We start from the raw sequence: 56521 nt of genomic DNA, 5'->3' as shown, positions 1-56521 counted from the left end.
GGTAGACCTCTTTGTGGTCCTTGGAGCAGGTCACGAGCGGCAGGTTCGGGTCGTCGTTGCCGGCCAGCACATCCTGCTGGTCGCAGCGGGTGGCCTGGAACTGCAGCGCCAGCAGCTGAATCTGCGGCTGGGTGCTCTGGCGCAGGGCCTTCTCGTCGGCGATGCGCTGGGCCAGTTCGGCCTTGGGGCCGTGCGGCGCGGGCGCGCCCGGGGCGGGGGCACCAGGAGCCGGGGCACCGGGGGCGCCCGGGGCGGGCGCGGCGGGAGCGCCGGGCTCAGGTGCAGCCGGGGCGGCGGGTTCAGGTGAAGCCGGAGCTCCGGGCTCAGGCGCGCCCGGAGCGGCAGGTGCCGGCGGCGCCGGCGTGGCCGAGGTCTCGGACGGTGCCGGGGTCGGCTCCTGCGGGAACGGACGCGGCTGCGGAGCCGGCGCGGGCGCCGGAGCGGTGGTGGCCGGATGCGCTGGCATGCCCGGCGTCGGCGGAGTGATCGGGGCCTCGGGCTCGGCCGGGGCGATCAGCGGCGGCATTCCCGGCATTCCGGGCACGCCGGGCATCCCCCCGGGTGCGCCGGGCATTCCGCCAGGAGCCGGAGCTGCGGGTGCCGCGGGCTTCGCGGACTGCGCGCCCTGTGCCGGGATGACGTGCACGACGGGCCGGATGTACAGCCGGGCCGTCTGGCCCAGGTTGCGGGCCTCGCTGCCATCCTGACCGGGCACGGTGATGATCAGGTTCGAACCGTCGATAACGACCTCAGAACCCGAAACACCGAGGCCGTTCACACGAGCGCCGATGATTTCCTGGGCCTGGATCAGCGCCTCGCGGGTCGGCGTCGAGCCGTCAGGGGTACGTGCAGTCAGGGTGACCCGGGTACCGCCCTGCAGGTCGATGCCCAGCTTGGGCTTGGCCTGCTTGTCGCCGGTGAGAAACACCAGGAGGTAGGCACCGACGAGCAGCGCCAGAAACAACGACAAATAGCGGTATGGGTGCACCGGCGCCGAAGACGATGCCACGGTTCTAGGGTCTCCTTGAGATCGGTACGTCAGCCCCGCAAAGGGTACGTGTTGGTGCGGGAATGTCAGCCTTCGGTCTTCGGCGCGCCTTCTTCTGAGGGCGCCACAGTCAGGTCGTCAGCAGTCTCGACCTCATCCTCGGTGGCCTCGACGCGGTCGCGCACGGCCAGCTTCATCCAGGTGGTGACGACGCCGGGAGCGATCTCGAGATCGACGTTGTCGTCATCGATCCGGGTGATGGTGGCCTGCAGACCCGACGTGGTGTGCACCCGGTCGCCAACCTTCAGCGAGTTGTGCAGGTCGATGGTGGCCTGCATCTGCTTCCGCTGACGCCGCGACGCGAAGAACATGAACGCACCCATGACCAGCAGCAGCGGCAGGAAGACAACCAAATCCATGACAGCGAAAATCTTTCGTTCTGTTGAGTCTGTGAACTCCGCAAGCGAGCCGGACCAGCCGATCGACGTCCCGCGGTACTGACCAGTGTGCCATCACGGGCGTCAGCGGCCGCAACCGGCGCGAGCGCCGACGGGCACTACTGCGGTTGCGAGGCCAGGTAGTCAGCTGCCGGGATCGGGCTGGGCGCCGAGTATCCGACCGGCAGGACGAGATCCCCGACCGTGGTCCGGTAGTAGACCTGCCATTGGTGGTAGCCCGCGAACGCCGCGGGATCAGCGGCCAGCACCGCCGCGTAATCGTCGACCGCGCGGACGTACGCGCCGGAATGGTTGTAGTGGTGCAGGGCGCCGTCCCGGTCGACGGCGAAACCGTTGGCAGCCAGGTAGTGGCCGGCCGCGAGGATGGCATCGCGCGGCGCGCGGACGTCACCGCTGCCGTATGCGGCGAACGTCGACGGCAGGAACTGCATGGGGCCCTGCGCGCCGGCCGTACTGTCGCCGTTGATCCGACCGAACCGCGACTCGACGAGGTTGATCGCCGCGAGATACGTCCAGTCGACCCCGGACGCCGCCTGCGCCTCGCGGTAGTAGCCGAGAAGTTCGTCGGCGGGCGCCGGCGGCTGGATGGTCCACGGTGGGACGGTGTCGCGCGGCGGCGTCATCCCGAACAGTTGACGACCGGCGTCGACGTTGCGCTCATACGCCGCGGCCAGGGCGGGCGGGATGTGCGATGCGATGACCCCGTCCCATTCGGGGTGCCGGGCGATGTCGCGGTACGCCGCCTGCTGCCGGTGCGCCGCCGAGATCAACGCCGGTTCGGGCGTCCCCGGGTCGCGCACCGCCTGTTCGTCGGCGACCAGGCCGTCGGCGATCAGCGCCGGGTCAGGCCCTGGGTCCGCGCTCGACCGCGCGGTGCCGGTGAGCGCCAGCACGGTGGCGACGACGGCGACGATGGCGGCCGCCCACCGACGGATCACCTCACTGTCACGATCACCAGCAGCACGACCGCTATCGCCGGGAAGAGGCCCTGTGAGATCGCCGCGCGCGCCTTGTCCGGGGACGACAGCAGCAACACCAGCGCCGCGGCCAGCATGGAACCGACCCCGGCAAAGATCAGCGCCAGACCGATTCCGCAGTGCCCCATGGCAATTGCGGCGATACCGATGGCGGTGACGACAGCCAGGAACAGGTTGTAGAAACCCTGATTGAAGGCCATCTCCTTGGTGTCCACCGCCTGTTGCTCGGTGAGGCCGAAGGTGGCCCTGGTACGCGGTGAGGTCCAGGTGAGGGACTCCATCACGAAGATGTACACGTGCAACAGTGCGGCCAGGCCGGCAACGATCAACCCTGCAGTCAGCATGGGCACTATTCAAACAGTCCGGCTTGCCCAAGTCCGTTTATCGGCGGTTGTAGGCCCAGATGCGTCCACGCCTGCGGGGTGGCCACGCGGCCCCGCGGGGTCCGGGCGATCATGCCGGCGCGCACGAGGAACGGCTCGCACACCTCCTCGACGGTGGTGGCCTCCTCCCCGACCGCGACCGCCAGCGTCGAGACGCCGACCGGACCGCCCCCGAAACTCTTGGTCAGCGCGGTCAATACCGCCCGGTCCAGACGATCCAGGCCGAGCTCGTCGACGTCGTAGACCGCGAGTGCGGCCTTGGCCACGTCCCGGGTGATGACGCCGTCGGCGCGGACCTCGGCGTAGTCGCGAACGCGCCGCAGCAACCGGTTGGCGATACGCGGCGTGCCGCGGGACCGCCGGGCCACTTCCGCGCCGGCCGCGGCGCCCAACTCGATACCGAGGATGCCGGCCGAGCGGGCCAGCACCCGTTCCAACTCGGGCGGCTCGTAGAAGTCCATGTGGGCGGTGAAACCGAACCGGTCGCGCAGCGGGCCGGTCAGCGCGCCCGAGCGGGTCGTCGCACCGACCAGGGTGAACGGCGCGACCTCCAGCGGAATCGACGTCGCGCCGGGTCCCTTGCCGACGACAACGTCGACCCGGAAGTCCTCCATGGCCAGGTACAGCATCTCCTCGGCGGGGCGGGCGATACGGTGGATTTCGTCGATGAACAGGACGTCGCCCTCGACCAGATTGCTGAGCATGGCGGCCAGATCGCCGGCGCGTTCCAGCGCAGGACCCGACGTGACGCGCAGTGACGAACTCAGTTCGGCGGCGATGATCATGGCCAGCGAGGTCTTGCCGAGACCGGGCGGCCCGGACAGCAGGATGTGGTCGGGTGTGCCGCCGCGGTTCTTGGCGCCCTCGAGCACCAGTTGCAGCTGTTCACGCACCCTGGGCTGGCCGATGAACTCACGCAGCGACTTGGGCCGCAGGCTGGCGTCGACGTCGCCCTCACCGACGGTGAGCGCGGGTGATACTTCCCGGTCCTGCGGCTCGTCAGGCCCGGCGCCCTCGTCTTCGAAGCGGCTCACTTCTTACCCAACATCGACAGGGCGGACCGCAGCGCGGTGGCGGTGTTGGCGTCCGGATCGTTGGCGAGCACCTTGTCGGTGGCCTCCTCGGCCTGCTTGGCCGGAAAACCGAGTCCGATGAGGGCTTCCACAACCGGTCCCCGAATCGAATGCCCTCCCGTGACGCCGACGCCCGCTCCCGCCGTCGCACCGATCTTGTCGCGCAACTCCAGCACCATGCGCTCAGCGCCCCGCTTGCCGATGCCCGGCACCCGGGTCAGGGCGGTCACGTCGCCGTCGGCCAAGGCCTGTCGCAACGTCGGAGCGTCGTAGACCGCGAGGGTCGCCAGCGCAATCTTGGGACCGACACCGGACACCCCGAGAAGGGTGCTGAACAGGTCGCGGGCGTCGGAGTCGGCGAAGCCGTACAGCGTCTGGGAGTCCTCGCGCACGATCATCGCGGTGATCAGTCGCGACTCGGCGCCACGGCGCAGCGTGGACAGCGTCGCCGGGGTGGCCATGATCTTGTAGCCGACGCCGGCGGCCTCGATCACCGCGTGATCGAGCGCGATGTCGATGACCTCGCCACGGACCGATGCGATCATGCGCGTGCCGCCTTCACCTTTGCCGCGTACTGCTTCTTGAACTCCGCCGCCTTGGCCTCCGCCGCGGCCATCCGAGCGATCATGGGCGCCCGCCAGCAGTGACAGATGGCCAGGGCCAACGCGTCGGCGGCGTCGGCCGGAGTCGGTTTCTGTTGCAAACCAAGGATTTTGGTGACCATGGTGGTGACCTGGGCCTTGTCCGCCCGACCGTTTCCGGTGACCGCGGCCTTCACCTCACTGGGCGTGTGGAAATGGACGTCGATCCCCCGACGCGCCGCCGCCAGGGCGATGACGCCGCCCGCCTGCGCCGTCCCCATGGCGGTGTTGGCGTTCTGGTTGGCGAACACCCGCTCGATGGCGATGACGTCGGGCCGGTGGGTGTCCATCCAGTGCTCGACGGTGTCGCTGATGGTCAGCAACCGCCGCTGCAGCTCGACGTCCGACGGGGTACGCACCACGTCCACATCGAGCGCGGTGACCTTGCGCCCCGTGCCACCCTCGATCATCGAGAGGCCACAGCGCGTCAGACCAGGGTCGACGCCCATCACCCGCACGCCCACTCCTCACTACGGTCCCGAACAGCTGTTCGATAGCTTAGCGGGCGGTGGCGACAGTTCCGGCGAGGGACACGCCTCAGATGCGGGCGGGCACGTGACACAGTGGACGCATGCGGGTCGTCATCGCGGGCGGACACGGGAAAATCGCCCTACTGCTGGAACAACTGCTTGCCCGTCGCGGCGACACGGTAGCCGGGCTGATCCGCAATCCAGCCCATGCCCCCGACGTGGAGGCGGCCGGCGCGACGGCGATCGTGCTCGATCTCGAGCGGGCGTCGGTGGCCGACGTCGCCGCGCAACTCGAGGGCGCCGACGCGGTGGTGTTCGCGGCCGGAGCCGGTCCGGGCAGCGGGGCCGAACGCAAGCAGACAGTGGATCGGGACGCGGCGATCCTGCTGGCCGATGCCGCTGAAGCCGCCGGGGTCGCGCGCTACGTCATGGTGTCGGCGATCTCGGCCGACGACCGCAGCCTGGATGCTGGTTACGACCCGGTGTTCCTGGCGTACATCCGGGCCAAGGCCGAGGCCGACGCCGACGTGCGGGGCCGTAGCGGACTGGCGACGACGATCGTCCGACCAGGACGACTCACCGACGAGGCCGGCACTGGCCTGGTGCACATCGCGGAAAACACGGGCCGCGGCAGCATTCCGCGCGCGGATGTCGCGGCTGTTCTCCTGGCCGTACTGGATGCGCCGGAAACCGCCGGGCGGACGTTCGAACTGATCTCCGGGAACGCCCCGATCACCGCGGCGCTCGGCTGAGCGGGTTCATCGCGCGACGAGCGAACCCCCGGCAGCCCGCCACTGAATGAGCCCGCCGGTCATGTTCACCACCTCGAAACCGTTCTCCACCAACAGATTTGCCGCGCCGACGGACCGGATACCCCCGGTACAGAAGGTGATGAGCAAGCGGTCGTCGGGAAGTTCGAGGCAGCCCTCGGGCAATGCTTCCAGCGGCAGGTGCACCGCACTCGGAATGTGCACCCGATGCCATTCGAAAGCGCGGCGCACGTCGACGACGAGTGCGCCCTCTTCGACGAGCCGCAGCGCCTCGGCCGCCGTGACGGCCGGTGGCCGCCGCAGGTAGTGGCGGATGCTCACGCGTACCTCGATCCCGGGTGCACGACCATCAGCACCGCGACGACGACCCAGAGCAGGTTGAAGACGCCCGTCACCATGCCGAGGGCCCGCAGTTCGGCGACACCGCCGGGTGTGGCGAGCGCCTGCGCCTGACGTGGCGCGATCTGCACGACGAGCAGAATGCCGGCGACGGCCGTGAGCGCGATCGCCGCGATGATCCACACTTCGGACATCCGCCGCTGAACTCCGGCGAGGGCGAGGCCGACGATGGGAACCACGAGCGCCAGCACGCCGTAGACGCGGGTGATCCGATGTAGCAGCCGGGCGATGCCTGCACTGCGTTCGGTATCCGCGGACGCGCCTACGACTGGCGCGTATCGGGGAAACAGGCTGGTGGCCACGGCAATCGGCCCGACGAAGAGGATGCCCGCTACGACATGAACGGACAACAGCAGTGCTTGCATAACCTTCAGCCTAACTAAAGGTTATGCAGGATCGGATGTGATCCGGCCCATGTACGCGCGCAGCGCCTCGGTCAGTTCGGGATGCTGCGCGGTGAACTCGGCGTCGAGAGCGGTCACGACGTCAGCGGCGCGGTTCAACAGCGCGTCGCCCTCGGCCGTCACGCGCAAGGTGGATGCCGCACCGGCATGTGCCGTGCCGTCATCGACCAGACCCGCCGCCACGAACGCCGCGACGGCAGCATGCGCACTCTGCACGGTGATCCGGGACCGCCGCGCGAGCTCGCTGAACGAGATGCCGGCACTTCCGCGAATGTGCCCCAGCAGGCCGTACTTTCGCGTCGTCAGGCCCAGCGGCTTCAGCGCGTCGGCGAATGCGGCATCCCAGACCCGGCTGACCGTCAGCAGTGCGACAGTCGGGCTGAACGGGGGCGGCTGGGACATGCTCGGCACGCTACCGCCGAAGCGGTTATTCCTCGTCGAGCTGTGCGGCGACGTCGTCCGGGATGTCGACGTTGGTGTAGACGTTCTGCACGTCGTCACTGTCCTCGAGCGCGTCGACCAACTTGAACACCTTGCGGGCGCCCTCGAGGTCGACCTGCACCGACACCGACGGCTGGAAGCCGGACTCGGCGGAGTCGTAGTCGATACCGGCGTCCTGCAGCGCGGTGCGCACCGCGACCAGGTCGGTCGGCTCGCAGATGACCTCGAACGCGTCACCGAGGTCGTTGACCTCTTCGGCGCCGGCGTCCAGGACGGCCATCAGGACGTCGTCCTCGGTCTGACCGTTCTTCTCCAGGGTGATGATGCCCTTGCGGGAGAACAGGTAAGACACCGAACCGGGGTCGGCCATGTTGCCGCCGTTGCGGGTCATCGCGACGCGGACCTCGCCGGCGGCGCGGTTGCGGTTGTCGCTCAGGCACTCGATGAGCACGGCGACACCGTTGGGGCCGTAGCCCTCGTACATGATGGTCTGCCAGTCGGCGCCGCCGGCCTCTTCGCCCGCGCCACGCTTGCGGGCCCGCTCGATGTTGTCGTTCGGGACCGAGGTCTTCTTGGCCTTCTGGATAGCGTCGTACAGCGTCGGGTTGCCGCCCGGATCACCACCGCCGGTGCGTGCCGCCACCTCGATGTTCTTGATCAGCTTGGCGAACTCTTTACCTCGGCGCGCGTCCTTGACGGCCTTCTGGTGCTTGGTTGTCGCCCACTTGGAATGGCCGCTCATGCGTGTACGCCCTCTTTCTGGTGAAACTTCGATTGACCAGTTTACGTGGGCGGGATAGCGGGCCCGACAGGCCTGGTCAATCGCAGAAACAGACGTTACTTCTTGGCCGGTACGGCCAGGTTGTAGACCGTGTCGGACCCGACTTTCATCGGCGTGAAGGTGGTGCTCACCCAGTCCGCGATGTGACTGTGGGCGTCGGCGCCCCAGTGTCCCTTGTTGTCGGAGACGATGTAGTAAGCCACCTCATGGCCCGCCACATACGACTGGAACTGCTGCAGCGTCGGGGCCGGGTCGCTGCCGCCGAATCCACCGATCGCGATGACGGGCGTGCGGGTGTCCAGCTCCAGGCCGGCGGCCGGAGACGACCGGTCGATCGCGGCGGACCACTTCGTGGTGGTGGCCTTGAGCAGCGCGTTCAATTGGGGGTTGGCGTCCCGCTGACCCCAGCCGCCGTGCCCCTTGTCGTCCTTGTCCGCCGGGCCGACGGACGGTCCGCCGCCGAGGTGCGGCTGGCCGAAGGTCGCGAGCGAGTAGGCCACCGATCCCCCGACGGCGCCGAACATCGCCAGTGCCAGCGCCAGCGTCGCCATGCGCTTGCGGTTGTCGCCGCCCGACCAGATCAGTGCCGCGGCCCCGGCAACCGCGGCGGCCAGGAGCACCCAGCGCAATGCGGGCAGCCAGTCGGCATTGCGGCCCAGGATCACAAAACCCCACACCGCACTGCCCAAAAGCACTGTCGCCAAACCGATCCGGTGCAGCTTCGAATCCCGGCGGCGCCAGAACTCGACGACGAAGATCGCGAACATCGCGGCCATCGCCGGAACCAGCGCGAGGCAGTAGTACGGGTGCACGTTGGTCTTCATGAAGCTCAGCACCAGGCCGACGCTCACCAGCCAGCCGCCGAACAGGAGTGCGCCGGCGCGGACCAGATCGGTGCGGGGTGCGCGTCCACGGGAGATCAAGACGAGCACCGTGGCCAGGAGCGCGGCCGGCACCAGCCAGCCGATCTCGAAGCCGAACTCGCCGGTGAACAGTCGCGGCAGGCCCTGAGTCTGATCGCCCATGCCAAACCCGTGATGCCCCACCGTCTTGATCGCCTCGCCGGCGGCATGACCGGCGTGCTCACCGGTGAGGGTGTGCACCATCGACGGCTTGTCGGGGTCGGTCCTGCCCATGTGGTTCTTGCCGAGCACGCGACCAAAGCCGTTGTAGCCCAACACCAGATTCATGAAGGAGTTGTCGGTCGAACCCGCCATGTACGGGCGCGACGACGCCGGCCACAGGATCGTCAGCACCACGAACCAGCCGGCGGAGGCCAGCAGCGCACCCAGCGCGCCCAGCAGGTGCCACAGCCGGCTGCGCAGAGCGACGGGCGCGGCGATCAGGTACGTCAGCCCGAGGGCCGGCATCACCATCAAGCCTTCGAGCATCTTGGCCAGGAACGCGAACCCGAGGGCGACACCGGCCAGCGCCATCCATTTGGCGCCACCGCGGCGAGCCGCGTCGTCGACACCGCGGCGAGCCGCGTCGTCGACACTGCCGTGGAGCGCCCGGACGGTGAAGTAGGCCGCCAGCGTCATCAGCAGCACCATGGCCGCATCGGGGTTGTTGAAGCGGAACATCATGGCGGACACCGGAGTCAACGCCAGCACCGCCCCGGCGAGCAGACCGGCCGCCGGACCACTGATCCGTCGTACCGAGGCATAGAGCAGCCACACCGAGCCGACCGCCATCAGCGCCTCGGGGATCAACATGCTGGCGCTGCTGAAGCCGAAGATCTGGCCGGACAGCGCCATGACCCATTGCGACAGCGGCGGCTTGTCCACCGTGATGACGTTGTTCGGGTCGATGGACCCGAATAGCAGCGCCTCCCAGTTCTGCGAGCCGGCCCATACGGCGGCCGCGTAGAACTGGTTGCCCATGCCGTTGACGGTGATGTTCCACAGGTAGCCGGCCGCGGTGACGACCAGCAGCAGGGCCAGCGCGGCGCGCTCCCCGGTCTTGGTCGCGAGACTCCAGCGACGCGGCGCCGCGGTCTGCGGTTCGGCCGCCGGTGCGTCCAGGACGGCAGCGGATGTCGTAGTCACCCGACCATTAAGGCAGCTCCAGCTATGGCCTGGCTGTGAAGCGGGCGAGCCACCGCTATGACTTGCCGACCGGTACGCAGTTCATGAATCTGCTCACAATCAGCAGATTTGCCACCGGCATATCCAGTGAACACTCGTACACTCATTTCATGGACGACCCCATCGCCAGCGAAGCCGGCGCCCTCGCCGCGCTCGGTCTGAACGAGCTGGGCGGCGCCGTCGACGGCATCCACCAGGTCCAGCGGGCCATCTCTGAGCGCGTGTTCCGGCTGGTGAGTTTCGGTGTCGGTCCGGCCGCCAAGCCCGTGAAGGTCGTCTACGACGCCATCACCGACGGCGTCTACTCCACCATCAGTCACACGATGACGACGGCGGCGCCCCTCGCCGGCAAGGCGGTCCACGGGCAAGTCACAGGCAAGCTGTCCGACCGGCCCGGCAGTGCCCGGGTGCTCGCGGCACTGCAGGGTTTGATCGGCGACAAGCTCCACGAGCAGGGCTCCGTGCTGGCGACCACGATGTCGGTACGCGTCGACGGCCGGCCCGTTGCACTCAACACCGACAGCCTGCGGGCCGCCTACCCCGCTCTCTCGGGCGACGTCGTCGTCTTTCTCCACGGCTTGATCGAGACCGAGGCATTCTGGGCGCTCGGCAAGCGGCCGACCTACAGCCAGCGCCTCGGGGCCGACATCGGCATCACCGGCGTGGAGATCCGCTACAACACCGGTCTGCACGTCTCCGACAACGGCCTACTGCTCGCCGACCTGCTGGATGAATTGGTGGCGGCGTGGCCGGTACCGGTGACCTCGATCTCGCTGGTCGGCCATTCGATGGGTGGGCTGGTCATCCGCTCGGCCTGCGCGGTGCCCGACCGGTCATGGGTGGACCAGGTGCGCACGGTCGTCACGCTGGGCACACCGCACACCGGCGCACCACTGGAGAAGGTCGTGCACTACGGGTCGGCCGCACTCAGCGCGCTGCCGGAAACCCGGCCGTTCGGCAGCCTGCTGCGGCGCCGCAGCACCGGAATCCGCGACCTGCGGTTCGGCTCGCTCGACGAACGCGACTGGCGTGATCGGGAGCCGGATGCCCTGCGGGCCGCGGCTCCAATCGAGGTACCTCTGCTCGACGGGGTGTCGTACTACTGCGTGACCGCGACCCTCGCCCGGACGCCGGCCAACCCGATCGGCTGGGTGCTCGGCGACGGACTGGTTCAGGTGCGCAGCGCGCGAGGCCGAAGCAGGAAGCGGGACATGGGGTTCGACCGCGACAATCACCTGCACCTGCCGGAGGCGCATCACTTCACGCTGCTGAACGACGCGCGGATCTACGAGCGCCTGCGCGTCTGGTTGGCGTGATTTGTGCACGATAATCCGCGGTCAGCGGAAAATCGTGCACAAATCGCTCAGAGGGAGTCGACGAAAAGCTTGTGGATGCGCCGGTCGCCGGTGACTTCAGGATGGAATGACGTCGCGAGCATGCGGCCCTGGCGGACCGCGACGGGATGACCGGCGGCGCGGGCCAGCACCTCAACGTCGGGCCCGACGCGCTCGACCCACGGCGCCCGGATGAACACCGCGTGCACGGGATCATCCAGCCCGACGAAGTCGAGGTCATCCTCGAAGGAATCGACCTGGCGACCGAAAGCATTGCGCCGCACCGTCATATCGATGCCGCGGAGCGGTAGCGCCTCGCGTCCCGGCACGCCCGCGTCGTTGATCTCGGTGGCCAGCAGGATCATTCCGGCGCACGACCCGTAGCACGGCATCCCCGCCGCCAAGCGGTCGCGCAGCGGCTCGAGGAGTTCCAGCTCGCGCAGCAGGTGGCTCATGGCAGTGGATTCCCCGCCCGGAATCACCAGGGCGTCAATGGCATTCAGCTCGGCAAGCCGCCGGACCGTGGATACCTCGGCGCCCGCCTCGCGCAGCGCAGCCAGATGCTCGCGGGTGTCCCCCTGCAAGGCCAGGACACCGACGTGCGGGCTCACTCGGCCGGTGGGACGAAGCCGCGGCTGTAGCGGGTCAGTCCCTCCTGCATCACGGCGGCCACCATATCGCCGTACTGGTTGAAAATCTTGCCCTGCGTCAACGCTCGGCCGCCGCACGCCGACGGGGACGACTGGTCGTACAGCAGCCATTCGTCAGCCCGGAACGGCCGCATGAACCACATAGCGTGGTCCAACGAGGCGATGTTCATATGTTTGCGTACCTCAAGATGATTCACCTGCGCCGAACCCAGCAGGGTCAGGTCACTCATGTAGGCCAGCGCGCAGATGTGCAGCACGTGGTCGTCGGGCAGCGGATCGCGGTGCCGGAACCAGACCTGCTGCTGCGACGCTTTGCCGGGCACTCGCGCCACTTGGTCGCGCGGCACGATGCGCACGTCCCACTCATCGAACTGGGCGAAACCGGCGTCGTCGAATGCGCCGGCGGACCGGAACCCCGTCGACAGGTCGGGGGGCGGCGGCACCGGCATGACGTCCTGATGCTCGATGCCGGACTGGTCGGTCTGAAAGGACGCCGACATCGAGAAGATGTTCTCGCCATGCTGGATCGCGCTGACGCGGCGGGTGCAGAAAGACCCGCCGTCGCGAATGCGCTCCACCATGTACACCGTCGGTGCGCGGGCGTCACCGGGACGCAGGAAGTACCCGTGCAGTGAATGCACCTGATACTTCGGTTCGACGGTGCGCACCGCGGACACCAACGACTGACCGGCTACGTGGCCACCGAAAGTGCGCTGCAGGAAACCCGATTCCGGGCTGAAGACGCTGCCGCGGTAGATGTTGACCTCGAGTTGCTCGAGGTCGAGTATCTGCTCGATTGCCATCTAGCTCTGTTCTTCACGCAAGCGGCTCATCACCCTGTTGGGCCTACCAGCCCCGCTCGGCGAGCCGATGCGGCTCCGGCACATCCTCCACGTTGATGCCGACCATGGCCTCACCCAGACCACGCGACACCTTGGCCAGCGTGTCGGGGTCGTCGTAGAACGTCGTCGCCTTGACGATGGCCGCGGCGCGAGCCGCCGGGTCACCGGACTTGAAGATGCCGGAGCCGACGAACACGCCCTCGGCGCCCAGCTGCATCATCATCGCGGCGTCCGCCGGGGTGGCGATGCCACCGGCAGTGAACAGCGTCACGGGCAGCTTGCCGGCCCGTGCGACCTCGACCACCAACTCGTACGGCGCCTGCAATTCCTTTGCAGCAACGTACAATTCGTCTTCCGACAGCGACGTCAGCCGACGGATTTCGCCGCCGATCTTGCGCATGTGCGTGGTGGCGTTGGACACGTCACCGGTGCCGGCCTCACCCTTGGAGCGGATCATGGCCGCACCCTCGTTGATGCGTCGCAGTGCCTCACCGAGGTTGGTGGCGCCGCAGACGAACGGCACGGTGAACTTCCACTTGTCGATGTGGTGGGTGTAGTCCGCCGGGGTCAGCACCTCGGACTCGTCGATGTAGTCCACGCCGAGGCTCTGCAGAATCTGCGCCTCGACGAAGTGGCCGATGCGGGCCTTGGCCATCACCGGGATGGTGACCGCATCGATGATGCCCTCGATCATGTCCGGGTCGCTCATCCGCGAGACACCGCCCTGCGCGCGGATATCTGCGGGTACGCGCTCCAGCGCCATGACGGCTACGGCGCCTGAGCCTTCGGCGATACGTGCCTGCTCGGGCGTGACGACGTCCATGATGACGCCGCCCTTCAGCATCTCGGCCATGCCGCGCTTGACCCGGGCGGTGCCCGTCTGACCGCTGTTATCCGCTGCGGTATCCACTGCAATCTCCCTCAAGAATTTGGTACAGGCCAAGTCTAGTGGCCGGACCAAATCGGTTATCCGCGCAGGTCACCTGACGTCACCGGATGGGCTGCGGTTCCGCGCCCACGCTCGCCACCGGATGTTTGCCGTCCGCCAATTCGCCTGCGAGGGAAAGGTATTCACCGAGCTGCAATGGGTAGACAGTCTCACCATCTGCGGCCAGCCGGGCGATGACCGCCGCGTCACACCAGCGGTGGGCGTGGATCGACTGCCTTTCCACCGTGGTGTGGCCACTGGTCACCGGCTCGAAGCGTGAGGTGCGGTACACGAAGAAGAATTCCTCTCTGCGGATCACAGACCCGTTGAACTCGAACACCGCCTCACGGCGCCACACCGGGCCGGTCAGGTCGACAGGGTCGACCTGCAGTCCGGTCTCCTCGGCGATCTCGCGGGCGGCCGCGTCGGGAAGTGCCTCGTCCGGTTCGACCGCGCCCCCGACGGTGAACCACCACCGCGGCGCCATCAGCGGGTCGGCGGCCGGGTCGCTGCCGCGGAACAGCAACACGTGCCCGTCCTGATCCAGCAGCACCACCCGGGCCGACGTGCGCCGCCCCACGGTGCCGGGCTCATGCCGGGACGCCCGCTCGACGATCTCGAAATAGGTTGGCATGGCCGCGGTTCCGCCAAGATGCAGCCAGCGCACCAGCACGCGCTCCCGCAGCGCCAGGGTGTCCCGGACGGCGTCGTTGTGGAAGCGGCGGGCCAGTAGCACCCGGGCCTCGGCATCGGCGAGCTCGGCGACCAGGGTGACCGGGATGGACGCCGGGTCAACCTGCGCCAAGGCCGCGGACAGTTCGTTCTCGGCAGCTTCGCGGGCCGCGCGAGATGCCCGTTCGGCGTCGTCGGCCAGCGCCGCCAGCCGGCGGCCGGCCGGCCTCGACCCGTACGCGTCGGCCGCGACGGCCCGGGCCACCACCGCGCGCCGGGCCAGCGCCCCATCCAGGGCCTGCCACGACAGGTCATAGCGGACATGCAGCCGGTCGAGCCGGTGCGCGGTCTGATAGGCCCACACCACGGTGATCAGGACCATCGCCGCCAGCAAGGCCGGCGCGACGATCAGCAACCAGCTCATCAGCCGCCCTCCACCCGGACCTTCGTGCCCGACCCCGCGACCGTTTCGTAGACCAGCATGATCTGCTGCGCGACCACCGACCAGTCGTAGCGGCGCACCGCCCGGCTCGCCGACTCGGCGTAGCGGCGACGGGCCGCGTCGTTCGACAACATCTCGACCAGCGCATCGCCGAGGGCCTCGGCGTCGGCGACCGGCACCAGCCGTCCCGTCTCACCCTGGTCGAGCACGCGCCGGAAGGCATCCAGGTCACTGGCCACCACGGGGGTGCCCGCAGCCATGGCCTCGACCAGCACGATGCCGAAGCTCTCACCGCCGGTATTCGGGGCGCAGTACACGTCGGCGCTGCGCATTGCCGACGCCTTCTCGGCGTCATCGACCAGGCCGAGGAAGCGCAGGTGCCCTGCGTGCTCGCCGACGGTCTCTTTGAGCGCCTCCTCGTCACCGCGGCCGACGATCAGCACCTCGACGTCGGGGCAGGCCGCCACCAGCTTCGGCAATGCACCGACGAGCACCTGCATCCCTTTACGTGGCTCGTCGAACCGGCCGAGGAACAGCACGGTCCGGCCCGGCCGTGGGTAGCCGGGCAACAGCGGTGCGTCGTCGAATGCCGACACGTCGACGCCGTTCGGAATCTCGACGGCGTCCGAGCCCAGCGCCTCCATCTGCCAGCGCCGCGCCAGATCGGACACCGCGATGCGGCCCATGATCTTCTCGTTCCACGGCCGCAGAATCCCTTGAAAGACGTTGAGCGTCAACGACTTCGTGGTCGACGTGTGGAACGTCGCGACGATGGGACCGCTGGCCACCATCAGCGCCAGCAAGGACAGGCTCGGGGCGTTGGGCTCGTGCAGGTGCAGCACATCGAAGTCGCCCTCGACGATCCACCGTTTGACCATCCGGCGCGTCGCTGGACCGAACCGCAGCCGCGCCACCGAGCCGTTGTACCGGATGGGCACGGCCTTGCCGCCGGAGACGACGTAGTCCGGCAGGTCGGCGTGCGTCTGCGCCGACGACGGCGCCAGCACGCTGACCTCGTGGCCGTAGCCGCGCATCACCTCGGCCAGCTGCAGCACGTGTGCCTGAACGCCACCCGGTACATCGAACGAGTACGGGCACACCATGCCGATGCGCATCAGTCGTTCCCGGCCAACCGGGCCCGACGTTCCTCGGACAAGTCGGCGAGCCACTGGGGCTGCAGCATGTGCCAGTCGGTGGGATGCGCCGCGATACCCGCCTCGAACCGCGTCGCCAGATCCTGGGTGATAGCCGCGACGTCACCGCTGGACGTGTCGAGCGGTGACGACACGTCGAACTGCCAGTCGTTGGGCTTGTTCCAGCACTGCACCGTCAGCAGCGTCGCGCCGGTGGTGACGGTCAGCTTGGCCGGCCCCGCCGGCATCCGGGTCGGTTCGCCGAAAAGGTTGACCTGCACGCCGTTTCGGGACAGGTCCCGGTCTGCCATGAGGCACACGACGCGGTTTTCCCGCAGCCGCTCGGTGAGCACCTCGAACGGCGGACGCACTCCCCCGGTCAGCGGCAGAATCTCAAACCCGAGCGACTCTCGGTACTCGACGAAACGCTTGTACAGCGACTCGGGCTTCAGCCGCTCGGCCACGGTGGTGAATCTTCCGTACTGGTGCACCACCGAGACGCCGGCCATGTCCCAGTTGCCGCTGTGCGGCACCGCCAGGATGACGCCCTTACCGTTTTCGAGCCCCGCTGCAATGTGCTCGGTGCCGACCAGACAATGCCGGAGCTTCTCACCCAGGGTGCGCTGGTTCATCGACGGCAGCCGGAAGGCCTCCCGCCAGTAGCGGCCGTAGGACGCGAGTGAGGCGCGGATGAGTCGGCCCGGCACCTCGGCCGGCCGGACGCCCAGCACCCGGGCCAGGTTCTTGCGCAGTTGCTCGGGACCGCCACCGCGCGCCGCGTACAGCGCGCCCGCGTCAAACATGTTGCGCGCGGCGAACTCCGGCATGGTCCGCACCAGCCCCCACCCCGCCGCGTAGCCGAGGTCTTTGAGCTGCTCGCCCATCGGAACCTCGAAACCGCCGAAGGACGGAACCCCACCGGTGGGAACGCTCATCCCTGCTCCTTCGTGGGCGAACTCGAGGGAAGCGGCTCATCGGCGCCCGGCGAGCGGCGCACCGAGGCGACGCGCTGACCCAGCGTGATGACGCTGGCGACGGCCAGCAGCCACATCGCGATGGGCAGTGCCAGCGGCAGCGGATGGATCGGCAGGTCCGAGAACCCGGCGCCGACCAAAACGATGATCAGCCGCTCCGGGCGTTCGATGAAGCCGCCGTCGGCGTTCAGCCCGCTGGCCTCGGCGCGGGCCTTGATGTACGAGATCACCTGCGAGGTGACCAGGCAGATCAACGTGGCGATGGCCAATGGCTTGTCGTGCATCTCGAACGCGACCCACCACAGCAGGCCGCAGAACACCGCACCGTCGCCGATACGGTCGCAGGTCGCGTCGAGCACCGCCCCGAGCCGCGTGCCATAGCCGCGTTCGCGGGCCATGGCGCCGTCGAGCATGTCGGCCAGCACGAAGAACCAGACCGCCACGGCGCCGTACCACAGATGTCCGGTCGGGAACAGCGTCAGCGCACTGATGACCGACGCGGCGGTACCGATGACGGTGACGCTGTCCGGCGTCAGCCCAATGCGCAGTGCGCCCCGGGCCAGCGGGCGGCTCAACTTGGTGTAGGCCGCGCGGGTCAGCAGGTAGAAGTCGCTCACGGCCGAGTTGCTTTCCCGTCCTGCGCCGCCCACTCGTCGGCCAGCAGCTTGCGGGTGTCGCGCAGCAACTGCGGGATCACCTTGGTACCGCCGATGACGGTGATGAAGTTGGCGTCGCCACCCCAGCGCGGCACCACGTGCATATGCAGATGGTCGGCCAGCGAGCCACCCGCCGAAGTGCCCAGGTTGAGGCCGACGTTGAAGGCGTGCGGATTCGAGATGGCTTTCATCACGCGAATCGCCTTCTGCGTGAACGCCATCAGCTCACCGCTCTCGGCCTCTGTGAGGTCCTCGAGCTCGGAAACCTTCCGGTACGGCACCACCATCAGATGCCCCGGGTTGTACGGGTACAGGTTGAGCACCGCGTAGACCTGCTCGCCGCGCGCGACGATCAGGCCCTCCTCGTCGGACATCGTGGGAATGTCGATGAACGGCTGCTTCGAGCCCGCGGAGGTGCCCTCACCCGCCTTCATAGGAGCGTCGACGATGTAGCTCATCCGGTGCGGCGTCCACAGCCGTTGCAGATGGTCCACTTCTCCGACGCCTCGGTCCACGATGCTCCGATCCTCGGTCACGCCCGTGCGCCCCGCGCCTCGTTCACCAATTCTGCTGTCGGGAAAGCATTTTCGCGGCGCGCGATCCACCCGGTGATGAGATCGACAGCCTCGGCCACCGGGACGCCGTTGACCTGCGTGCGGTCACCGAAGCGGAACGAAATCGACTCGCCAGCCGCGTCCCTGTCCCCCGCCAACAGCATGAACGGCACCTTCTGGTTGGTGTGGTTGACGATCTTCTTTGCCATCCGGTCGTCACTACCATCGACCTCTACCCGCACGCCACGCGATTTCAGTTGTGCCGCAACGTCATACAGGTAGTCCAGGTGCGCGTCGGCGACCGGGATGCCGACCACCTGCACCGGGGCCAGCCAGGCCGGGAAAGCGCCGGCGTAATGCTCGGTGAGCACGCCGAAGAACCGCTCGATGGACCCGAACAGCGCGCGGTGGATCAGCACCGGCCGCTGCCGGCTGCCGTCGGCCGCGGTGTACTCGAGCTCGAACCGGTCGGGCATGTTGAAGTCCAGCTGGATGGTCGACATCTGCCAGCTTCGGCCCAGCGCATCCTTGACCTGCACGGAGATCTTGGGGCCGTAGAACGCTGCGCCGCCCGGGTCCGGCACCAGGGCCAGGCCGGAGGCCTCTGCGACCTCGCGCAGGGTCTCGGTGGCCTCTTCCCACAGCTCGTCGGACCCGACGTACTTGTCCGGGTCCTTGGTGGACAGCTCCAGGAAGTAGTCGTCCAGGCCGTAGTCGCTCAGCAGGTCCAGGACGAACTGCAGCAGGCGGGTCAGCTCGTCGCGCATCTGCTCGCGGGTGGTGTAGATGTGCGCGTCGTCCTGCGTCATACCGCGCACGCGGGTCAGGCCGTGGACGACACCCGACTTCTCGTAGCGGTACACGCTGCCGAATTCGAAGAGCCGCAGCGGCAGCTCGCGATAGGACCGCCCCCGCGACCGGAAGATCAGGTGGTGCATGGGGCAGTTCATGGGCTTGAGGTAGTAGTTCTGCCCCGGCTTGCGCAGCGTGCCGTCCTCGCCCCATTCCGCGTCGATGTGCATCGGGGGGTACATGCCTTCGGCGTACCACTCCAGGTGCCCCGAGGTGATGTACAGCTGCTCTTTGGTGATGTGCGGGGTGTTGACGAACTCGTAGCCGGCCTCTTGATGCTTGCGCCGCGAGTAGTCCTCCAGCTCGCGGCGCACGATGCCGCCCTTGGGGTGGAACACCGGCAGGCCCGAGCCCAGCTCGTCGGGGAAGCTGAACAGGTCCAGCTCCACGCCCAGTTTGCGGTGGTCGCGGCGCAGTGCCTCCTCGAGCAGCTCGAGGTGCTTGTCGAGGGCCTCCTGCGACTCCCACGCCGTGCCGTACACACGCTGCAGGCTGGCGTTCTTCTGGTCGCCGCGCCAGTACGCGGCGCTGCTGCGGGTGAGCTTGAACGCCGGGATGTGCTTGGTGGTCGGGATGTGCGGGCCACGGCACAGGTCACCCCAAACCCGTTCGCGGGTGCGGGGATTGAGGTTGTCGTAGGCCGTCAGCTCGTCGCCACCGACCTCCATGATGTCGGCGTCGCCGGACTTGTCGTCGACCAGTTCGAGCTTGTACGGCTCCTTGGCCAGCTCTTCCCGGGCCTGATCCTTGGACTCGTACACGCGGCGATCGAACAGCTGACCGTCCTTGACGATCTTCTGCATGCGCTTCTCGAGCTTGGCCAGGTCCTCGGGCGTGAACGGCTCCGCGACGTCGAAGTCGTAGTAGAAACCGTCGGTGATCGGCGGGCCGATGCCGAGCTTGGCCTCCGGGAACAGGTCCTGCACGGCCTGCGCCAGCACGTGGGCGCACGAGTGGCGGATGACGCTGCGGCCGTCCTCGGTGTTCGCGGCGACCGGGATGACCTCGACGTCCGCCTCCGGGGTCCAAGACAAGTCCCGCAGGCGGCCGTCGGCGTCCTTAACCACGACGATCGCGTCGACCTCGCCGCGCTGCGGCAGCCCGGCCTCGCGGACAGCAGCGCCGGCGGTAGTCCCGGCAGCGACCCGGATCGGGGCTGCTGGTGCGGGGCTGGCGGCGGCGGTCATCGAGACACTCCTACGGGTTAGGTGACGATCGCGACCATGCTATCGGCACCGGTCATCGCTTCGCGGCGCAGCGCCGCCTCAAGGCTGACCCGGCTTGAGCTTCACGAAGAGGGCTTCGGCCTCAGCGAGCACGGTGTCGCCGTCCAGCAGCGCGCCGGTAATGAAGATCTTGCGGCCCTCGACGCGCTCCAGCGCCGCCGTCGCGTGCAGGTCGCGCTCGACGGGAACGATCTGCCGGTAGTTGATGTGCAGGTAGGCGGTGCGCTGGAACGGACTGTCGGTGAGCCGGTAGGCGGCATGCCCCAGCACCGAGTCGAACAGCAGCCCGATGGCACCGCCGTGCGCGGCCCCGTTACGGCCCAGGTGAAAGCGCCGGAAGCGGACCGGACCCGCGATCCGGCCGTCGTCGGTGACCGTGAGATTCGACGGCACGTTCAGGATGTTGCCGCGGTTCGGCAGGTCCAGGCGACGCCCGGACGGTGAGTGCCACTCGTCGGCGCGGTAGGGCGCCAACAACGCGTTGGCCTGTTCAATGAGGTTCGCCGCCCGGGTGATGACGTCATCGGGCGCGTCGGCGCCGCGAGCGTTGTCGCAGATCGTCCGGACGGATTCGACGAACCTGCCGTAGTCCGGGCCGCCTTGAATAGTCGGTTTGGGCGGGTTGAATCCCCCGCCTGCATGCACGGCCTCGGTGTTGTCCACCTGTTTCTCTTATCACGGTGGCAAGGTGGCCTTATGCGACTGAGCGATCTGGCCGGGCTGGCGTTCACGTACCCCGATGTCGGAGCAACCGCCGGAGAGTTGCCGATGGGCTATCACCACGTCCGAGCGTCGGGCCAGATCGGCTCGGGCCGAGCACGATTCGACGAGGCGGCCGACGCGGTGCTGCGCTGGGGCATGCAGCGCGGCGTCGGGATGAAGGTGGAAGCGACCACCGTGACGGCCGCGACGGGCGCCGACATGCTGGGCCATCTCGGTCCCGTGTCGGTGCCGTGTCGGGTGGTGTACGTCATCGATGAACCCGACCGGCGCGGGTTCGCCTATGGGACGCTGCCAGGCCATCCGGAGTCTGGCGAGGAGCTGTTCAGCGTGCGCTACGACCCGGCCACCGACGCCGTGCACGCCGAGATCAGCGCGTTCTCACGGCCGGCACTGTGGTGGAGCCGGCTGGGAGCGCCCATCGCGCGGATGGCGCAGCGCCTCATCGGTCGGCGCTATCTGCGCGCGGTCTGAACGACTTGCCGTCCCGCCGCAACACTGTTCATTTATCAAGGTGCACAGCAGGTTTCAGATAATGCGTGAGGCGGCTATGCGGCCACGTCCAGTCGCATGGTGCGGCGGTTGTAGGCCGGGATGGGTCTGCGGTGCGGGTCCACGGCCGCCGGCGGGATGAGCCAGGGGTGTCTGTCCATCCCCATGACGACGTCCCAGCCGTCGTGATGGACATTGGCATGACACGCCGGACACAGCAGGCAGCCGTTGCTCAGTGATGTTTCGCCGTGGTGGGTCCAGTGCACGATGTGATGGGCATGAGTGCGTCCCGGCGGTGCCCCGCATTTGATGCAGCATTGATCCCGCAGATACAAGGCTTTGCGTAGCGGCGCCGGGAACAACCGTTTATCGCGTCCCATGTCCAGTGGTACCTGTTCGCCGTCCACGATCACCGTGGTCACCGTGGTGTCGCAGGACAGGCGTTCCAGCGTCGCCATGCTGATCGATCCCATGAACTCCAACTCCGCCAGGTCCGGGGCATCAGCGGGCACCGTCAGCAGCAACTGGGTGCGCGGCGCACTGGCGACGTCCCCGCCGCGCGCGGCGATATCGAGCACCGCCTCCAGGGCATCGGCCCGGCGCCGCCCCGCCGAACGGACATCGGGGCTGCCGTCGGGTTCGGGCCGCGGCGCCGACCACTGCTCCATGGCGGCTACGAATTTCGCACCCACCTCCGCATCCAGATCCGCCCGCACCTGCAGCCGCCCGTCGCTGGTCACCCGGTGATCGACGGTGTTGATCGACCGGTCCTCCGCGGCCGGCAGCCCACCCTCAGAGGCGGCCAGTCGGTTGCCCAGCCGGCGGGCGCGGTCCCCGATCTGGGCGGGGGTGGCCCCGGAGAAGAACTGCCCCACCAGATCGGTCACCTGCCCGAACCGGGCCTCCTCATCCACCGGGCCCGGTGAGCGGGCCCGAATATGATTGATGCCCTTGACGATCGCATCCACATGCTCACCGGAGACCGCTCCATCCGCGGCATGGGCGGCCAGCGTCGGCAACGACGGTAACGCGACACCGACACGGACCACCCGCGACGCCACGGCCGGCGCCGCACCGAGAGCGATCAGCAGCTCCCGCACCGTCCGCCCCTGCGAAGCCGCCACCGCACACCGATCCAACACCCCGACCACCGTCGCCGCCAGATGATCAACCAGATTCCGCAGCGCCAGCAGCCCCCGCATCGCCGCCAACGCGTCATCCCCAGCCAGGTCGTCAGGCACTCGCACGCCGCGGAGGGTGTCGAGGCTGGTAGCGAGATCTGGTGCGATTCCCATACCAAATTATATCGCACACACGTTCGAACAACAAGGGTTCTACTGCTTCAAGTTCGTTCTGCATCAGGACATCGGTGACAGTTCTGCATCAGGACATCGGTGACAGTTCTGCCTCAAGACATCGGTGACAGTTCGAGCAGCCTTGGCCGTGACACTCGCGCCCGAGCCTCGGGCGCAGGTTGTCACCGCAGCAACGATCCTCGTATCGCCCTGACGATCTCGCATTGCCCACCACGAGGCCGCTGCAACCACGTGACCGTCATTCGCGCCGACACCGCCGACCACGTGTTGTAGCTTTCACACGAAACCGACACGGCCAAGGAGTGCTGGGTGGAGCCGACACGATTCGGGCACTACGAGCTGCGCGAACTGATAGGCCGCGGCGGCATGGGCGAGGTGTACATCGCCTACGACACCAACACCCAGCGCACCGTCGCGCTCAAGGTGCTGCCCCCGCACCTGGCCAAGGACCCCGTGTTCCAGGAACGCTTCAAGCGCGAATCGCAGGCCGCGGCGGGTCTGAATGAACCGCACGTCGTGCCGATTCACGGTTTCGGCGAGATCGACCACCAGCTCTACCTGGACATGCGGCTCATCGAGGGCCGCACGCTCGCGGAAATCCTGGCCCATGCCGAGCACCGTCCCAGCCCCGAATTCTCCGTCCGCGTGGTCGAGCAGATCGCCGCGGCCCTGGACGCCGCGCACGAAACCGGGCTGATCCACCGCGACATCAAGCCCTCCAACATCCTGGTGACCGACCACGACTTCGCCTATCTGATCGACTTCGGGCTCGCCCGCACCGCCGGCGAACACGGATTGACCACGGCCGGAAGCACTCTGGGCACGCTCGCCTACATGGCGCCCGAGCGGTTCGAAGGCGGCCAGGCCGACCCCCGCTCGGACATCTACGCACTGGCGTGCGTGCTGTACGAATGCCTCACCGGCCGGCGACCGTATCCGGCCGACAGCCTGGAACACCAGATCGCCGGGCACGTCAGCGCGCCCGCGCCGAAACCATCCGATGTCGACCGGCGGCTCGCCGCATTCGACGACGTGATCGCCAAAGGCATGGCGAAGAAACCCGGCAAGCGTTACCAGCACGCCGGCGAACTCGCCGCGGACGCCCGCACCGCACTGAACGCGCAGGTCCGCGTCGCGGGGCGGACCGGCCCGAGAACCGGATCAGGACGCCATGCGGTGCAGGCTGCCGAGCCGAAGCGCGGCACCCGACGCATCGTGATCGCTGTCAGCGCCGTGATCGTGTTGGCGGCCGGCGCCGGCACGGCCTGGCTCTACTGGTCGCGGCAGTACCAGGTCGGACCATCGGGATCGGTCCCGTCGATCGCCGCCAAAGTGCCCGCTGATCTCAGGGATTCCGGCCGGCTGGTGGTCGGGGTCAACATCCCTTATGCGCCAAACGAATTCAAGGGACCCGACGGAAAGTTCACCGGCTTCGACGTCGACCTCATGACCGCGGTGAGCCGGGTGCTCGGGCTCGAGCCGGAGTTCAAGCAGATCGGCATCTCGAAGATCGTCTCGTCGGTCCGCGACGGGACGATCTCTGTCGGGGCGTCGTCGACGACCGACACCAAACAGCGGGAAAAGTCAGCCGACTTCGTGACGTACTTCAAGGCCGGCGTCCTGTGGGCACGCCGGGTTGGATCAACCGTCGACCCCAATGCCGCGTGCGGTCTGCGGGTTGCGGTGCACCTGGGGTCTGTGGAAGAGACCGACCATCTGCCGGCACGCAGCGCCGCGTGTGTCGCGGCGGGGGTGGCGCCGATCGAGATCGTTCCCATCGCCGGCCAGGACGGCGTCACGGCGGCTCTGCTGGCAGGCACCGTCGACGCGATGGCAGCTGACTCACCCGTGACCGGCTACGCCATCAAACTCAGCGGCGGCAAGCTCGAAGCGGCCGGCGAAATCGTCGACGCGCAGCCCTACGGGTGGCCGGTGCCCAAGGGCTCGTCGCTCGCCTCGGCGTTGCAGGCGGCGCTGACCCATCTGATGCGGACCGGCGAGTACCGGGAGATCGCCACCAAATGGGGTGTCGAAATGGGCGTCATCGACAAACCCGTGATCAACGGCGCGCTGCGGTAGCCGTCACTTTGGTCCGAAATCAGCTCGTCAGGATTGGCGGCGGTGCGGTTCGGGGACAGCTGTCGCAGCCCGATCATGACCCAACATCAAGACAAGTGCACCACCTGCCCGATCGTTGGTTACCGTAATGAAGTGCTGAGCGCCCTCAACGAGCTTGTCGAGAGGGTCGCCCATACCCTGATGGCCGCCGACGAGGGCAACTACGTCCCGGCCAGCGAGCAGGCCTTGGCCGACGTGGCGGCGCATTTCGGGCTGGACGTGGCATTTCTTCGGCACAACGATCACGCGATTGGCGCGACGATCCTGATCGCGCAATGGCCGGTCAGGACCTACGTTCCGGACCCTGATCCGATCGGAACGGTTTACTTCAAAGACGCCGATCCGGTCTTCGCGATGGCCGAGCACGTCAAAGAACCGGTGATCTTGCGGCCGGGGGCCGAGCCGGATGAATACCAGCAGCGCATCGAAGAAGGCACGACCGTCCCCGCCGTCTCGATAGCCGCCGTGCCGATGAACGTCACCGACAAGACCGAAGGATCCGCCGGCTTCATCACAACGGGCACACTGGGTTTCATCAAGTACGGCGACCTTGCGTGGACGGATGACGAGATCACGGCACTGAAGGTCATCGCCACCATGTTCGCTCACCTCAAGGCGCGCGTTGAAGCACAAGAATCGGTCAGGCACCTTGCCGAGCATGATGATCTGACGGGCTTGTGCAATCGCCGAAGTCTCCTGGACCACCTCGAGCGCCGGCTCGCGGCTGGTCAGCCGGCCCCTGTCGCAGCGCTATACATCGACCCCGATCAGCTCAAAGCGGTCAACGATCTACTCGGTCACGACACCGGGGACCAGGTTCTTGTCGAGCTCACCCAGCGATTGCGCGAGCACGCCGCCGACGCCGCCTATCTCTCTCGCCTCGGTGGCGACGAGATCGTCGCGGTGCTCAACGCACCAACCACACTTGCCGATGCCTACGAATACGCCGAACAGCTGCGCGAGACGCTGGCAGCGCGGCTGATGCTCGGCTCGTCCTACATCAGGCACAGAGTGAGTATCGGCGTTGCCGTAGGGACTCCAGGAACCGACTCCGTGTCTGACCTGCTCAAGTATGCCGAGCACGCGTTGACTGCCGCGAAGGCCGCCGGCGGCAACACCGTGATCGCGTTCAGCGACGAACTGGCGGCGCAATATTCGCTCCAGACGGACATCGAAGTGCACCTCCAAGACAGCATTGACAGCGGCGCACTGCACCTCCAGTACGTGCCCGAGGTCGATCTGCGCAGTGGACAGCTCGCGGCGATGGAGGCAGTGGTCCGGTGGAACCACCCCACGCGCGGACTACTGCTCCGCGACGCGTTCATGCCTGTCGCCGAAGCCACCAATTTCGGCGGTGCCGTAGGACGCGAGGTCATGCGGATGGCCTGCGAGCAGTTCCAGCGCTGGCGGATCGAGGGATTGGCGCAGGATGTGATGCTCCGGGTGAAGCTGTCCCCCGCTCAGATTGTGACCGACGGGTTTACCGAACACCTCACCGCGACGCTGGCCCACTTCAACGTTCCAGCGGCTTCGCTGTGTCTGGAACTGCCCGAAGACCTGCTGGTCGCTGAGGCTCAGCGCTGCAGCCAAATTCTACTGGCGCTGAAAGACATCGGCGTGCAGCTGGCGTTGGACAACTTCGGCACCGGATACAGCTTCCTGCCCAGTTTGAAAGAGCTGCCGATCGATTCGTTGAAAGTCGGCCGCGCGTTTGTCCGGACGCTCGATCACGACGGAGAGAACGCGTTGTTCGTCCAGTCGATCGCTGCCCTGGCCGACGCGTTCGGCCTCGAACTGACCGCTGACGGGCTGGAGACCGAGTCCGCAGCAGAACGACTCGTGGCAATGGGTTACCGCCGCGCACAAGGACTTCTGGTGTCAGGTCCGGTTGACGCGAACGGCATGGAAGCACTCCTGAAGGCGCCGAAACTGCGTGCCCCCGCTGCGTGAAAAGACGACCTCAAATGCAATGGCCCGTTGCGATTACCGAGCAGGATCCGCAGAGGCCGAACGATTACCGGAACTAGGCTCAGGCGGCAGCGCGTCGTAACTCGCTGGCTACTCGTGTAGCCGGATCCTGTCGGCGCTGCGCCGGCTTGTTATCACGGGCGGTGCAGCGGCGGCGAGCCGCAGGATGAGCGCGATGCTTTCGTCCGCTCCGATGCGGGATAGCTCGATGAATTCGCGCTGCAATTGGCCGAGTTGATCGGCGAACCGGGCGGAGAGCTTTTCGAGGTCAGCAATGTCGTGGGCGTAGAGCCAGACAGGAGAAATAGGTTGCACGGCCAGGCCGAGTTGCTGGGCATGCACCCACACCGACTCGGCGGCCGATCCTCCGGTCGCGTAGTCCCGCAGAGTGCCGCCGGTGGTGGTGACGACGGCGAGCGCTGAGCTGGCGGTGATGCGGCTGCGCATATCGTCGCCGAGTGCTTCCCCTGCATTCCAGTCGGCCAGCTGGGCCATGACTTCGCGGCGGCGCAGCAGGTCGAGCATGACCAGGCCACCGTCGTCGAAGCCGAGGCTGTGCACGTCGATCCCGGTGTCCGGGTCGGGATCGCCGGGCCAGCGCAGCTCGGCGATCATCTCCTGGTGCAGGTGCGGAGTCAGGAACCGAATCCGGTCCGAGGCGCCCAAAATTGCCGCTGCAGAGGCCATATCGCCGGAAGCTGTGATGAGGCGTATGTGCCCACCTTCGCGTTCAGCGGCCGCAGTCAGGGCCGCGGCGACGTTCCCGGTGAGCGGCGTAGCGGTGCCTTTGCCACGGTTCGTCTCACGCCTGAGCACCGGCTCGTACAGATCGGCGAGCTCCTCGGAGCTGCCCTTGCCGTACCAGAGCGTCGCGTTCAGCGGCGACCATGCCCCGCTGGGGTTCTCGTCGAAGGTGACTGGGCCGAGCACTCCAAGGTGGGCGGCGGCGACACGGGCGTTGAAGACGGCGGCGCCGACGGCAACGGCGCTCCCCCGGAACGCGACGTCGATGGTCGGGCTGTATTGCGGCGCAAGGCTGATCGCGATCTCGTCTTCGCCGGCTTCGATCAGCCACGGCTGGATATTGCCGCCTGACGGGGCGCGCATCGCAGCGACCGTCACCAGGGCGGTGACGCTGGTGGAAACCAACGGCTGTTGCGGCGGTGTCGTCGATCTCGGTGCGGCCATGGCTGGTTCGGCAAGGTGGTCGAGGGACCAGCCGATGTCTATGCGGCCCCGGCCCGACCGCAGCTCCTCGCCGAGCCCGATTCGCCGGACAGCCTCGGCGACTGCCGAGGCTCCGATGATGACCTCGGAGGCCACCTGCGGCCAGGTGGCCAGAGTCCGGTCGAGTTCGATCAACGACGCCGCGGTACGCGGCGAAAGCTTCTCGGCTTCCAAGTGGCGCAGGATGTGCGGAATCTTCTCCTTGCTGCTCATCCCAGGCAAGAGGCCGATATCGAGCGGCCCCAGGAGACCGTGCAAGATCGGGCGGTCAGGTTCGTCATCGAACCGTTCGACGTCGATGATGCCGCGGTCGCTGGTGGCCATGAGCACCGGGATCCGCCGATGCCTGGCCGCGACCCGCGCGATGGCTTTGATATCGAGCGAATCACACTCCTCGACAAGGACATTCAGTCCATCGAGGAAGTCGTCGACGCTATCGGCAGTCAGGCCAGCGTGGAACACCTCCACCGGTAGGTAGGGGTCGAGTTCGGCGATCCGGCGAGCTGCCGCGACCGCCTTGTTGAGGCCCAGGTCGAACACGGTGGCCGGTATCCGATTGAGGTTGGACAGCTCGATCCGGTCGAAATCAGCCAACCGCAGGCGCCCGCAGAGACCTTGTGTGGCCAGGGTATGCGCGATGACGTGGCCGACGCTCAGGCCGGCAACTCCGACGGTGAGTTCCGTCAGGCGAGTCTGTTCTTCGATGGTGATGCCGTTGCGATTGCGGTCCAGCCGTAGGGCCCGGAAGCTGTTCGGGCCGAGGATCGAGACAAGGGTCCGCCGCCAGGGGTACCAGGCCCAGCGGCCGGGCTCGTCCAGGAGCGCCGCAGCGGGTTCGGGGCGCAGCCGACGGAGGTTCTCCAGTGCGGTGCTGTGGTGGTCGAGGACCTGGATGTGGGAGTCGGATCGGAGTCGATCGAGGGTGATCGCGTCCGCCGAATCGGTGGGATCGAGAATTTGCGGGCGATATTCGTTCGCGTCAGATGGCTGCATTATCGGCTCTCAATTCTGCGCAAATGTCTTCAGGACTATTTGGGCCGTCGATGCGGTACGGAGTGGGCCGGGGCGGCAGTTCGTCGGCATCACCGGCCAGCCATAGCAGAAACCCGTTGATGTGGGCGTTCAAACACGAATCTACTTGTGCCGCAGCTTCAATCGCACGTTTACGCAGTGCCTCGTCGGCGCGGTAAATGCCGGCGGGCAGTTGATGCTGGCTCGGCATTCATTCACTATTACATAGGTGGATATCCACCGTCGAGACTGGTTACGTCAGGGAATTGAAATATCGACGTAGCCAGGGGGAATAAATATGCGCGCTGCGGCAATGCCAATCTCGATTGACGGTGGCGTCAAGATTAGCTACAAATGAGCGATCAAGCGCAGCGCGGGGGCGATACACCCTCGAGACATGAGCCGCAGAAATTGGACGTGGAATGCTCGTCAAAAAGATGCCCTCGTCACGGCAGCGCAGCAACAGGCCACACGGATGATCGACCTTGGTGTCTGCCGGGCACGGCTACAACCAGATTGGGCGGGGTCGCTGTTGACCGAGCGCACTGACGGAATCATCAAGATTCAATGGACTCGGGGACGGGCATCTATCTCGTTCCAGCGGAAACCCTTTCCCATCCGGACCTGCGTTTCCCGCAATGCCGACCCCCGAAGCCACCGCGCAGCAGACGCCTCAGCGTACGGGGCTACAGAACGGCTCGGCCGATGACGCTGCTCACCGAACGTGACCACGAGTAGCACACAGTTTGCCTCATTGACGTCGAAGGACGCCTGAAATCATCTATGGGATAGACGATCTAGCACAGATAGTCGTCAAAGAATGCAAACAGCCGCGCCCAGGAGTCCTCCGCTTCGGGCCCCGAGTACGACATGCGCAATGACCGGCGGATCCAGTCCGGAAGTGACGACGAGTTCATGAATGCGTGACCAACGCCCGGATACTCCTCAATGTCATGGGGCACACCGTGACTGGTCAGCGCGTCATCCAAGGCGGCAGCCGATCCCGCCTTCACGATCCTGTCTTCACCCCCAAAGCTGGCTACGACCGGGCACGACTTTTCGAGCACGTCAAGATCTTTGGGGGCCAGGCCATAGTTCGATGCGGCCGCATCGAACTGTCCGGAAGGTGCGACGACGAGTGCAAGGCCTCCTCCGAAGCAGAAGCCGGCGACGCCGATCTTGCCCGCACACCGCTCGTTGGCCATCAGGTAGTCGCGCGCCGCACCGATGGCGTCAATAGCTGGTCCTTCGCCGCTGAAATGTGACTCGATAGCGCGGACCATGCAGACAATCCGATTGCCACCGCTGAAGAGGTCAGGCGCTAGCGCAAGATAGCCGGCATTGGCGAAGCGATCGGCCAGAGCTCTCACGTCGGCAGTCATACCGCGAATGTCATGGATCACGACGACACCGGGCCAAGGGCCCGGTCCCCCAGGAACGGCCAGATATCCCGGGCGGGTGTCATGTCCGGCGGGGTACGCGATGTCGGGCATTTGGAGGAGCTTTCGATTGCAGTTACGTGAGCCTTGGGTGCTCGAGCATCGTCAGCGCGCGCCGACGATGCTCGCGACGCTTACCCATGATGGCTCGCAGCAGTGGCGCAGGGGCGCCCGTAGCGGACAGCGCAAGGTCGTCCGCCATTTGCGACCTGAGAACCCAGCGTCGGCACGGGTTAAGCCATCAAATCGCACTGGATGTTTCCTCCCTGGCACGCATTGTTTGCCGCGGCTGGTGCGGCCCGGCGTGGGGCGTCGATCTCCTCGGCAGCAGACAGAAACAATACAAAACCATAGTGATACTAAAAGTCCGTATTACCCTCCCATATTGTTGTATCGTGGCACGAGTTAGATGTATTGTCTAGCCGCATGAGGACCGTGATCTACGAGGCCGTCGACGCGCCCGTCGAACCGACGACCCTCGACAAGATCCTCGATGCGGCGACCGTCGAATTCGCGGACCACGGCACCGAGGGCACCACCTACCGCCGCGTCGGTGAGGCCGCCGGGGTATCAACAGGGCTGGTGCAGCACTACTTCAAAACCAAGAAAGACCTGCTCGACGCCACCAACCAGCACGTCCTAAAGCAGATCGCCGCCATTGTCGAGGTCCCGGACGTCCACGATCTGGACATACTCACCGCGGCCGGCAACAAGCTGGTCAACATTTTCGTCGAACAACCGCACCTCATCGCCTTCATCACCCGCTCCATCATTGAAGGCGGCGAGGCCGGCCGCGTGATGTTCCGCTGGTTCTACGAACTCTCCAACGCCCAAGGCGACTGGTTCGAAGAACGCGGCATGCTTCCCGAGGGAACTGACCGAGTATGGGCGGCCCTGCACCCCGTCATCCTGCGAGTCGGCGCCTTCATCCTCGCCGACCACATCAACGAGCTGCTCCCGGCACCGTTCAAAACTCCTGACCAGATTCACCGTTGGGAAGCCTCAGTCAGCAGCCTCATCCGCAACGGCCAGCTCAACGATCCAGCAGCACCCGACGCCACAGCCCATTGACATTGGCGGCAGCGTTGGTCGATGTCGAGGGGTCATCGACCGACGCTGCCGCGGCATCAAACGTGCATCCGAAATAGTCGGGCCCACGGCACTACCGCAATTTGATCCTCGCCGGAATAGGACCTCCCGCAACGACGGTGAACGGCGCAGCCATCGGGAATTCCTCTTCAAGAGAGTCGATTTTGGCGCGGCGAACAATTGTCGCCAACGCGAGTGTGGCTTCCAGCATGGCGAAATGATCCCCAATGCACCCGCGTGGCCCGCCACCGAAGGGCACGTACTGCCAACGGTCACGACCTCTGGACGCTTCTTCGGTGAACCGATCTGGGTCGAATCGCAGCGGCTCATTCCACAACGTCGGATCGCGATGAACCGACATTCGGCCGACTACCAGCATCGTTCCCGCAGAAACCCGATAGCCGGCCACCGCGACGTCCTCGGTAGCCATCCGCGACCCGGTCGCACCCGGTGGGCACAAACGCATTGACTCTTTGAGCACCTGGATGGTGTAGAGCAAACGCGGAACATCATCGGGTGTGAGCTCACCATCGCCGAGCTGCGCGACCTCTGCAGCAACTCGATCCTGAACGTCGCCGTTACGGCCCAACTGCCACAATGCATAACTGATCGAGGTGGCAGTAGTGTCGTGCCCGGCGAAGATGAAGATGATCAGCTCATCAGCGATCTCGTTGTCCGTCAGCGGCTTTCCCGTCTGCGGGTCTCTCGCGGCAATAAGCTGCTGCACCAACGGCGCACTGCGCGCAGGGTCTGCCCTGCACGACGTAACGATGCCCAGGGCAGCTTCACGCAAAGTAGCCGCCGCACGACGAGCGCGCCGGCGTGCAGGAGTGGGCAACCAGTACGGCGCGCGCACCGGACTGATTGCCCGCGAGACCGCATAACTGACCGCCTCCCGCATCGGTGCTGCGATCGAGTCGTTCTCGTCAGTAAGTTCCAGACCCAACACCGAGTGGCCGAGGGCACGCATGGTCAGCTTGCGCGCTTCGACATCGAGGTCGATCGTGCCGCCGTCCCGCCAAGCGCTGCATACCGATTCGGTGGCCTTCGCCATGTGTCCACCAAAGGCGTTGACCGATTGTTTGGTGAACACCGGTTGGATAGTGCGCCGACGAGGCTTCCACTCCTCGAAAGGGACGACAAACATGTTCGGACCGATGAGGCGGCGCATCTCCAAAGTAACTCCGGACGTTTTATCGATCGAGCTGTCGTGGCATGCCACGACGTCACGTATGCCCTGGGGCGATGTGACAACGACCATTGGCGGCATCAGCCATTTCGGCGCCAACGTGAACCGCGTCACCGGACCACCCGCGTCGCGCAAGACGTCAGTGCCGGTGTGGAAACTGCGGCAAGCAGCCAAACGCTCCTTGTACGGCAGCGGATTCACAGGAGGTAGCGGTAGGGACGCAATATCTCGAATGTCTGACGATAAAGCCACGATTATTCCTCCCCGAAATTAACTGTGCGCCAACGCAACCTCACGTTCACCGTTACAGAACCACCGAAAGTGGTCACGCGCGCACAACGGGACCATATCCTCAGTAGCTCGAATCATCTTGTGTTTGTGGCGGTTACGCGCAAGATTAGCCCATGGGAGCTGGCGAGAGCGGGCGACTTTGCCCTCAGGTCGCACCGCCCTGCGGGACATCGCTGTTGACGGCTACATGGTCGAAGCAGTCCACAGAACGTCAGCAGCCGAGACCGTTGGCGGTAGATCGCGTCCGTCGCCGGGACACGGACGTGCGCCGGAGATCACCTCGCGGCCTTGGAAGCCCAGCTGGCACTGGCCCACGATCGTGCGTGGAGTTCAAATCCAGTCCCTGGCGGCGGTCGTCAACTTCATCCCGTCTTCGATCGAAGCGAACACTGCCGACTCTATGCCGGTATTAGACCAGCGCCGCGACCGCATTGGCCCGAACTAGCCACCGAGCCTCACGCTCACCGGACTGGTCTCCGCCGCCCGCGGCGACGAGGCAGCGCAGGTCCACACTCGTCACTTTGGTCCGAGGTCGGCGCCCAGCCACTTGCGGCTGACGGCTGCGTAGCCACCATTGCCTTGAATGGTGCTGAGCCACTGGTTGATTCGCCCCTGCAGCGCTGTCGCACCCTTGGGCATCAAGTAGGCCTTCTGCGCGTCGGTGAAGGGCCGGTCGGTCGACACACCACACAATTGCGGATGTTGCGTGACCTGCCAGCGGATTTCGCTGCCGTCGGTGATCATGACATCGGCCTTGCCCTCGATGACCTGATCGAAAATGGTGTTGTTGTCGGGATACCCGACGATGGTCGCGTGGTGCAGGTTGGCCCGGTCGAATTGTTCGTTGGTGCCACCGGGGTTCACCACAACCCGGACTCCCCCGCGGTCGATGTCGGCCAACGACCGGTACTTCGCAGCGTCGGCACATCGCACCGCGGCAGCCTTGCCGTCGCGCAGATACGGGTCGGAGAACAGCGCCTTGGCAGCGCGGTCGGCGGTGACTGTGATGCCGCCGACCGCCAGGTCGCATTTCTGCCCCAAGTCAGCCATGAGAGTCGGCCAGGTGGTCGGTACCAGCTGTAGATCGGCACCGGTATCCCGAGCGAAATCTCGGACCAGATCGATGTCCATGCCGCTCCACTGACCGTCGGCATCACGGTAGGTGAATGGTCGGTAATCGCCGGTGCTGCACACCTTCAACGCCTGGCCCGGGGACTCTGCCGGCGGCGAGCTGCACGCCGCAGCCAGCGTGACGACCAGCGCCGACGCGCCGTGAATCACTGTGCGCCTCATGCAGCCAGGCTCTCATGCGACCGCCGCGTCGCCTACGCTGGCCATATGCGTCGAGTGGCGGCACTGGCAGTGGCAGGTGTGCTGCTCAGTGCCTGCACCCAGACGGTTTCGGGACAGGCCGGCGCTCCTGCGGAGCTCAAATGGCAACGCCCCATCACTGATTCGGTGTCCAGCCTGGGCGGCACGCTCGGCGCCGTCGGCGAGGCGATGACCGCACACGACTTCGTCGCCATGTCGCGCGATTGCACGAAGCTGCAGACCACGCTGGACGATCTCGGCAAGCACCTGCCGACCCCTGACGACAACGTGAACTCATCGTTGCAGGACAGCATCGACAATTTCCGCTCGTTCGCGCGGGTCTGCACCATGATGACGCCGGGTACCGCGGACGCTGCGCTTGATCAGTTGAGCGGCTATTTGGACCGCGGCGACACCTCCATGCGAAAAGCCCTGCAGCAGATGGGAATCGAGCTGCCCGCCCACTGACCCGGCTCAACGGCGCCGACACGGCAGATGGTTTGCAAGCGACCAGCCCCACCGCCACGAGGCGGGTGCGATGGCGCCGATAGGACGCCCACATCTGCCGGACGGGGGTGCAGTCGCCCCGATCAGCCCGCGGCAGTGCCGGCCGCAGCGGATGTGGCGGCGCGTAATTGCGGAAGTGCCAGTGGGTCATTGCCCATGCGATTCCCGCTCGGCTCGTGCGCAAACGTACCCACGCAAACAGCGCCCCGCACCGGCCGCGCATTCGGTTGCCGCCCATAGTTGGACAACTCCCAGTATGTTTGCCCTGTCGTTCGGTCCTCACGGCGTGCCCGAAGGAGCAACATGACCATCGCGTCCCAGCGTCACCGCGTCGTCGTCATCGGATCGGGATTCGGTGGCCTACAAGCAGCCAAGGCCCTCAAGCGTGCTGACGTCGACATCACCTTGATCTCGCGCACCACGACGCACCTGTTCCAGCCGCTGCTCTACCAAGTCGCGACCGGCATCCTGTCCGAAGGCGAGATCGCGCCGACGACGCGACTGGTCCTGCGCAAGCAGAAGAACGTCACGGTCCGCCTCGGCGAGGTCGAACACATCGACCTGAGGGCGCAAACCGTCACCTCCAAGCTCATGTCGCAGGAAACTGTCACGCCGTTCGACAGCCTGATCGTGGCCGCCGGCGCTCAGCAGTCGTACTTCGGCAACGACCACTTCGCGACGTTCGCGCCGGGCATGAAGACCATCGACGACGCCCTCGAGCTGCGTGGCCGCATTCTGGGCGCGTTCGAGGCCGCCGAGGTGGTCACCGACCCCGTCGAACGGGAACGCCGGCTGACGTTCGTCGTCGTCGGCGCCGGCCCCACCGGCGTCGAACTGGCCGGGCAGATCGCCGAACTCGCCGAACGCACCCTGGCGGGGGCGTTCCGCAGCATCGAGCCGCAGGACTGCCGCGTGATCCTCCTGGACGCCGCCCCCGCGGTGCTACCGCCCATGGGCCCCAAGCTCGGCGCCAAGGCCCAGAAACGCCTGGAGAAGCTCGGCGTCGAAATCCAGCTCAACGCCATGGTCAGCGACGTCGACTACAAGGGCATCACCGTCAAGGACAAGGACGGCACCGAGCGCCGCATCGACTGCGCATGCAAGGTCTGGTCTGCCGGGGTGCAGGCGAGCCCGCTGGGCAAGCTCATCGCCGAGCAGTCCGACGGCACCGAGACCGACCGCGCCGGCCGAGTCATGGTGGAGCCCGACCTCACCGTCAAGGGACACCCGAACGTGTTCGTCATCGGCGACCTGATGGCGGTCCCGGGCGTGCCGGGTATGGCGCAGGGCGCAATTCAGGGGGCTACGTACGCCGCCGACATCATCAAGCGGTCCCTGGCGGGCCACGATGACCCCGCCAACCGCGAGCCTTTCGAGTACTGGGACAAGGGCAGCATGGCGACCGTGTCGCGGTTCGATGCGGTTGCGCAGGTGCCGGTGCCGCTGACAACGAAGAAGCTGGAATTCGCCGGCGTATTCGCCTGGCTGTCGTGGTTGGTGCTGCACCTGGTCTATCTGGTCGGCTACAAGAACCGGGCGACGACGCTGTTCACCTGGTTCGTCACCTTCCTCGGCCGTGGGCGGGCCCAGATGGCGATCACCAGTCAGATGATCTACGCGCGCACTTCGATGCAACTGCTGCAGAACCAGCTGAACGCGTTGGCCGCGGCCGACAAGGTCGAGAGGAACGAGTCCGCCTAACGGTTCTCGTCGGGACTCCACGTGCTCGGAAGCATCGGGGCCCGCGCCCCGTCGCCGAACTCGTCACCGGCCACCGCCGTCAGTCCCATCGGCATCACATCTGCCCTCGATATAGCCCCAGTGAAACCCATGGGGCCGGCGCCGCTGCTCGACGCTCGGACCGATAACGCGTCGTGCGGATCTGGGCCGGACTCCCATTCCGGCGTGACCTCGAGATCCATGTATTCGCCGGCTTCTTGCCTGCTCCGGTCGCGGCGCCGACGCGCCTGCCGTGCGGCCGCCGTCGCGGCCGAGGCTGCCTGAGCGGTCGCCGAAGTCCGTACCGACGCACCAGCGTCAACGCGCGCCTGCCGCTGCAGCCACGCACTCGTAACCATGCCTGGACCATCGCCAACCGCGTACGGGAAGCCCGGGTCGCCGATGGGCGGCGGTGTCGACGCGGGCGATGCGGCGGTGCCGGGTGCCGTCGGGGCTGGAGCGCTTGCCGGAGCAGACGCCGGCGCCGGGGCTGCCGCCGACGACACCAGGCTGGTTGCGGGGGCCGCTGCGACAGCCGGCATCGACCGTTCCTGCGACGCAGGCGGCTCCGCGCCGATAGCTTCCGGAGAAACGTGGATGCCGGCGAACCCCGCGAACCCGGCCACCCAGCCGAGGTTGGCGATCGCCAGCGCCAACGCCGGCTGAATCAGCGCCGGTGCGAACTGACCGAGCACCGAAGCCAGCTGAGAGGCATGGAAAGTGACGTCTGCCAGCACCATCGGCAGGTTGGTCAGCAGCGCGGCCGGATCGGTCAGCACGTTGTTCCACAGCAGTTCGAGGTGCTCGCCCATCTCGGCGCCCACGTCGAACCACCACTCCAGATCGGTTGGGTCCAAATCACCGTGGCCATGATCGTGATCGTGACCGTCGTGGTCGTGGTCGTGGTCATGATCGTCGTGCGCCACGATCGACGGCGCCGGAGTGGAGTGCGGCGCGGATCCGACCGCCACGTCGGACGTGGCTTCATATGTCGCCATCGCGGTAGCGGCTTGCACCCACATACGGACGTAGTCGGCCTCGGTCACCGCGATGGGAATCGTGTTGATACCAAAGAAGTTTGTGGCCAGCAACGCGGCCTGCGTGGCGTGATTCGCCGCCAACTCGGCCAAGGTCGGCATCATCGCCAGGGCAACGCTGTACGCGCCGGCGATGGTCTGGTGCTGGACTGCGCGCGCATTGCTTTCCAGGCCGCTCCGCGTGAGCCACGCCAGGTATGGGAGGTGCCCGGCTACATAGCTCTCTGAGGTCGGACCCTGCCACGCCCCGGCGTGCGTTGCCGCAAGGACCGCGCGCAGCTCCTCTGCGACCGCCGTGTAGGTCGCGCCGAGCGAAGACCATTGGGCTGCGGCCGCGAGCAGAGCTCCTGGACCCGGACCGCTGCTGAGCAATGCCGAATGCACCTCTGGCGGAGTCGCCATCCACACCGGCATTGCCATCGCGCATCACCTCCGCCTCATTAACGATAATGAAAACTATGTTCATTAAGGTAGCAGCCGGGGACGCGCTGCGAGAAAATGCGTTGCCGATCACGTGGAGCCGATGAACGACCTGGCGCGTCCGGGCCACGCGTCGCACGCCATTCAGGGAGTTTCCGTGCCCGATTTCCCTCCGGTCGTCACCGACTACTGGGCCGCAGCGTTCAGCGGGAAACAGCTGCACCGCAACGACTACCTGACCATCACCGTCAACCCCGACCTCGATGACGACACCCGCGTCACCATCCCGCGAACCGTCGACGATGACCACGTCTCCATAGCCGTGCACCCTGCCGCCGCCGAGGCGTTGACCAAAGGCATTGCGTCACTGGGCAATCCAACGGAGACCGACATCCGGGCGGCGTTCGCCAACCATGGCGTCGCACTGAACGGTGCCAAGAATGTGTTTTATCTCACGGAAACTGCGGCAGACGACATCCTGGGCGACACCGAGTCAACCAACATTCGTCAACTCACCAACGCCGACGCCAACATTTTCACGTCGTTCAAAGCGGTTGTGCCCGAGGAAGTCTGGGACGGCGCTTATGTCGAGCTCGACCACTGGGCGGTATTCGGCGCGTTCGACGAACGCGGCGCCCTGGCCAGCATCGGCAGCATTCACCCATGGGACGACGAGTTCCCATTGGCTGATATCGGCGTGCCGGCGCTCAGTTCCGCACGGAGCCAAGGGCACGCAAAGACGTTGGCGCGTGAGATTTTTCGCTACGCGCTCACCCAGGGTTTCGAGCCGCAGTACCGTTGTCAGCTGGACAATGCCGCGTCGGTCATGCTCGCGGCCGGTCTGGGGCTGCAGCTGTTCGGGCAATGGGAAGTCGCCATGCCCGACGAGGAGTGAATTTCACCATGCGGGTTTGTGTGGTGGTCCCGACTGGGATCGAACCAGTGACCTTCCGCGTGTGAGGCGGACGCTCTCCCCCTGAGCTACGAGACCGGGGAATCTCACCGACCGGATCGGTGCGACGACAGACACTAACACGTCCCGCGACCCGAACGGGAATCGCGCCCCGCCGGCAACCTGCCGCCCGAGTCCGAGTCACCCGACCCGACCGCCGCGCCGCCTCAGGAGTCACGGGAGGCAACGCGTGAAACACCCGCCATCACTCGGTCAGCTCCTCGAACCAGCCCGTTTACCAGGGGTTTTCACGCGATTTGTGTCTGCTCGCATTCGTGCACTAATGTCTTGCATCGCAACGGACGAACAAAGTTCAACCGAAGCGAAACGCGGATGTAGCGCAGTTGGTAGCGCATCACCTTGCCAAGGTGAGGGTCGCGGGTTCGAATCCCGTCATCCGCTCGAAGGTGCGAATGGCATCAGCCCCAGTGGTGGAGTGGCCGAGTGGTGAGGCAACGGCCTGCAAAGCCGTGCACACGGGTTCGATTCCCGTCTCCACCTCCACAAGTTTTCAACCCGGCGCGATTAGCTCAGCGGGAGAGCGCTTCCCTGACACGGAAGAGGTCACTGGTTCAATCCCAGTATCGCGCACCACATTCTTTGCAGGTCAAGGCAATATTTCTCCGCCAGCCTCGCCGTTGATGGGCAATCTGTGGGCAAACCGATTTCAGCCCGCCAGACCTGCCCCGATCCGTCACCCCGGATGTGTCCCCGCCCGGCAGCACGCACCCAAGTTGCCGCACGGTTCCGGTGTACTCTCAAGTCCAGACACGCGGTCCGAACCGATCAAGATCACGTGGAGAGGGCTGCGTCCCGCCGCAGACTATGCGGCACATTGTGCCTCTAGCCCTCTGGGCCGAATCTCGGTTTCGATTCGTGCTGCCCGGAGGAATTTTGTCCACTCGCACCAAAAAGCTGCCCCCGACCGCTTCGCCAACAGGACGTCGGTATGCATCCCTCGGCGAAACTGCCGAGTATCTCGGTGTCACAGAACGCACCATCCGCACGTGGATCGCCGATGGCCGCCTCACCGGCTACCGCCTGGGGCCTCGGTTCATCCGGTTGGACCTCAATGAGGTCGACGCCGCCATGACCGCTTTCGGCGGTGGTCTGACATGACCGATCACAACGCAAAGCAGATCAACGCCACGACCTTCGCTGAGCAAGCTCGTTGGGCCGTAGAGCAGCTTGAGCGTTCTCGTCAGCAGCAACCCGCTCACCTCGCCAATGCCCGAGCCTCGGCGGCGGAGGCGCGGACTATCGGCCTAACCGCAGAACCTTGGTGGGAACTGTGGTCGGCCATGCCGACGCACCGCCCCGGCGGAGAGATCAACGGCATGCTCGCCCTGCCGACGCCCAATGCCAAAGAACTCTTCGGTGCCCGCCTCGCGTTCGATCTGCTCGGCTGCTGCGCCAATGAGCATGAGGTCCATGAGGTACTGATGTCGTGCCTCAGGATGGTCGGCGACCCAAACCACATGATGCTGGTGTGCGCAGCAGCTTTGAAAACCATCGCCAACCACGTCGTGCCGCAGATGCTGGACGACCTCGAAGCTCACGGCTCAAACTACGACGTGCGCGTGTTCCTAGCTGACGCAGCGCGGAATGCGTGGCAACCGCGCGTCGCCGATGTCCCGTTAGAGCATGGCGCTGACGACCCGCAGGTGGAGTAGGCAACGCTCTGACATCCCTGGTGGTGGCCTGGGCCCCGATTCAGGCGGCGATCCGCAGCAGTCGGTGTCTTCCCCGGGCACGAGGTCGAATCCGGGTCCGTCGGTCGGCATCCTGCCCGGGCAGCAGATACCAACGCGAGCACATCGCCCGTCGCGAACTTCTTGTGATCGTCTGGGTCGGTGCGCGCAACCAAGTGGTCCCGATGGCGATGCTCGGGGCAGGAACCTGGCACGGTGTCTTCGGTCTTCACCTCAGCGCCCAGGCCCTCAACACCACCGGTGGCGATACCCAGCCCGTCTTACCCCCAAAAAAGTCGACGTGGGCTCGCGATCAACGGGTAGACAAAATCATCTCTCAACTGCCAATTTATGGTCCACTTTTAGAGCTTGATCAAACGAAATCAATACGGACACAACATCATCCGCTCGGGTTGTGCTTGCGCCGCCAAGCACTACTGGGTAGCTTGCTACTGGGGCGATCCAAGCCATCCAGCAAAAGCTACGGCCTGGGAAGAACCCGATCGTTACGGGCACGTGCAGGGGCCCTGACGGCGTGACATGGCACCGGCACACGACTCCACATCACTTCATGAATCTGCTTCATGTGACCTCACCTGACTTCATGAACTTCTTGATGATTCGGTTCGTGCCCGCCCGACCCCTGGAGCCTTCCCCATGTCGCAGTTCACCCAAAAGCGTGCCCGCGTAGGCGGTTTGACCCGAACTCGGGCTCACGACGACCCCGACTTACGCGCTGCACGCAGCCAGATGCAGGACGAGATTCTGGTCGACGCAATCGCAAAGGCCCTCGCCAACTCCCGTCCTTTGACTGCGCAGACGCGCGAGCGGATCGTCGAGCTGCTGGCCGCCGAGGCACCGCCATGATCGACGACGCCACGTATGCAGCGATCTGCAAGCACGCCCACCAGATTGCCTCCCGGGCACCGCCTCTAACAGCCAAGCAGAGCTACCTACTGAACACGTTGTTCACGCGGTACCCCACATCAGTTGGTGAGCCCTCATCACCTCCGACGTCTGCCCGCCTGCACAACGACCACGCCGCCGACCGAATCGCCTTGGCGCATCCCTAAACCGACCAAGAAGGACACGACCATCATGCCCAGTCGCAACCGCGACATCGACGCCATCCACGAGGAGCAGTACGAATCTGCCTACATGGGCGACGCCTACGCCGAGCAGTACGGACCTGTTGACCCCCTCCTCTACCAGCAGTACCTCCGGGAGCGCCCACACTTCGTGAAGTACTTCGACGATCACCGGAAGTACGTCTTTCTGCTCCTCCTGGACGCACTACAGAACGCAGGAACCCGAGTCTCCGCATCGGCCAGCCCCGACGACATTTTCCAGGATTGCCACCACGCCGACGATGGATCGTCTGACCGCATTGCCTCGTTCATCGCCGAGCTGACGCTGGCGGTAAACAACCTCGGTGGCCCCCACCGTTGGTCCGATGGCCGTCGCACATCGGACCGCCTGGAGTTGGCTCGCGGGTACTGGGTCCGCCACATTTGGCATCCGGACCCGACGGACGAGCCGCGTCTCCACTGGAGCGGGCACCTGATCCCCAACGATCCCGGAGTCCCCTCTCCCGGGACCTACTGGATCGAAATCGATCCTGCCGCACAGGTAATCCACGCCACTGTCGTGATGACGGCCTGAACAGCTCATTCAAAAGAATTGCCCCGGCAGCGAAATCGTTACCGAGGCAATCCTTGATCCCGACCAAAGGACTGATCTGATGATAGCCCACCCGGTATCCCCGACCGACGCAGTAGACCAACCGGGCGACGTCGCCCGTGTCCTCCAGCCTGGCATCGCGTACCGCCCAGCCTCGCCCTGCGACCCTTCCAGTGGAGGCCTCGTGAGTACCCCCGAGCGCGACGGCATCATCGACTACCTAATTCAGGTCGTGGGACCGGCCCCCGGCTGGTTGTGCATTGCTGTTGGGGTGAAGCCGTACCGCAAGAACTTCCGGAAGTTCCGGTTCTTGCGTTGGATTGAGCAGCCGGTGCGTTGGCCGGATGAGGCCCACGGTCTAGTGACCTTTCTACGGGACACATCAGAGCAGCTGGACTGCTACGTCTGCCCCTATGTGCTGAGCGGGCCCCGGCGCGTAAAGCACACCTCCGTGGCTCCCGACAAGGTGCATGCCGACGTGGATGACGGGCAACTGGACGTTGAGAAAGTCCGGCGCATTCCCGGCGGCTGCGCCGTCAGCTCGGGGTCGCCCGGCAACGGCCATGTGTACGTCCTGATGACCCGCCCAGTGCCGCACCACCAGCACGAACAGCTCTGCCGCGCGCTGATGGCCCACTTCGGCGCGAAGGACGCAAAGGTGTCCGACAACGACGTGCTACGGCCCCCAGGGACGTTCAATCGAAAGCCAACCGTCGGCAGGGGTGAGGCACTTCCGGTGGTGTGGGCGGTGAAGCCCGATGGCGTGCGGATCGATCCAGAAAAGCTGGCCGGACTCCTGGGTATCGAGTTGGCTGACGGGCCCATGACCGTGGTGCACAAAGCCGAGAAGAGGGACATCTCCGGAGGATTCGATGCAGCGGTGACTCCTCCAGAGGAGCCCTTCGAGCCGAACCGCTTCCCCGCCGTGCGCCAGGCACTAGCCACGGTCAGCGCCGACCGGTCAGCAGACACCATGCGTGTGGTCCGAGCCTGTTACCGCAGTGGCCTGACACTAGGCCAGACCCGGTGGGCGGTGCGCCAGCGCAACGATCTGGCCGCACGACTCGCGCAGCGTCATGACGACGACGTGGCCCGGTGTTGGCGAGTCTGCCGGGAGCGATGATGAGCGACCGGCATGGGACCAACTACGAGCACTCAGGGGAACCGGGCGCTTCGGACACCGGCAGTGGGGACTGGAGCTTCGTTGACGGCGCTGCGTTCGTCCTCGATGTGCCCGACACCATTCCGGCGGTGTGGGGCCAGGGCAACCAGGTGCTCTGGGCCAAGGGCGAGTCGCTGATGATCTCGGGCCCGCTCGGGACCGGGAAGACCACGCTGGCCGGGATGCTGGTCCGCGCCCTGGTGCAACCAGTGCCGAGTCCGGTGTTGGGACTGCCGGTGACTGGCAACGGGGCCAGGATTCTGTACCTGGCGATGGACCGGCCCGACCAGATCGCCCGTTCCCTGCACCGCCAATTCCCCGAAAGCATGCGCCGAGCGCTGGCCGATCGGTTGATGGTGTGGAAGGGTCCTCCCCCGAATGATTTTGCCGTCAATCCCCGTCTGCTCGCCGCACTGGCCGATAAGTCCAAGGCCGAGATCGTGTTCGTCGACAGCCTCAAGGACGCCGCCATCGGACTCTCCGACGACAAAGTGGGGGCAGCCTACAACCGCGCGCGGCAACTGCTGCTGCAGTCCGGTCGTCAGCTCGCCGAGTTGCACCACCCGGTCAAGCACGGCACCGGGGGTGTCAAAGACGTGTACGGCTCGACGTGGCTGACCAGCGGCGCGGGTTCGGTTGTCTTGCTCGAAGGTGATCCGGGCGACCCTGTCATCCACTTCCGTCACGCCCGCCAGCCCGCCCAGGAAGTCGGGCCGTTCTTGGTGCACCACGATCAAGTCACCGGCTTGATGGAAGTGCATGGCGAGTTCGACCTCCTGAAGGAGCTCCGAGCGGCAGACGAAGGCCTGACCGCCGACGCGGTGATGCAGTTGCGCCGTCCTGGGGAGAAACTCGACAAACGCGCGCGGGACAGCCAGATGCAGAAGGCTCGGCGCGACCTCGACCGGCTGGTCAGTGACGGTCTGGCGCGGCGCGAAGACGGCGTTCAGGGAGGCGTCGGTGGGGGTACTCCTGCGAAGTGGTTCGCGGCGTGAGCGACCACGCGATCGACCACGCGACGGATAAAACCGCAGGTAGAGCGACCACGCCGGAAACCGACCCCGGACCCGTCCACGGGCGACCACGCCGTGCCCGCTTTGCTCCTGTTTCTGCAGCTAGAGCGACCACGCAACCGACTAACTAGCGACCACACCCTTAGCGACCACGTTTCTCCCCGTTCCTTTAGGGACGGGGGAACGGTCTCACCAACCAACAAACCTGTGCAAGCGACCACGCCGCCTCCCGACCGCACGAATAGTGCAACGGCAAGGTTGGAACCGCAGCCCAGGGCGGTGCCGACTGAGATAGAAAGCACCGTCGTGCGTAGTCCCGCAGCCCACGAACGTGGAGCAGGCCCGAGGTCAAGGATTCCCAGGCAGCTGAACAACGACAACCCCCGCCACGTTCTCGGGCATTGTGGACGCCATGGCGTTCGTATCGACGACGTCTTCCGCTAGGAGTTCCAGCACATATCCGGGCGGGGCAACTCGCAGCGGGTTGAGCACCTGCTCGAAATAGGGAATGCCCCAGTGACCTCTGTCGTCGGGCAAGTTCGGAAATACCGGTCCGAGCCCTTCGTGGCTGTTATCAAGAACGGTGTTGGCAGAAATCGAAAAGCCAGCGAACTGCCCAGCGCGCACTCGTAGCACTCTGTCGATCATGGCCCGCGATACTGCGCGGACCCCGTTCTGCGGTTTTGTCAGAAATCTCAGAAGTTCTGGTGAGAACTCGGCCAGCGGCGGAATGAGCCACGATGGGGCAGATTCCGGCGTCCACACGTCTTCGAGCGCGATCGATCGTGCGTAAGTAGTCGACGAGCTCGTTACCAGCGCTTCCTCGGCTAGTAGGGCGGGCATCAACGAAACCGACCGCTTGACGCACGCGAGACAGCCTTGAGCGTGGTGGTTGTCGGGGCAACGCTCCCACCTCCGATAGTCGCCGGTTCCAAGGTAGAGGGCGTAAACCGGAATCAAGTCCAGAGCTTGTGCCGTGGAGAGCAGCTGGTGCCGCTGCCTGCCGCTGCCTCTCGGGTATCCGAAGTCGAAGTGCCATCGGGCTCCATCCACCGTCACACGTTTCGCCTGCACGAGCATCCCGTAGGCAGCGGTAGCGTCGACCCACCACCAAATCCAATCGGCACCGCTGATGGCCTCAGCAGGCTGGCTGAATGGCGCGACCGTCACCGCCGGTGCAGCACGAGAGGTCACGATTTCGGTGACCCCGACCTCGCCCCATCGCAGCCATGCCCGCTCGCACGCCCTCATGTGGCGCACGGCATCGACGCGCGCCGACTTAAACGCAGCCTTCACTGTCGTCACCGTCAGCATCTTGCCCGGCTAGCCTTCAACGCCCCAGTCAGGGGCGATCCTCGATGGCCCCGTCGCGGCACCTTATGCATGCCATGGACTTGTTAGCCGGGGTGCGCGTTGGCGATGCGCCGCGACGGCCATCACGGAGACACGAGCGCCGCGATGGACAAGCTACGACTGCACGACAACGTGGATGGGTGTCTTGCACTGCCAGCATTCGAAGCTGGTCGCGCCGATGAGGATGTTCTGCTCGGCGTTGCAGCGCGTGCACTTCACGGTGGCGGTGCCCCTCGGTGGCGGTGCCACGCCGCGCGGCAGTAACGCCACAATCACGATGCCGAGGATGCCCAGGAAGAAGCCCCACGCGAACGATCCGACGAACGATCGGCGCTTGGAGACTCCGATCTCCTCGGCGATGAGGCCGCAGATCACGGCGGCTATGAGCCACACCCACCAGTGGTTGACGAACCACACGTAGTTGAGCCAGAACCAAAAGTCCACGGGCAACCTCCAGCAAATGGTGGTGCGAAGGTTAGTACACGCGCAGCCTCCGTGTAGGTGCGGCCACTGGACTAATTGACGCCAACGAGTGGGGAGGGTGACCGTAGGTGGTTGCACCCCGAGGTAAAGACACCAACGATGACGAAGGACTCTGCCAGTGCATGTCGGTGGGACCGCGCGGTGCACTGGCCGGTCCCGGCCTCGTCACGTTGCCGATGAAGATGTATATGGCGTTGACAATCCGTGCGACGTCTACGCCCGGATCGCACTCGGCGGCAGCCATAACGTCGCAGTGACTGACGACCGTTGGTTGCCGCTGCGGGCGGTGAGTTCGACGACCGCAATCCAGGAGCCGTCCGATCGTCTGATCCAAGCCAGTTGATGCCCTGGCATCTCGTGGTCGAGGTGCAGACCGCCAGACTTGACCCACATGGCCAGCTGGTCACGCCGGATGCCCGAATGGGGCAGCCAGCTGGTGTCGACGACGACGGGACGGTCGCAGGGGAACAGGGTTGGATACCCATCGATGTTCTCCCAGTCCTCGAACATGCATTCGATTGTCGCACCTTATGGAACCGAATGCCCCGTGGATGCGTCTAACTCATCATGCGAGACATCGACGTCATCGACCGTGAGCTGAGGCTGTTGTCTGTGGTGCGCGTGACGATGCGCCGCGATGGCTACGGCGTCGGTACGAGTGCCGCGATGGACCGGCTGCTCGACGAACGGCTGGCCGCTGGCGGAATCGGCGGAGCAGCCTCACCACCTTCGGCGGTGCCTATCGATCAATTGGGCTTTAGGGCATGCCGCCCGCGCGATTGACGTCGGAGCGATGACCAAGATGCACCTATCCTGAGATGCAGGGCACGGCTGGGGAACCGCTGCCGCACACAAGGGGGATTCGGATGGGTGGTTCCATCAAGGTCGATAGCGATGGCCTCAACACGCTGGCTGGGCAGTGCGACACCACCGCCACCGCCCTGACGGGCGCACCGCGCCCAGCAACCAGCGGATCGCTCCACCAGCCCACCAGCGCCGCCGTCGAGCACGGCTACGCACTCATCCAAGCCGCATCCCAGTCACTGGCGAGCCGGGCCACATCAACGGGGACCAAGCTGCGCACCGCAGCCACCGCCTACGCCAGCACCGACGCAGACTCCGGCCAACAGATTCGAACCGTCGAGGTCTAATGCCCGGCACTAGCGCAACCGGAACCCCAACCCGGTCGCAGATCGAGAGCTGGGACGTCGGCCACCTCGAGTCCGCCGCTACCCACTGGGCGGGCACAGCCGAACAGTGGGAAAGCCACTTCGGCAGCATCCAGCAGGGCATGCTCCGCCCCGGCGGCACAGCGTGGGAGGGCCCCGCAGCCGACGCTGCACAGGACAGGGCTTGGGCCGATCTCGTAAAGGTCCGTGGCCTGGCAGACGGGCTGCACTCCGCCTCAGGGTTCGCCCGCAATGGCGCAGATGACATCGCGTGGGCCAAACGTCAGGCAGTCACCGCGATCGACGACGCCGAACAGGCCGGGTTCACCGTCTCAGAGAACCTGTCGGTCACGGACCGCTCAATGCCGTCGGCGGTGGGTGATGGACAGGACCGTCAAACGCAGGCCAAAGAATTCGCACACGACATCCAGACAAAGGCGCAAGCCCTCGCCACGATGGACAAGTCGGTCGCCAACCAGATCACCGCAGCACTTGCCCCACTACAGGCGCTGGACTTCCCAGAAGGCGGGAAGCCTGACCACGAGCCGACCGTGCAGGCTGTTGACTACGGGTTCAAGCAGGACACTCCAACGCCGAATCCAAAGGACCCGAACCCCAACTACCCGAACCGAACAAGAGATGGGAAGTACGGCGATGGAAACAGTTTCGACGGTAAGGCGGCGGAGAAGGCGGCTCTCGACAAACGCCAGAAAGACCTGGGCATCCCGATCATCCGTGACCAGGTGGTGGCCACACACCCGGACGTGATCAACGACGACACAAAGAAGCCACAGGGCCGTCTCTACGACGGTCTCGAACCTACCGGCGTGCCCGGCGAGTACATCGGTGTCGAGGCGAAGACCCACGAAGGGGTCGACAGAACCAAAGCGCAGAAGCGATTCGACGACGCAGTCAGCCCCGAGCACCCAGCTACGGCGATGCTCAACGGACAGCCGATCAAGATCGTCGGTACGGACGTGGCCTACCCACCGGAAGGGTGGGTACCACCAGCACCGGGCACGAGCCCGTTCGCGGGCGCAGAGGCCGACGCAACAGTCCCCTCCGCTGGTCCAGCTCCGGTGCAGGGTTCGGGGACAACGAGCCTGTTCCCGAATTGGGGTACACACATCACTCCCGAAGAGGCCTCAAAAGGCGGAGGCGAGGTTGGCAACCTCGGCAAGTTCGGCCAGGGCATGTCCCCGCCCACGGTGAATCCGAGTGACCCCAACAACACGGCATAGCAGCGGCATCCGTCGTTGTCACTTCTCACAGATAGGCTGATCACCATGGGAGTTCCTACCCACGTGATGGAGTTCAGCAGCGGCATGGCCTCGGAGAAGGACGGCGGCTCCGGCCTGCTGCACTTTCAATCCCCGCTGCGCCAGCTCAACGGGGTCGACCGCTGGTACATCACGCTGTTCCCTCTTCCTGCCGGAAAGCGCTACAACGAGGTCCGCAACGACGCTACGACCGAGTTCCTGCAGGCGGGCGGCAGCGCCGAGAAGATGATGCTGGACTTGCGCAAACCCGGCGGCGAGCAGTGGGGCGCGAAGTGGGTGCGCTACATCGTCGGGCACTCACACCCGGACGCAGAACCAATCGATGTGACGATCAAGCTTCCTAAGGGCCCCGAATTAGTCAGCGCCTCTGAAGTTTTCGGGGCTGATGAGGCCGGAGAAATCTTCTACAACTACTACAAAACCGGTGATATCCCGTCCGGCTACGCACTGCGCCCGGTCGAGGGCTATACCGCCGATCACGAGATCATCGACCTTCGGAGTCTCGGGACCCACTAGGCGATCGCCTGATAGTCGGTTCATTCGATCACGTCCGCTACGACGAAGCTGAAATGCGCGCCCTGGAGAGCTCGTTGAAGCTCCTCACGACGCCACGCCGGTCAACCTCGGGTTTTCACTCATTGTTGGTCTACCGGTGCCAACCCACTGACGGAAGCGGCACCCGATCTAAATTCCGCCCAGTGCGACGCAAGCCAGGCACGTTGACCAGGGGTTGTCGACACCTGCAGCGGTGTTCCCTGCAATGCTGCATAGAGCTGGTAGCCCTTCAGCGAGTCAGAGACGTCGACGATGCCGTCCTCGTTGACCGCCAGCAGGCCTTGATCGAACAGGCGGTGCAGATCGCGCCGTAGGAGCAGTCCACCATCGGCGTGGTGGCGGCCAATCTCGGCATAGCTGTAGAGGTGGCAGGCTTCTAGCGCCTCCGCCGGAGTCGGGCCAGTGAACGCACACACTAGCCCGTACTTTCTGATCAGCTCAGCGCGGAAGGCGGGCTGGCCAATACGCACACTGACCTGGCGGACGGTATGGCCACCACCGATCACCTGCGACTGCGCGACCTCTACGGGAGCGAGGGCGATCGGTCCGGCAACAGCTGCAATCGCAGACGCAAACTGGCTCCACGCAGCAATGCGCCGGATGCTGTTCTGCGAATACCCGGTCAGGGTTCGCAGTGCGTCACCGTCGAGCAGCCCCGCCAGATCGACCCAGCCCTGGGAATGATCGGTCCGGTAGAGGGTGACATCGACCTCAGAGACCGTCGGAGTATCGAACTCGAAGTGGCAGCCGTCGCACCGAAATCGGGGCGTCATGGTCTTGCGTGCGGCGATGTTGGTTGTGGCGCAGCTCGGGCAGCGACTGATCTGCTTTGTACCCGGCTGCTGTTCGATGCTGGCCACGGTAGACGCGCCGATCAGAGTGACCTCATCCCAGAACACCAGCCGATCCCCGACCGACACCTGGCGCGAGTTGGCCACGTTGCTGTCGTAGCTGTAGTGGCTCGACGCATCGTCGTCGTAGGTGGTCGCCCCGCCGAGCCTGCGATAGTCCGACTTGGTGGTGACCAACCATGCCCGGGTCTCGTCAGCCGAAGTCGGAGCGAATCGGAAGCCGAGTGCCTCAAGGGTCTTTACGACGGTCTGTTGGCCGCCGACGAACTCGCGGGATGCGAGCGTATGGCCGGTGGCATACCCATGTGCCACCCCCGTGATCGCTTTGGAGTCGTATTGCCGCCCATGTTCGGCAACGCGATATTTCCGCGCTGGCGCGAATCCGTACTTGGCGAGGAATTGGTCGGCACCTAGCTCGTCGTACTCGCGCATCGCTTTTAGGACCGATTTACGAGTGATTTCAGATAGCGCCATGTCGGCAGAGTAGCCAGGGACTACGACGGTTTCGGTTCCTAGTCCGCACCGTTTGATGGCCAGGGCCAACGAGAATCACCTGCGGTGTGTCGGTCCCAGTTCTTACTGTGAAGCCCTGTTGCCCTCGTTCCAGCCACCGGAGGTATCAATGACCACGCCACATCTCGGTCGGCTCACCACGGTCCCTCCTCGCGAGGTATGGCTCCACGAGGCGCGCAACTTCACCCCCTGGCTGCTCCAGAATGTCGACGTTCTGGGAAGCCTCCTGCGGATGGACCTGACGCTCGATCGTGCTGAGCAGCCTGTCGGGGACTTCTCTCTGGACCTGCTTGGGCGCGACCTTGCCGATGGCAGCGTCGTGATCGTCGAGAACCAGCTGGAGCCGTCCGACCACACTCACCTCGGGCAGATTCTCACGTACGCCGCCGGAACGGACCCCCGGACGATTGTGTGGATCACCACCGGATTCAGGCCAGAACACCGCGCCGCACTGGACTGGCTCAATGAACACACCCTTCCGGACACTCGGTTCTTCGGTATTGAGATCGAAGTAGTCAAGATCGGAACCTCCGAACCTGCACCCAATTTTCGGTTGGTCGCGCAACCGAACGACTGGGAAAAGCACGTGAAGGCCGCAACATCAGGCGGTCCATTTACAGAAGAGGCCAAGCTCTACCAGCAGTTCTGGAAACAACTCCGAGCCCGCGTAGCTGCGGAACACCCGGAATGGAATGCAGTGGGAGGCACGCGCACCTCAGCGTGGTCCGACGTGCCGTCGGGGATCACCGGTTGTCCCCTGACATCCCGATTCATGCGGGACGGACTACTGCTGCAATTGACCCTCCATGACCAAACTCGGTACGACGCCCTGTACGCGAAGAGAGCCGAGTTCGAAGCCCAGCTCGGTCAGAAGGCTCAGTGGGACGACAAGCCAGGGCAAAACGGGGCACGCATCTACATCACCTCGCCGTACCGGCAGGTCGGTGACACTGACCAGTGGAACGCGATGTTGGACTGGCTGATGGACCACCACGTTCGCTTTCGCGCAGCGATCGCAGCAGTCGACAAGTAGCCATCACGCAGAAATCAGAACTACCCAGAGCCCGTCGCGCTGAGAATGACCTCCATGAACTCCCGGACCGTTGGCATCGACCTCGCGTCGCAACCCAGCAACACTGCTGTGTGCATCATCGAATGGAGGCCGGGTTCTGCTGAGGGGACGACGCTGGCATGCGGCAGCCTCGACGGCAGAAAGTTCAACGACGTTGCTCTACTCGCCCTCATGCAGGACGCCGACAAGGTGGGCATTGACGCACCATTCGGCTGGCCGATGCCGTTCATCGAGGCAATCAGCCATCCACCCGGTGCGTGGCCACTGCCGCCCGACGCGGCACGCGCGATGTTGGAGCGACGGACGACCGACCGACTCGTCTACGCCAGCACCGGCAAGACACCGCTCTCGGTAACCACCGACCGGATCGCCTACTGCGCCATGCGTTGCGCCGCCCTCCTCAGCGCCCTCGGGAGCCCCAGGGACGGTTCCGGCCTGGCGGTCGAGGCCTATCCGGACGCCGCACTCCGTACTTGGCTCCCAGAACTTTTCACCGGCGTATCACAGTCCTACAAGTCGAAGGTCAGTGCGCCTGCTCAGGACCGGCGCGAAGCTCTGCTCCGTGGGTTACTCGACGGGCTGGGCGAGAGCTTCACCATCTCTGACATCCACCGCGACCAGGTCGCCCGCTCCGACGACCGCCTGGACGCCTTGGTGTGTGCCCTCGTGGCCCGGGCGGCAGCGACTAATCAGACTGTCCTCCCGGGCACTGAGGACCACCGCGAACTCGCCCGGATCGAAGGCTGGATTCATCTACCTGAAGCCAACAGCCTCAGGTCATTAGTCAACGCTCGGTCGTGCTGACTGCAATTGCCGGGGCATCGCCATGTCGGAGCTCCACACGCTGGATGAAGGCCACCACGTCTGGGACCGCGTAAGGCACTGTCAGCTCGACCACAGCTTCACCCGACGGCCCGCGCTTGCGTCGCCACTCATCAAAGGGGTAGTCGGCGAGAGGCACAAAGACACCCGGGCCGCGTTTGGGCACATTTGGTACGTGTGCGCTTCCGGTGTTGTAGGGAGCCAACTCGACACTGGACCCGTGGACGTCCAGCAGCGCGGCGGTATCGACATGCAGGACCAGATGCCGCCGGTCCCGGTAGGCACGTGCGGTCAGTAGGGTCTCCAGCCGCGCTCGGGACACCCAGAAATACACCCGGCTGTTGAGCGCGTCGAGGTACTGCTGCGCGGTGACACCCAGATGAAGGCACTCGTCGAGGAACTTCAGGGGAAGCTGATCCCGCACCGTAATAGCTCCGTAGCGATCATCGTCGAGAGTGATGGAGGTGCGCCGCACCTGCGACAGGATCGCCGCCGTGGTACCCGGATCGGGTTGGTAAAGATCGACGATAGCCTGAGTGCTGAGCAGACCATGTCGCTGGATGGAGGGCCACGAAGCCTCGTCAGCCATGTGATACAGCACCGGGTACCGCTCAGCGAACCTACGGGCATCCATCGCGCCAGAGTAAGGCCCGAGGCCTCGGTCGTTCGCTGATCGCGTCATCGCACAGTCGCCAAGTGAGTGATCGCCTGCCCCAAGGGCAACGGCCTTCTCATCAGGGCGACTCGCCTGCGCGCGCGTCGGTAACGATCTCCCGCTGGAGTGCGCTGGTATCGGAACACGGCGTCACGCTAGGTCGGCGCTACAGTCACCAACCCCGATATGGAATCGGTGACGCTCGGACGACACCGGGGTCGTGTCCGTTCGCGATAAGGAGCTGCTGCGCCGCGTGCACCAGCTGAACCTGGTCAGGTGCAGGGCCAACTACGAGGTCCCGGATGACCGGCTGGTCGCCGGTTGGACCAACAGTGACGGGGCGGAACGGCACCAATCGCGCACCCGCCGCCCGAAAATTGGGTGGGTAGTGCCCGCTGAGCAGTTTGGCGAGGTCTCCGGTGGTTCCTCCGCCGACCAACAAGCGCCACTCGTCCTCGGCTTTGAACGCATCGTGCTTGTACTGCGCTGCTATACCGATCGCGAGTGCAGCTGAAGCGTGTTCGCCGACATCGGGCGGTGGGCGGCGTTCCGGGTCCTTGAACATGTCACCGAGCGCGGAGACTACGGACACCAGCGTTTGGAGCGCAGTTGCGAGTGGAAGTCCCACGATGCCGAGCTCCTTGAACAGCGGCAGCTCATCGATCCGTGCCCGCGCGTCGTCGCCGTAGTAGACCCGGTTGAGGGCGCACTGAAAGTCGCGCGGCTCCCCGGTTCGTACATTGTGTCCGGTGTATATGCCGCTGCGCAGAGTCTGTGCCTCCAGCCCGATCGCGAATCCGCCGCCTGAACCGTAGGTCACCCACTGACTCAATAGATCGTCGCTCGTCGTGAAACTGGTGGCGCACACGCATGCACGTGGCGCTTGCTGAAGTGATTCGAGCGTCGGTGCTGCTAAGTACTTTTCGAGCACTGGGAGCCACTTCTGAAAGAACTGTGACTGAGGTCCGCCACCATCAGCCAGGCGCACGACATGCCGCCGCACGATATCTAGGCCGAACGCGAGTTCGGTGAGGTCATTCATGCCCAAAACGTCCGAAGCGAAGAACGTGAGCCGACGCGACACATTCGCATCGCGCCTGCCGTCGACGATTCCAGCTAAGCCCGCAGCGCTGGTGTAGTGATAAACAAATCCACCAGGTTCCTCGACGTTGATGATCGGGGTGTCCGACGCGGCATCGGTCGCGGTGTCAGTCACTGCGGTCCAACCGGGACTCGCGCCGCTCGACATATCCTGCAAGTTGTCCTCGCCCACTCGGGAAGGGTAACTGCTTTGACCGTCAACCTCGTGGACCGCCAACACATGGTTGGACTCCGAACAGCTGACCGAAGCACAACCGCGCAAACAGGTGATGAAAATGCTTGCGACACAATGCATCTAAGAGCCAGAAGCTACAGAACGATCGTCGTGCCACCGTGGAATCGCGCACTTTCGTGGCGTGGCATCGGCGTCGAACAATCCCGTTTGGTCGCATCACCTTATCCCCTGGGGAAAGGGCTCATTTGCCTCTTCTACTTCGTATGCTGGTGGCCGCGTTGGCTCAGCACCCGGTTCCGGCGCGGTGCCATCGGTCGTGCCGCCTGGCAGCCAGGTATCGATATAGCGTTGCCGCCCGACGCAAGGAACGATTGGTTAGCTTGAGCCTCAGGCGGATGCCCGCTTGGCAGCCCGCCACAGCGCGACATCGATGCGTCGGAGCAGACTGACAGGTGCCGGTGCGACCTCGCATACCTCGGAGATTGCCTCTCGTCGGGCAGCGTCGGATAGTTCGTCGTACATGGACACCCAGAACAGCTCTTTCGGCGGCTTCAGGAAGGCATTGACCTCGTTGTCCAGGATCGGTATCAGTTTGGGCCGCTTGGCAGCCACTAGTTTTCCGGCGACCACCCAATCGATGCCCCGCAATGTTCGCAGGGCGCGATGCAGGTTCTCAGCAGGACTGCCCACATTGACGTCGAGCCGCCGAACCTCCCAGATGTTCTGCTCGCGTGGAATGTCCCTTAGCAAGGAGTTGAAGCGCTCGCTGTCAGTAATCAGCAGCGCCGCAGCTGCTTCGGGTGGCACTGACACGCTCAGCGCTTCGACCGCAAGCACGTCCGAGGCTTCGAACCGGTTTGGGTCACCGATGGCCGCGAAATCCTCGAACCACCGCCCGGTGAACGGCTCCTTACCGCCGCCGAAGTACCCGATCAGGTCTTGTCGGACCTGGTCGGCATTGGCGGTGAACCATGCGCAGAGGTCGAATCCGAATCGTGCCATGGTCGATGATCTTTCCTCAGGAAGTTTGGGGCCGCTGCGACATCAGCAACGTCTGGCGGAACGCGCAGGGTTACTGCTCCGGCCACCGCTTCATCTCGCGTTCGATCTCGTGCGCACGGTGCAGAATCTCCGGCCCCTGATTTCACTCAGCAACACCCTGAACTTCGGCAATGGCACATCCGGGTGATCGACGCCGATGGAGTCCGACCATTGCGGCCAGCGTTACTTGTACTGCTTCTTCACCGTTGTTGCTGGCGGATCAGCGACTGGGGTCAGCGCGGTCTCCTCGGATCATGCGACATCCTCGGCGAGATAGCGGTACAAGGTTGCCCGGCTGACGCCAAGGAACTTCGCAATGTCCCGGGCCCTGTGCCCGTCGTGCCTCATTCGGACGGCGGTGGCCACGTCCTTAGAGTTCTGGACCTTCCGTGGCCGACCGAACTTGGTGCCGTTGGCCCGCGCGGTGATGCGCTTGAGTGCTGTGCGCTCCTTGATCAGCTCCCGCTCATACTCGGCCAGCGCTCCCAAGACCCCGATCATCATGCGTCCGGCAGCAGTCGAGGAGTCGATCCCGTCGGTCACCGACACCAGGGTGACGCCCCTGCTGGTGAGTTCCTTCACGGTCTCCAGGATGTGAAGAGTGTTCCTGCCCAGCCGGTCTAACTTCCACACCACCACGGTGTCGCCCTCGCGCACATAGGCCATCAGCTCGGCCAGACCCGGGCGGTCGTCACGGGCACCCGACATCACGTCCTGGAATGTCTTCACCACTCCGGCGGTCTTCAGTGCAGCCTGCTGCTGATCCAGGGTCTGCGCCACGGTTGAGACTCGGACGTAGCCGATCCGCTGCCCCGGCTTCTGATCAACTCCGGCAACCGAGTTATGTCTCATAAATCAGATCAACGGGATATTCGAGACACTTATTCCGAGACGGACTTTCGAGACACGTCCACCTGGGACTACTCGGACCCGACTATGAGGTCCGACCGCCGTCTCATATGTG

58 protein-coding genes and 4 tRNA genes (1 of these 62 only partly in view) are annotated in these 56521 nt (G+C 65.4%); 24 read left to right on the top strand and 38 right to left on the bottom strand.

Going from position 1 to position 56521, the window contains the following annotated elements:
* The 7 genes from secD to ruvC form a co-directional block, all read right to left on the bottom strand.
* Positions 1-1009: the 5' portion of a protein translocase subunit SecD gene (gene secD, locus ACX12F_RS12585; RefSeq protein WP_459369865.1), read on the bottom strand. Its footprint begins 929 nt before the window's first position; 1009 of the gene's 1938 nt are visible here — the first part of the coding sequence; the start codon lies at positions 1007-1009; its stop codon lies beyond the left edge, outside the window.
* A gap of 65 nt (positions 1010-1074) precedes the next feature.
* Complete coding sequence (gene yajC, locus ACX12F_RS12580; RefSeq protein WP_459369864.1) at positions 1075-1407, bottom strand: preprotein translocase subunit YajC; 333 nt, start codon at positions 1405-1407, stop codon at positions 1075-1077.
* A 137-nt stretch (positions 1408-1544) separates the two neighbouring features.
* A complete protein-coding gene (locus ACX12F_RS12575) occupies positions 1545-2339 on the bottom strand; it encodes a lytic transglycosylase domain-containing protein (RefSeq protein WP_459370331.1) in 795 nt (264 codons plus the stop codon).
* A gap of 41 nt (positions 2340-2380) precedes the next feature.
* The gene (locus tag ACX12F_RS12570; RefSeq protein ID WP_459369863.1) at positions 2381-2767 is read right to left on the bottom strand and encodes a DUF1304 domain-containing protein; all 387 of its coding nucleotides are present in this window, start codon (positions 2765-2767) and stop codon (positions 2381-2383) included.
* Between the two features lie 5 nt (positions 2768-2772).
* Positions 2773-3840, bottom strand: coding sequence for a Holliday junction branch migration DNA helicase RuvB (gene ruvB / locus ACX12F_RS12565; protein ID WP_459369862.1), 1068 nt, complete (start codon positions 3838-3840; stop codon positions 2773-2775).
* Positions 3837-4424, bottom strand: coding sequence for a Holliday junction branch migration protein RuvA (gene ruvA / locus ACX12F_RS12560; protein WP_459369861.1), 588 nt, complete (start codon positions 4422-4424; stop codon positions 3837-3839). Before ruvA ends, ruvB begins: the two co-directional genes overlap by 4 nt.
* Positions 4421-4978, bottom strand: a complete 558-nt coding sequence (ruvC, locus tag ACX12F_RS12555) for a crossover junction endodeoxyribonuclease RuvC (protein ID WP_029105302.1) — start codon at positions 4976-4978, stop codon at positions 4421-4423. The genes ruvA and ruvC overlap by 4 nt, the downstream gene beginning before the upstream one ends.
* A gap of 113 nt (positions 4979-5091) precedes the next feature.
* Between ruvC and ACX12F_RS12550 the strand changes: the two genes are divergently transcribed.
* The gene (locus ACX12F_RS12550; protein WP_459369860.1) at positions 5092-5742 is read left to right on the top strand and encodes an NAD(P)H-binding protein; all 651 of its coding nucleotides are present in this window, start codon (positions 5092-5094) and stop codon (positions 5740-5742) included.
* 6 nt (positions 5743-5748) lie between these two features.
* Here ACX12F_RS12550 and ACX12F_RS12545 read toward each other — a convergent pair whose 3' ends face one another.
* The 5 genes from ACX12F_RS12545 to ACX12F_RS12525 form a co-directional block, all read right to left on the bottom strand.
* Positions 5749-6081, bottom strand: a complete 333-nt coding sequence (locus tag ACX12F_RS12545) for a rhodanese-like domain-containing protein (protein WP_459369859.1) — start codon at positions 6079-6081, stop codon at positions 5749-5751.
* Complete coding sequence (locus ACX12F_RS12540; protein ID WP_459369858.1) at positions 6078-6524, bottom strand: hypothetical protein; 447 nt, start codon at positions 6522-6524, stop codon at positions 6078-6080. Before ACX12F_RS12540 ends, ACX12F_RS12545 begins: the two co-directional genes overlap by 4 nt.
* Positions 6525-6545: 21 nt before the next feature.
* Positions 6546-6965 (bottom strand): MarR family transcriptional regulator, encoded by a 420-nt coding sequence (locus ACX12F_RS12535; RefSeq protein WP_459369857.1) that lies wholly within the window; start codon positions 6963-6965, stop codon positions 6546-6548.
* A gap of 25 nt (positions 6966-6990) precedes the next feature.
* Positions 6991-7746 carry a YebC/PmpR family DNA-binding transcriptional regulator gene (locus tag ACX12F_RS12530; protein WP_459369856.1) on the bottom strand — a complete coding sequence of 252 codons (756 nt, stop codon included), beginning with the start codon at positions 7744-7746 and terminating at the stop codon, positions 6991-6993.
* A 95-nt stretch (positions 7747-7841) separates the two neighbouring features.
* Positions 7842-9833, bottom strand: coding sequence for an ArnT family glycosyltransferase (locus ACX12F_RS12525; RefSeq protein WP_459369855.1), 1992 nt, complete (start codon positions 9831-9833; stop codon positions 7842-7844).
* 149 nt (positions 9834-9982) lie between these two features.
* On the opposite strand from ACX12F_RS12525, the gene ACX12F_RS12520 reads away from it, so the two are divergent.
* Positions 9983-11188: an esterase/lipase family protein gene (locus tag ACX12F_RS12520; protein ID WP_459369854.1), complete on the top strand. Its 1206-nt coding sequence runs from the start codon at positions 9983-9985 to the stop codon at positions 11186-11188.
* A gap of 47 nt (positions 11189-11235) precedes the next feature.
* Here ACX12F_RS12520 and pdxT read toward each other — a convergent pair whose 3' ends face one another.
* From pdxT to ACX12F_RS12470, 10 genes are all read right to left on the bottom strand, one after another.
* Positions 11236-11817 carry a pyridoxal 5'-phosphate synthase glutaminase subunit PdxT gene (gene pdxT / locus ACX12F_RS12515; protein WP_459369853.1) on the bottom strand — a complete coding sequence of 194 codons (582 nt, stop codon included), beginning with the start codon at positions 11815-11817 and terminating at the stop codon, positions 11236-11238.
* Positions 11814-12659 carry an acyl-CoA thioesterase II gene (gene tesB / locus ACX12F_RS12510; protein WP_459369852.1) on the bottom strand — a complete coding sequence of 282 codons (846 nt, stop codon included), beginning with the start codon at positions 12657-12659 and terminating at the stop codon, positions 11814-11816. The genes pdxT and tesB overlap by 4 nt, the downstream gene beginning before the upstream one ends.
* Before the next feature lie 43 nt (positions 12660-12702).
* On the bottom strand, positions 12703-13608 hold the full coding sequence (gene pdxS / locus ACX12F_RS12505; protein ID WP_020101778.1) for a pyridoxal 5'-phosphate synthase lyase subunit PdxS: 906 nt from the start codon (positions 13606-13608) through the stop codon (positions 12703-12705).
* A gap of 79 nt (positions 13609-13687) precedes the next feature.
* Entirely contained in the window at positions 13688-14722 is a 1035-nt protein-coding gene (locus tag ACX12F_RS12500; RefSeq protein WP_459369851.1) for an NUDIX hydrolase, read from the bottom strand.
* On the bottom strand, positions 14722-15855 hold the full coding sequence (locus tag ACX12F_RS12495; protein WP_459369850.1) for a glycosyltransferase family 4 protein: 1134 nt from the start codon (positions 15853-15855) through the stop codon (positions 14722-14724). Before ACX12F_RS12495 ends, ACX12F_RS12500 begins: the two co-directional genes overlap by 1 nt.
* Complete coding sequence (locus ACX12F_RS12490; RefSeq protein WP_459370330.1) at positions 15855-16757, bottom strand: phosphatidylinositol mannoside acyltransferase; 903 nt, start codon at positions 16755-16757, stop codon at positions 15855-15857. The genes ACX12F_RS12495 and ACX12F_RS12490 overlap by 1 nt, the downstream gene beginning before the upstream one ends.
* Before the next feature lie 47 nt (positions 16758-16804).
* Complete coding sequence (gene pgsA, locus ACX12F_RS12485) at positions 16805-17464, bottom strand: phosphatidylinositol phosphate synthase (RefSeq protein WP_459369849.1); 660 nt, start codon at positions 17462-17464, stop codon at positions 16805-16807.
* Positions 17461-18039 carry an ATP adenylyltransferase gene (locus ACX12F_RS12480; RefSeq protein ID WP_459369848.1) on the bottom strand — a complete coding sequence of 193 codons (579 nt, stop codon included), beginning with the start codon at positions 18037-18039 and terminating at the stop codon, positions 17461-17463. Before ACX12F_RS12480 ends, pgsA begins: the two co-directional genes overlap by 4 nt.
* Positions 18036-20096 (bottom strand): threonine--tRNA ligase, encoded by a 2061-nt coding sequence (gene thrS, locus ACX12F_RS12475; RefSeq protein ID WP_459369847.1) that lies wholly within the window; start codon positions 20094-20096, stop codon positions 18036-18038. Before thrS ends, ACX12F_RS12480 begins: the two co-directional genes overlap by 4 nt.
* Before the next feature lie 78 nt (positions 20097-20174).
* The gene (locus ACX12F_RS12470; RefSeq protein ID WP_459369846.1) at positions 20175-20798 is read right to left on the bottom strand and encodes a PaaI family thioesterase; all 624 of its coding nucleotides are present in this window, start codon (positions 20796-20798) and stop codon (positions 20175-20177) included.
* Between the two features lie 33 nt (positions 20799-20831).
* On the opposite strand from ACX12F_RS12470, the gene ACX12F_RS12465 reads away from it, so the two are divergent.
* On the top strand, positions 20832-21329 hold the full coding sequence (locus ACX12F_RS12465; protein WP_459369845.1) for a DUF1990 domain-containing protein: 498 nt from the start codon (positions 20832-20834) through the stop codon (positions 21327-21329).
* 74 nt (positions 21330-21403) lie between these two features.
* On the opposite strand, the gene ACX12F_RS12460 is transcribed toward ACX12F_RS12465, so the two are convergent.
* Positions 21404-22642 carry an HNH endonuclease gene (locus ACX12F_RS12460; RefSeq protein ID WP_459369844.1) on the bottom strand — a complete coding sequence of 413 codons (1239 nt, stop codon included), beginning with the start codon at positions 22640-22642 and terminating at the stop codon, positions 21404-21406.
* A gap of 330 nt (positions 22643-22972) precedes the next feature.
* On the opposite strand from ACX12F_RS12460, the gene stpK7 reads away from it, so the two are divergent.
* Together stpK7 and ACX12F_RS12450 are read left to right on the top strand one after the other, a co-directional pair.
* Positions 22973-24742 carry a serine/threonine protein kinase StpK7 gene (gene stpK7, locus ACX12F_RS12455; RefSeq protein WP_459369843.1) on the top strand — a complete coding sequence of 590 codons (1770 nt, stop codon included), beginning with the start codon at positions 22973-22975 and terminating at the stop codon, positions 24740-24742.
* A 132-nt stretch (positions 24743-24874) separates the two neighbouring features.
* Positions 24875-26731 carry a putative bifunctional diguanylate cyclase/phosphodiesterase gene (locus tag ACX12F_RS12450; RefSeq protein WP_459369842.1) on the top strand — a complete coding sequence of 619 codons (1857 nt, stop codon included), beginning with the start codon at positions 24875-24877 and terminating at the stop codon, positions 26729-26731.
* Between the two features lie 108 nt (positions 26732-26839).
* Here ACX12F_RS12450 and ACX12F_RS12445 read toward each other — a convergent pair whose 3' ends face one another.
* From ACX12F_RS12445 to ACX12F_RS12435, 3 genes are all read right to left on the bottom strand, one after another.
* Positions 26840-28969 carry an Rv1355c family protein gene (locus tag ACX12F_RS12445; RefSeq protein WP_459369841.1) on the bottom strand — a complete coding sequence of 710 codons (2130 nt, stop codon included), beginning with the start codon at positions 28967-28969 and terminating at the stop codon, positions 26840-26842.
* Positions 28956-29198, bottom strand: a complete 243-nt coding sequence (locus tag ACX12F_RS12440) for a hypothetical protein (RefSeq protein ID WP_459369840.1) — start codon at positions 29196-29198, stop codon at positions 28956-28958. Before ACX12F_RS12440 ends, ACX12F_RS12445 begins: the two co-directional genes overlap by 14 nt.
* Positions 29199-29784: 586 nt before the next feature.
* Positions 29785-30480 (bottom strand): dienelactone hydrolase family protein, encoded by a 696-nt coding sequence (locus tag ACX12F_RS12435; protein WP_459369839.1) that lies wholly within the window; start codon positions 30478-30480, stop codon positions 29785-29787.
* A gap of 372 nt (positions 30481-30852) precedes the next feature.
* On the opposite strand from ACX12F_RS12435, the gene ACX12F_RS12430 reads away from it, so the two are divergent.
* Complete coding sequence (locus ACX12F_RS12430) at positions 30853-31497, top strand: TetR/AcrR family transcriptional regulator (protein ID WP_459369838.1); 645 nt, start codon at positions 30853-30855, stop codon at positions 31495-31497.
* A 91-nt stretch (positions 31498-31588) separates the two neighbouring features.
* On the opposite strand, the gene ACX12F_RS12425 is transcribed toward ACX12F_RS12430, so the two are convergent.
* Positions 31589-32956 carry a cytochrome P450 gene (locus tag ACX12F_RS12425; protein ID WP_459369837.1) on the bottom strand — a complete coding sequence of 456 codons (1368 nt, stop codon included), beginning with the start codon at positions 32954-32956 and terminating at the stop codon, positions 31589-31591.
* A 555-nt stretch (positions 32957-33511) separates the two neighbouring features.
* Positions 33512-34288: a transporter substrate-binding domain-containing protein gene (locus tag ACX12F_RS12420; protein ID WP_459369836.1), complete on the bottom strand. Its 777-nt coding sequence runs from the start codon at positions 34286-34288 to the stop codon at positions 33512-33514.
* A gap of 45 nt (positions 34289-34333) precedes the next feature.
* Between ACX12F_RS12420 and ACX12F_RS12415 the strand changes: the two genes are divergently transcribed.
* Both ACX12F_RS12415 and ACX12F_RS12410 read left to right on the top strand, forming a co-directional pair.
* Complete coding sequence (locus ACX12F_RS12415) at positions 34334-34774, top strand: hypothetical protein (RefSeq protein ID WP_459369835.1); 441 nt, start codon at positions 34334-34336, stop codon at positions 34772-34774.
* Between the two features lie 342 nt (positions 34775-35116).
* Complete coding sequence (locus tag ACX12F_RS12410) at positions 35117-36514, top strand: type II NADH:quinone oxidoreductase NdhA (RefSeq protein WP_459369834.1); 1398 nt, start codon at positions 35117-35119, stop codon at positions 36512-36514.
* On the opposite strand, the gene ACX12F_RS12405 is transcribed toward ACX12F_RS12410, so the two are convergent.
* Entirely contained in the window at positions 36511-37983 is a 1473-nt protein-coding gene (locus ACX12F_RS12405) for a PPE family protein (RefSeq protein ID WP_459370329.1), read from the bottom strand. The two genes, ACX12F_RS12410 and ACX12F_RS12405, sit on opposite strands and share 4 nt — an antisense overlap.
* A gap of 163 nt (positions 37984-38146) precedes the next feature.
* Here ACX12F_RS12405 and ACX12F_RS12400 point away from each other — a divergent pair, with 163 nt between their 5' ends.
* Positions 38147-38884 carry a GNAT family N-acetyltransferase gene (locus tag ACX12F_RS12400; RefSeq protein WP_459369833.1) on the top strand — a complete coding sequence of 246 codons (738 nt, stop codon included), beginning with the start codon at positions 38147-38149 and terminating at the stop codon, positions 38882-38884.
* Between the two features lie 21 nt (positions 38885-38905).
* Here the strand turns inward: ACX12F_RS12400 and ACX12F_RS12395 are convergent.
* Positions 38906-38980, bottom strand: a tRNA-Val gene (locus ACX12F_RS12395).
* 290 nt (positions 38981-39270) lie between these two features.
* Between ACX12F_RS12395 and ACX12F_RS12390 the strand changes: the two genes are divergently transcribed.
* The 9 genes from ACX12F_RS12390 (at position 39271) to ACX12F_RS12350 (ending at position 44469) form a co-directional block, all read left to right on the top strand.
* A tRNA-Gly gene (locus ACX12F_RS12390) sits at positions 39271-39343 on the top strand.
* Positions 39344-39371: 28 nt separating this feature from the next.
* A tRNA-Cys gene (locus ACX12F_RS12385) sits at positions 39372-39445 on the top strand.
* Positions 39446-39460: 15 nt separating this feature from the next.
* A tRNA-Val gene (locus ACX12F_RS12380) sits at positions 39461-39535 on the top strand.
* A 300-nt stretch (positions 39536-39835) separates the two neighbouring features.
* A complete protein-coding gene (locus ACX12F_RS12375; protein ID WP_459369832.1) occupies positions 39836-40060 on the top strand; it encodes an excisionase family DNA-binding protein in 225 nt (74 codons plus the stop codon).
* A complete protein-coding gene (locus tag ACX12F_RS12370) occupies positions 40057-40614 on the top strand; it encodes a hypothetical protein (RefSeq protein ID WP_459369831.1) in 558 nt (185 codons plus the stop codon). Before ACX12F_RS12375 ends, ACX12F_RS12370 begins: the two co-directional genes overlap by 4 nt.
* Before the next feature lie 675 nt (positions 40615-41289).
* Positions 41290-41499, top strand: a complete 210-nt coding sequence (locus ACX12F_RS12365) for a hypothetical protein (protein ID WP_459369830.1) — start codon at positions 41290-41292, stop codon at positions 41497-41499.
* A 231-nt stretch (positions 41500-41730) separates the two neighbouring features.
* A complete protein-coding gene (locus tag ACX12F_RS12360) occupies positions 41731-42294 on the top strand; it encodes a hypothetical protein (RefSeq protein ID WP_459369829.1) in 564 nt (187 codons plus the stop codon).
* 202 nt (positions 42295-42496) lie between these two features.
* On the top strand, positions 42497-43435 hold the full coding sequence (locus ACX12F_RS12355) for a hypothetical protein (RefSeq protein ID WP_459369828.1): 939 nt from the start codon (positions 42497-42499) through the stop codon (positions 43433-43435).
* Positions 43435-44469, top strand: coding sequence for an AAA family ATPase (locus ACX12F_RS12350; protein WP_459369827.1), 1035 nt, complete (start codon positions 43435-43437; stop codon positions 44467-44469). Before ACX12F_RS12355 ends, ACX12F_RS12350 begins: the two co-directional genes overlap by 1 nt.
* Positions 44470-44835: 366 nt before the next feature.
* Here the strand turns inward: ACX12F_RS12350 and ACX12F_RS12345 are convergent, their stop codons facing one another.
* The 3 genes from ACX12F_RS12345 to ACX12F_RS12335 all read right to left on the bottom strand — a co-directional run bounded on the left by ACX12F_RS12345 (position 44836) and on the right by ACX12F_RS12335 (position 46833).
* The gene (locus ACX12F_RS12345; protein WP_459369826.1) at positions 44836-45792 is read right to left on the bottom strand and encodes a DUF6615 family protein; all 957 of its coding nucleotides are present in this window, start codon (positions 45790-45792) and stop codon (positions 44836-44838) included.
* A 162-nt stretch (positions 45793-45954) separates the two neighbouring features.
* The gene (locus tag ACX12F_RS12340) at positions 45955-46284 is read right to left on the bottom strand and encodes a hypothetical protein (protein WP_459369825.1); all 330 of its coding nucleotides are present in this window, start codon (positions 46282-46284) and stop codon (positions 45955-45957) included.
* A 252-nt stretch (positions 46285-46536) separates the two neighbouring features.
* Positions 46537-46833, bottom strand: a complete 297-nt coding sequence (locus ACX12F_RS12335) for a hypothetical protein (protein ID WP_459369824.1) — start codon at positions 46831-46833, stop codon at positions 46537-46539.
* Positions 46834-46890: 57 nt separating this feature from the next.
* Between ACX12F_RS12335 and ACX12F_RS12330 the strand changes: the two genes are divergently transcribed.
* The 4 genes from ACX12F_RS12330 (at position 46891) to ACX12F_RS12315 (ending at position 49288) form a co-directional block, all read left to right on the top strand.
* Positions 46891-47106, top strand: a complete 216-nt coding sequence (locus ACX12F_RS12330; protein ID WP_459369823.1) for a hypothetical protein — start codon at positions 46891-46893, stop codon at positions 47104-47106.
* A gap of 83 nt (positions 47107-47189) precedes the next feature.
* Positions 47190-47474 carry a type VII secretion target gene (locus tag ACX12F_RS12325; RefSeq protein WP_459369822.1) on the top strand — a complete coding sequence of 95 codons (285 nt, stop codon included), beginning with the start codon at positions 47190-47192 and terminating at the stop codon, positions 47472-47474.
* A complete protein-coding gene (locus tag ACX12F_RS12320; RefSeq protein ID WP_459369821.1) occupies positions 47474-48733 on the top strand; it encodes a WXG100 family type VII secretion target in 1260 nt (419 codons plus the stop codon). The genes ACX12F_RS12325 and ACX12F_RS12320 overlap by 1 nt, the downstream gene beginning before the upstream one ends.
* 45 nt (positions 48734-48778) lie before the next feature.
* On the top strand, positions 48779-49288 hold the full coding sequence (locus tag ACX12F_RS12315; RefSeq protein ID WP_459369820.1) for a hypothetical protein: 510 nt from the start codon (positions 48779-48781) through the stop codon (positions 49286-49288).
* A 119-nt stretch (positions 49289-49407) separates the two neighbouring features.
* On the opposite strand, the gene ACX12F_RS12310 is transcribed toward ACX12F_RS12315, so the two are convergent.
* Entirely contained in the window at positions 49408-50652 is a 1245-nt protein-coding gene (locus ACX12F_RS12310; protein WP_459369819.1) for a ScoMcrA-related endonuclease, read from the bottom strand.
* 148 nt (positions 50653-50800) lie between these two features.
* Between ACX12F_RS12310 and ACX12F_RS12305 the strand changes: the two genes are divergently transcribed.
* Both ACX12F_RS12305 and ACX12F_RS12300 read left to right on the top strand, forming a co-directional pair.
* Positions 50801-51724: a DUF4268 domain-containing protein gene (locus ACX12F_RS12305; RefSeq protein WP_459369818.1), complete on the top strand. Its 924-nt coding sequence runs from the start codon at positions 50801-50803 to the stop codon at positions 51722-51724.
* Between the two features lie 54 nt (positions 51725-51778).
* Positions 51779-52567 (top strand): DUF429 domain-containing protein, encoded by a 789-nt coding sequence (locus ACX12F_RS12300; RefSeq protein WP_459369817.1) that lies wholly within the window; start codon positions 51779-51781, stop codon positions 52565-52567.
* Here the strand turns inward: ACX12F_RS12300 and ACX12F_RS12295 are convergent.
* The 4 genes from ACX12F_RS12295 to ACX12F_RS12280 all read right to left on the bottom strand — a co-directional run bounded on the left by ACX12F_RS12295 (position 52548) and on the right by ACX12F_RS12280 (position 56337).
* Entirely contained in the window at positions 52548-53219 is a 672-nt protein-coding gene (locus ACX12F_RS12295) for a DUF7002 family protein (RefSeq protein ID WP_459369816.1), read from the bottom strand. The genes ACX12F_RS12300 and ACX12F_RS12295 overlap by 20 nt on opposite strands.
* A gap of 193 nt (positions 53220-53412) precedes the next feature.
* Positions 53413-54513, bottom strand: coding sequence for a DUF2971 domain-containing protein (locus ACX12F_RS12290; protein WP_459369815.1), 1101 nt, complete (start codon positions 54511-54513; stop codon positions 53413-53415).
* Positions 54514-54903: 390 nt separating this feature from the next.
* Positions 54904-55518 (bottom strand): DUF6308 family protein, encoded by a 615-nt coding sequence (locus ACX12F_RS12285; RefSeq protein WP_459369814.1) that lies wholly within the window; start codon positions 55516-55518, stop codon positions 54904-54906.
* A 291-nt stretch (positions 55519-55809) separates the two neighbouring features.
* Positions 55810-56337, bottom strand: coding sequence for a recombinase family protein (locus ACX12F_RS12280; RefSeq protein ID WP_459369813.1), 528 nt, complete (start codon positions 56335-56337; stop codon positions 55810-55812).
* Between the last annotated feature and the right edge of the window lie 184 nt (positions 56338-56521).

The sequence above is a fragment of the Mycolicibacterium sp. HS_4_1 genome (assembly GCF_054515875.1).
This window is presented reverse-complemented; position numbering and strand designations above follow the sequence as displayed.

Bases quoted from the DNA above. Each gene is read 5' to 3' on its own strand.
- yajC (WP_459369864.1), bottom strand. From the start codon at position 1,407: ATGGATTTGGTTGTCTTCCTGCCGCTGCTGCTGGTCATGGGTGCGTTC.
- ACX12F_RS12570 (WP_459369863.1), bottom strand. From the start codon at position 2,767: ATGCTGACTGCAGGGTTGATCGTTGCCGGCCTGGCCGCACTGTTGCAC.
- ruvA (WP_459369861.1), bottom strand. From the start codon at position 4,424: ATGATCGCATCGGTCCGTGGCGAGGTCATCGACATCGCGCTCGATCAC.
- ACX12F_RS12550 (WP_459369860.1), top strand. From the start codon at position 5,092: ATGCGGGTCGTCATCGCGGGCGGACACGGGAAAATCGCCCTACTGCTG.
- ACX12F_RS12540 (WP_459369858.1), bottom strand. From the start codon at position 6,524: ATGCAAGCACTGCTGTTGTCCGTTCATGTCGTAGCGGGCATCCTCTTC.
- ACX12F_RS12535 (WP_459369857.1), bottom strand. From the start codon at position 6,965: ATGTCCCAGCCGCCCCCGTTCAGCCCGACTGTCGCACTGCTGACGGTC.
- ACX12F_RS12530 (WP_459369856.1), bottom strand. From the start codon at position 7,746: ATGAGCGGCCATTCCAAGTGGGCGACAACCAAGCACCAGAAGGCCGTC.
- ACX12F_RS12520 (WP_459369854.1), top strand. From the start codon at position 9,983: ATGGACGACCCCATCGCCAGCGAAGCCGGCGCCCTCGCCGCGCTCGGT.
- tesB (WP_459369852.1), bottom strand. From the start codon at position 12,659: ATGGCAATCGAGCAGATACTCGACCTCGAGCAACTCGAGGTCAACATC.
- ACX12F_RS12500 (WP_459369851.1), bottom strand. From the start codon at position 14,722: ATGAGCTGGTTGCTGATCGTCGCGCCGGCCTTGCTGGCGGCGATGGTC.
- ACX12F_RS12495 (WP_459369850.1), bottom strand. From the start codon at position 15,855: ATGCGCATCGGCATGGTGTGCCCGTACTCGTTCGATGTACCGGGTGGC.
- ACX12F_RS12490 (WP_459370330.1), bottom strand. From the start codon at position 16,757: ATGGGCGAGCAGCTCAAAGACCTCGGCTACGCGGCGGGGTGGGGGCTG.
- thrS (WP_459369847.1), bottom strand. From the start codon at position 20,096: ATGACCGCCGCCGCCAGCCCCGCACCAGCAGCCCCGATCCGGGTCGCT.
- ACX12F_RS12465 (WP_459369845.1), top strand. From the start codon at position 20,832: ATGCGACTGAGCGATCTGGCCGGGCTGGCGTTCACGTACCCCGATGTC.
- ACX12F_RS12460 (WP_459369844.1), bottom strand. From the start codon at position 22,642: ATGGGAATCGCACCAGATCTCGCTACCAGCCTCGACACCCTCCGCGGC.
- ACX12F_RS12445 (WP_459369841.1), bottom strand. From the start codon at position 28,969: ATGCAGCCATCTGACGCGAACGAATATCGCCCGCAAATTCTCGATCCC.
- ACX12F_RS12440 (WP_459369840.1), bottom strand. From the start codon at position 29,198: ATGCCGAGCCAGCATCAACTGCCCGCCGGCATTTACCGCGCCGACGAG.
- ACX12F_RS12435 (WP_459369839.1), bottom strand. From the start codon at position 30,480: ATGCCCGACATCGCGTACCCCGCCGGACATGACACCCGCCCGGGATAT.
- ACX12F_RS12430 (WP_459369838.1), top strand. From the start codon at position 30,853: ATGAGGACCGTGATCTACGAGGCCGTCGACGCGCCCGTCGAACCGACG.
- ACX12F_RS12420 (WP_459369836.1), bottom strand. From the start codon at position 34,288: ATGAGGCGCACAGTGATTCACGGCGCGTCGGCGCTGGTCGTCACGCTG.
- ACX12F_RS12415 (WP_459369835.1), top strand. From the start codon at position 34,334: ATGCGTCGAGTGGCGGCACTGGCAGTGGCAGGTGTGCTGCTCAGTGCC.
- ACX12F_RS12410 (WP_459369834.1), top strand. From the start codon at position 35,117: ATGACCATCGCGTCCCAGCGTCACCGCGTCGTCGTCATCGGATCGGGA.
- ACX12F_RS12405 (WP_459370329.1), bottom strand. From the start codon at position 37,983: ATGCCGGTGTGGATGGCGACTCCGCCAGAGGTGCATTCGGCATTGCTC.
- ACX12F_RS12370 (WP_459369831.1), top strand. From the start codon at position 40,057: ATGACCGATCACAACGCAAAGCAGATCAACGCCACGACCTTCGCTGAG.
- ACX12F_RS12365 (WP_459369830.1), top strand. From the start codon at position 41,290: ATGTCGCAGTTCACCCAAAAGCGTGCCCGCGTAGGCGGTTTGACCCGA.
- ACX12F_RS12360 (WP_459369829.1), top strand. From the start codon at position 41,731: ATGCCCAGTCGCAACCGCGACATCGACGCCATCCACGAGGAGCAGTAC.
- ACX12F_RS12350 (WP_459369827.1), top strand. From the start codon at position 43,435: ATGAGCGACCGGCATGGGACCAACTACGAGCACTCAGGGGAACCGGGC.
- ACX12F_RS12335 (WP_459369824.1), bottom strand. From the start codon at position 46,833: ATGTTCGAGGACTGGGAGAACATCGATGGGTATCCAACCCTGTTCCCC.
- ACX12F_RS12330 (WP_459369823.1), top strand. From the start codon at position 46,891: ATGCGAGACATCGACGTCATCGACCGTGAGCTGAGGCTGTTGTCTGTG.
- ACX12F_RS12325 (WP_459369822.1), top strand. From the start codon at position 47,190: ATGGGTGGTTCCATCAAGGTCGATAGCGATGGCCTCAACACGCTGGCT.
- ACX12F_RS12320 (WP_459369821.1), top strand. From the start codon at position 47,474: ATGCCCGGCACTAGCGCAACCGGAACCCCAACCCGGTCGCAGATCGAG.
- ACX12F_RS12315 (WP_459369820.1), top strand. From the start codon at position 48,779: ATGGGAGTTCCTACCCACGTGATGGAGTTCAGCAGCGGCATGGCCTCG.
- ACX12F_RS12310 (WP_459369819.1), bottom strand. From the start codon at position 50,652: ATGGCGCTATCTGAAATCACTCGTAAATCGGTCCTAAAAGCGATGCGC.
- ACX12F_RS12305 (WP_459369818.1), top strand. From the start codon at position 50,801: ATGACCACGCCACATCTCGGTCGGCTCACCACGGTCCCTCCTCGCGAG.
- ACX12F_RS12300 (WP_459369817.1), top strand. From the start codon at position 51,779: ATGAACTCCCGGACCGTTGGCATCGACCTCGCGTCGCAACCCAGCAAC.
- ACX12F_RS12295 (WP_459369816.1), bottom strand. From the start codon at position 53,219: ATGGATGCCCGTAGGTTCGCTGAGCGGTACCCGGTGCTGTATCACATG.
- ACX12F_RS12285 (WP_459369814.1), bottom strand. From the start codon at position 55,518: ATGGCACGATTCGGATTCGACCTCTGCGCATGGTTCACCGCCAATGCC.